This is a genomic window from Chroococcidiopsis sp. TS-821 (genome assembly GCF_002939305.1).
Taxonomy (GTDB): domain Bacteria; phylum Cyanobacteriota; class Cyanobacteriia; order Cyanobacteriales; family Chroococcidiopsidaceae; genus Chroogloeocystis.
This window is the reverse complement of the sequence record NZ_MVDI01000002.1, coordinates 519,044-576,714: the sequence shown is the minus strand read 5'-3', so window position 1 is coordinate 576,714 and position 57,671 is coordinate 519,044. Positions and strand designations below refer to the sequence as shown.

General features: G+C 44.6%; 53 protein-coding genes and 2 tRNA genes (2 of these 55 running past the window's edge). 20 read left to right on the top strand and 35 right to left on the bottom strand.

The annotated features are described in order from the left end of the window. Positions 1-99, bottom strand: the beginning of a protein-coding gene (locus tag B1A85_RS10265) for a hypothetical protein (RefSeq protein WP_104546792.1). Its footprint begins 354 nt before the window's first position; the window shows 99 of its 453 coding nt (coding positions 1-99); its start codon is at positions 97-99; its stop codon lies beyond the left edge, outside the window. A gap of 366 nt (positions 100-465) precedes the next feature. On the opposite strand from B1A85_RS10265, the gene cobS reads away from it, so the two are divergent. After that, positions 466-1,242 (top strand): adenosylcobinamide-GDP ribazoletransferase, encoded by a 777-nt coding sequence (gene cobS, locus B1A85_RS10260; RefSeq protein ID WP_104546791.1) that lies wholly within the window; start codon positions 466-468, stop codon positions 1,240-1,242. A gap of 84 nt (positions 1,243-1,326) precedes the next feature. On the opposite strand, the gene B1A85_RS10255 is transcribed toward cobS, so the two are convergent. The 3 genes from B1A85_RS10255 to puuE all read right to left on the bottom strand — a co-directional run bounded on the left by B1A85_RS10255 (position 1,327) and on the right by puuE (position 3,698). Further along, a complete protein-coding gene (locus B1A85_RS10255) occupies positions 1,327-1,794 on the bottom strand; it encodes a PPC domain-containing protein (RefSeq protein ID WP_104546790.1) in 468 nt (155 codons plus the stop codon). Positions 1,795-1,939: 145 nt separating this feature from the next. Continuing rightward, positions 1,940-2,632 (bottom strand): ComF family protein, encoded by a 693-nt coding sequence (locus B1A85_RS10250; RefSeq protein WP_104546789.1) that lies wholly within the window; start codon positions 2,630-2,632, stop codon positions 1,940-1,942. Between the two features lie 148 nt (positions 2,633-2,780). Beyond that, positions 2,781-3,698: an allantoinase PuuE gene (gene puuE, locus B1A85_RS10245; RefSeq protein WP_104546788.1), complete on the bottom strand. Its 918-nt coding sequence runs from the start codon at positions 3,696-3,698 to the stop codon at positions 2,781-2,783. A gap of 337 nt (positions 3,699-4,035) precedes the next feature. Here puuE and B1A85_RS10240 point away from each other — a divergent pair, with 337 nt between their 5' ends. Next, positions 4,036-4,527 carry a GNAT family N-acetyltransferase gene (locus tag B1A85_RS10240; protein WP_104546787.1) on the top strand — a complete coding sequence of 164 codons (492 nt, stop codon included), beginning with the start codon at positions 4,036-4,038 and terminating at the stop codon, positions 4,525-4,527. Here the strand turns inward: B1A85_RS10240 and B1A85_RS10235 are convergent. The 6 genes from B1A85_RS10235 to B1A85_RS10210 form a co-directional block, all read right to left on the bottom strand. Next, a complete protein-coding gene (locus B1A85_RS10235; RefSeq protein WP_104546786.1) occupies positions 4,487-5,419 on the bottom strand; it encodes a sensor histidine kinase KdpD in 933 nt (310 codons plus the stop codon). The two genes, B1A85_RS10240 and B1A85_RS10235, sit on opposite strands and share 41 nt — an antisense overlap. Positions 5,420-5,436: 17 nt before the next feature. Continuing rightward, positions 5,437-6,012 carry an L-threonylcarbamoyladenylate synthase gene (locus tag B1A85_RS10230; protein ID WP_104546785.1) on the bottom strand — a complete coding sequence of 192 codons (576 nt, stop codon included), beginning with the start codon at positions 6,010-6,012 and terminating at the stop codon, positions 5,437-5,439. 112 nt (positions 6,013-6,124) lie between these two features. Beyond that, entirely contained in the window at positions 6,125-7,039 is a 915-nt protein-coding gene (prmC, locus tag B1A85_RS10225; RefSeq protein ID WP_104546784.1) for a peptide chain release factor N(5)-glutamine methyltransferase, read from the bottom strand. A 3-nt stretch (positions 7,040-7,042) separates the two neighbouring features. Beyond that, entirely contained in the window at positions 7,043-7,933 is an 891-nt protein-coding gene (locus B1A85_RS10220) for a Tic22 family protein (protein ID WP_104546853.1), read from the bottom strand. A gap of 351 nt (positions 7,934-8,284) precedes the next feature. Further along, positions 8,285-8,358: transfer RNA gene (locus tag B1A85_RS10215), tRNA-Pro, on the bottom strand. Between the two features lie 81 nt (positions 8,359-8,439). Continuing rightward, positions 8,440-8,994, bottom strand: coding sequence for a GNAT family N-acetyltransferase (locus B1A85_RS10210; protein ID WP_104546783.1), 555 nt, complete (start codon positions 8,992-8,994; stop codon positions 8,440-8,442). A 360-nt stretch (positions 8,995-9,354) separates the two neighbouring features. Here B1A85_RS10210 and B1A85_RS10205 point away from each other — a divergent pair, with 360 nt between their 5' ends. Continuing rightward, positions 9,355-10,284: an alpha/beta fold hydrolase gene (locus tag B1A85_RS10205; RefSeq protein ID WP_104546782.1), complete on the top strand. Its 930-nt coding sequence runs from the start codon at positions 9,355-9,357 to the stop codon at positions 10,282-10,284. Positions 10,285-10,353: 69 nt separating this feature from the next. On the opposite strand, the gene tsaD is transcribed toward B1A85_RS10205, so the two are convergent. After that, positions 10,354-11,400 (bottom strand): tRNA (adenosine(37)-N6)-threonylcarbamoyltransferase complex transferase subunit TsaD, encoded by a 1,047-nt coding sequence (gene tsaD / locus B1A85_RS10200; protein ID WP_104546781.1) that lies wholly within the window; start codon positions 11,398-11,400, stop codon positions 10,354-10,356. A gap of 214 nt (positions 11,401-11,614) precedes the next feature. Here tsaD and B1A85_RS10195 point away from each other — a divergent pair, with 214 nt between their 5' ends. The 3 genes from B1A85_RS10195 to B1A85_RS10185 all read left to right on the top strand — a co-directional run bounded on the left by B1A85_RS10195 (position 11,615) and on the right by B1A85_RS10185 (position 13,142). Then, positions 11,615-12,109 (top strand): Photosystem I reaction center subunit III, encoded by a 495-nt coding sequence (locus B1A85_RS10195; protein WP_104546780.1) that lies wholly within the window; start codon positions 11,615-11,617, stop codon positions 12,107-12,109. Positions 12,110-12,146: 37 nt separating this feature from the next. Then, the gene (locus B1A85_RS10190; RefSeq protein ID WP_104546779.1) at positions 12,147-12,296 is read left to right on the top strand and encodes a Photosystem I reaction center subunit IX; all 150 of its coding nucleotides are present in this window, start codon (positions 12,147-12,149) and stop codon (positions 12,294-12,296) included. 327 nt (positions 12,297-12,623) lie between these two features. Continuing rightward, a complete protein-coding gene (locus tag B1A85_RS10185; protein WP_104546778.1) occupies positions 12,624-13,142 on the top strand; it encodes a photosystem I reaction center subunit XI in 519 nt (172 codons plus the stop codon). Positions 13,143-13,255: 113 nt separating this feature from the next. Here B1A85_RS10185 and gmk read toward each other — a convergent pair whose 3' ends face one another. Further along, positions 13,256-13,876 (bottom strand): guanylate kinase, encoded by a 621-nt coding sequence (gmk, locus tag B1A85_RS10180; protein ID WP_104546777.1) that lies wholly within the window; start codon positions 13,874-13,876, stop codon positions 13,256-13,258. Between the two features lie 216 nt (positions 13,877-14,092). Then, positions 14,093-14,353 carry an extracellular matrix/biofilm regulator RemA gene (gene remA / locus B1A85_RS10175; RefSeq protein ID WP_104546776.1) on the bottom strand — a complete coding sequence of 87 codons (261 nt, stop codon included), beginning with the start codon at positions 14,351-14,353 and terminating at the stop codon, positions 14,093-14,095. A 205-nt stretch (positions 14,354-14,558) separates the two neighbouring features. On the opposite strand from remA, the gene B1A85_RS10170 reads away from it, so the two are divergent. Next, positions 14,559-16,304: an NFACT family protein gene (locus B1A85_RS10170; RefSeq protein WP_104546775.1), complete on the top strand. Its 1,746-nt coding sequence runs from the start codon at positions 14,559-14,561 to the stop codon at positions 16,302-16,304. A 348-nt stretch (positions 16,305-16,652) separates the two neighbouring features. On the opposite strand, the gene B1A85_RS10165 is transcribed toward B1A85_RS10170, so the two are convergent. Continuing rightward, positions 16,653-18,326 carry an iron uptake porin gene (locus B1A85_RS10165; RefSeq protein ID WP_104546774.1) on the bottom strand — a complete coding sequence of 558 codons (1,674 nt, stop codon included), beginning with the start codon at positions 18,324-18,326 and terminating at the stop codon, positions 16,653-16,655. A 265-nt stretch (positions 18,327-18,591) separates the two neighbouring features. Here B1A85_RS10165 and B1A85_RS10160 point away from each other — a divergent pair, with 265 nt between their 5' ends. Together B1A85_RS10160 and B1A85_RS10155 are read left to right on the top strand one after the other, a co-directional pair. Next, positions 18,592-19,602 carry a metal ABC transporter solute-binding protein, Zn/Mn family gene (locus tag B1A85_RS10160; RefSeq protein WP_104546773.1) on the top strand — a complete coding sequence of 337 codons (1,011 nt, stop codon included), beginning with the start codon at positions 18,592-18,594 and terminating at the stop codon, positions 19,600-19,602. 6 nt (positions 19,603-19,608) lie between these two features. Continuing rightward, positions 19,609-20,385 (top strand): metal ABC transporter ATP-binding protein, encoded by a 777-nt coding sequence (locus B1A85_RS10155; RefSeq protein WP_104546772.1) that lies wholly within the window; start codon positions 19,609-19,611, stop codon positions 20,383-20,385. A 107-nt stretch (positions 20,386-20,492) separates the two neighbouring features. On the opposite strand, the gene B1A85_RS10150 is transcribed toward B1A85_RS10155, so the two are convergent. Further along, on the bottom strand, positions 20,493-20,678 hold the full coding sequence (locus B1A85_RS10150; protein ID WP_104546771.1) for a hypothetical protein: 186 nt from the start codon (positions 20,676-20,678) through the stop codon (positions 20,493-20,495). A 165-nt stretch (positions 20,679-20,843) separates the two neighbouring features. Between B1A85_RS10150 and B1A85_RS10145 the strand changes: the two genes are divergently transcribed. Continuing rightward, positions 20,844-22,592 carry a metallophosphoesterase gene (locus B1A85_RS10145; protein WP_104546770.1) on the top strand — a complete coding sequence of 583 codons (1,749 nt, stop codon included), beginning with the start codon at positions 20,844-20,846 and terminating at the stop codon, positions 22,590-22,592. Here B1A85_RS10145 and B1A85_RS10140 read toward each other — a convergent pair whose 3' ends face one another. Then, positions 22,593-23,018, bottom strand: coding sequence for a DUF29 family protein (locus B1A85_RS10140; RefSeq protein ID WP_104546769.1), 426 nt, complete (start codon positions 23,016-23,018; stop codon positions 22,593-22,595). It lies immediately after the preceding gene. Between the two features lie 336 nt (positions 23,019-23,354). On the opposite strand from B1A85_RS10140, the gene B1A85_RS10135 reads away from it, so the two are divergent. Continuing rightward, on the top strand, positions 23,355-23,669 hold the full coding sequence (locus B1A85_RS10135; protein ID WP_104546768.1) for a hypothetical protein: 315 nt from the start codon (positions 23,355-23,357) through the stop codon (positions 23,667-23,669). A 97-nt stretch (positions 23,670-23,766) separates the two neighbouring features. Here B1A85_RS10135 and hemB read toward each other — a convergent pair whose 3' ends face one another. From hemB to B1A85_RS10120, 3 genes are all read right to left on the bottom strand, one after another. Continuing rightward, complete coding sequence (hemB, locus tag B1A85_RS10130) at positions 23,767-24,753, bottom strand: porphobilinogen synthase (RefSeq protein ID WP_104546767.1); 987 nt, start codon at positions 24,751-24,753, stop codon at positions 23,767-23,769. A gap of 427 nt (positions 24,754-25,180) precedes the next feature. After that, positions 25,181-26,149, bottom strand: a complete 969-nt coding sequence (locus tag B1A85_RS10125; RefSeq protein WP_104546766.1) for a hypothetical protein — start codon at positions 26,147-26,149, stop codon at positions 25,181-25,183. 161 nt (positions 26,150-26,310) lie between these two features. Further along, positions 26,311-26,655, bottom strand: coding sequence for a DUF4870 domain-containing protein (locus B1A85_RS10120; protein WP_104546765.1), 345 nt, complete (start codon positions 26,653-26,655; stop codon positions 26,311-26,313). A gap of 441 nt (positions 26,656-27,096) precedes the next feature. On the opposite strand from B1A85_RS10120, the gene prfC reads away from it, so the two are divergent. Together prfC and B1A85_RS10110 are read left to right on the top strand one after the other, a co-directional pair. Next, complete coding sequence (gene prfC, locus B1A85_RS10115; protein WP_104546764.1) at positions 27,097-28,728, top strand: peptide chain release factor 3; 1,632 nt, start codon at positions 27,097-27,099, stop codon at positions 28,726-28,728. A gap of 27 nt (positions 28,729-28,755) precedes the next feature. After that, positions 28,756-32,160, top strand: coding sequence for a GAF domain-containing protein (locus tag B1A85_RS10110; protein ID WP_104546763.1), 3,405 nt, complete (start codon positions 28,756-28,758; stop codon positions 32,158-32,160). Between the two features lie 36 nt (positions 32,161-32,196). Here B1A85_RS10110 and B1A85_RS10105 read toward each other — a convergent pair whose 3' ends face one another. From B1A85_RS10105 to B1A85_RS10055, 11 genes are all read right to left on the bottom strand, one after another. Beyond that, on the bottom strand, positions 32,197-33,468 hold the full coding sequence (locus B1A85_RS10105) for a DNA cytosine methyltransferase (RefSeq protein ID WP_104546762.1): 1,272 nt from the start codon (positions 33,466-33,468) through the stop codon (positions 32,197-32,199). An 87-nt stretch (positions 33,469-33,555) separates the two neighbouring features. Next, a complete protein-coding gene (gene lpxB / locus B1A85_RS10100; RefSeq protein WP_104546761.1) occupies positions 33,556-34,734 on the bottom strand; it encodes a lipid-A-disaccharide synthase in 1,179 nt (392 codons plus the stop codon). After that, positions 34,731-35,558 (bottom strand): acyl-ACP--UDP-N-acetylglucosamine O-acyltransferase, encoded by an 828-nt coding sequence (lpxA, locus tag B1A85_RS10095; RefSeq protein ID WP_104546760.1) that lies wholly within the window; start codon positions 35,556-35,558, stop codon positions 34,731-34,733. The genes lpxB and lpxA overlap by 4 nt, the downstream gene beginning before the upstream one ends. An 88-nt stretch (positions 35,559-35,646) precedes the next feature. Next, entirely contained in the window at positions 35,647-36,138 is a 492-nt protein-coding gene (gene fabZ, locus B1A85_RS10090) for a 3-hydroxyacyl-ACP dehydratase FabZ (RefSeq protein ID WP_104546759.1), read from the bottom strand. Positions 36,139-36,176: 38 nt separating this feature from the next. Beyond that, positions 36,177-37,088 (bottom strand): UDP-3-O-acyl-N-acetylglucosamine deacetylase, encoded by a 912-nt coding sequence (gene lpxC / locus B1A85_RS10085; RefSeq protein ID WP_246841386.1) that lies wholly within the window; start codon positions 37,086-37,088, stop codon positions 36,177-36,179. A gap of 65 nt (positions 37,089-37,153) precedes the next feature. Beyond that, entirely contained in the window at positions 37,154-39,571 is a 2,418-nt protein-coding gene (locus B1A85_RS10080) for a BamA/TamA family outer membrane protein (RefSeq protein WP_104546757.1), read from the bottom strand. A gap of 225 nt (positions 39,572-39,796) precedes the next feature. Then, positions 39,797-40,546: a phosphoribosylaminoimidazolesuccinocarboxamide synthase gene (gene purC, locus B1A85_RS10075; RefSeq protein ID WP_104546756.1), complete on the bottom strand. Its 750-nt coding sequence runs from the start codon at positions 40,544-40,546 to the stop codon at positions 39,797-39,799. A 249-nt stretch (positions 40,547-40,795) separates the two neighbouring features. Next, entirely contained in the window at positions 40,796-44,191 is a 3,396-nt protein-coding gene (locus B1A85_RS10070) for an EAL domain-containing protein (protein WP_104546755.1), read from the bottom strand. Between the two features lie 622 nt (positions 44,192-44,813). Continuing rightward, positions 44,814-45,317, bottom strand: a complete 504-nt coding sequence (locus tag B1A85_RS10065) for a hypothetical protein (RefSeq protein ID WP_104546754.1) — start codon at positions 45,315-45,317, stop codon at positions 44,814-44,816. Positions 45,318-45,399: 82 nt separating this feature from the next. Continuing rightward, positions 45,400-47,571: a pentapeptide repeat-containing protein gene (locus B1A85_RS10060; RefSeq protein WP_104546753.1), complete on the bottom strand. Its 2,172-nt coding sequence runs from the start codon at positions 47,569-47,571 to the stop codon at positions 45,400-45,402. A 58-nt stretch (positions 47,572-47,629) separates the two neighbouring features. Next, positions 47,630-47,977, bottom strand: a complete 348-nt coding sequence (locus B1A85_RS10055; RefSeq protein ID WP_104546752.1) for a hypothetical protein — start codon at positions 47,975-47,977, stop codon at positions 47,630-47,632. Positions 47,978-48,289: 312 nt separating this feature from the next. On the opposite strand from B1A85_RS10055, the gene B1A85_RS10050 reads away from it, so the two are divergent. Further along, positions 48,290-48,721: a hypothetical protein gene (locus B1A85_RS10050; RefSeq protein WP_104546751.1), complete on the top strand. Its 432-nt coding sequence runs from the start codon at positions 48,290-48,292 to the stop codon at positions 48,719-48,721. A 33-nt stretch (positions 48,722-48,754) separates the two neighbouring features. Here B1A85_RS10050 and B1A85_RS10045 read toward each other — a convergent pair whose 3' ends face one another. The 3 genes from B1A85_RS10045 to petB form a co-directional block, all read right to left on the bottom strand. Further along, the gene (locus B1A85_RS10045) at positions 48,755-49,129 is read right to left on the bottom strand and encodes a hypothetical protein (protein ID WP_104546852.1); all 375 of its coding nucleotides are present in this window, start codon (positions 49,127-49,129) and stop codon (positions 48,755-48,757) included. A 191-nt stretch (positions 49,130-49,320) separates the two neighbouring features. Next, the gene (gene petD / locus B1A85_RS10040; RefSeq protein ID WP_104546750.1) at positions 49,321-49,803 is read right to left on the bottom strand and encodes a cytochrome b6-f complex subunit IV; all 483 of its coding nucleotides are present in this window, start codon (positions 49,801-49,803) and stop codon (positions 49,321-49,323) included. A 102-nt stretch (positions 49,804-49,905) separates the two neighbouring features. Next, positions 49,906-50,574, bottom strand: a complete 669-nt coding sequence (petB, locus tag B1A85_RS10035) for a cytochrome b6 (protein WP_104546749.1) — start codon at positions 50,572-50,574, stop codon at positions 49,906-49,908. 252 nt (positions 50,575-50,826) lie between these two features. Between petB and ctpA the strand changes: the two genes are divergently transcribed. Further along, the gene (gene ctpA / locus B1A85_RS10030; protein ID WP_104546748.1) at positions 50,827-52,074 is read left to right on the top strand and encodes a carboxyl-terminal processing protease CtpA; all 1,248 of its coding nucleotides are present in this window, start codon (positions 50,827-50,829) and stop codon (positions 52,072-52,074) included. A gap of 140 nt (positions 52,075-52,214) precedes the next feature. On the opposite strand, the gene B1A85_RS10025 is transcribed toward ctpA, so the two are convergent. Continuing rightward, positions 52,215-52,940: an MBL fold metallo-hydrolase gene (locus tag B1A85_RS10025; protein ID WP_104546747.1), complete on the bottom strand. Its 726-nt coding sequence runs from the start codon at positions 52,938-52,940 to the stop codon at positions 52,215-52,217. 167 nt (positions 52,941-53,107) lie between these two features. Between B1A85_RS10025 and B1A85_RS10020 the strand changes: the two genes are divergently transcribed. The 5 genes from B1A85_RS10020 to B1A85_RS10000 all read left to right on the top strand — a co-directional run bounded on the left by B1A85_RS10020 (position 53,108) and on the right by B1A85_RS10000 (position 57,533). Beyond that, entirely contained in the window at positions 53,108-54,589 is a 1,482-nt protein-coding gene (locus tag B1A85_RS10020) for a site-2 protease family protein (RefSeq protein WP_104546746.1), read from the top strand. 87 nt (positions 54,590-54,676) lie between these two features. Further along, the gene (gene trmFO / locus B1A85_RS10015; RefSeq protein ID WP_104546745.1) at positions 54,677-56,044 is read left to right on the top strand and encodes an FADH(2)-oxidizing methylenetetrahydrofolate--tRNA-(uracil(54)-C(5))-methyltransferase TrmFO; all 1,368 of its coding nucleotides are present in this window, start codon (positions 54,677-54,679) and stop codon (positions 56,042-56,044) included. A gap of 248 nt (positions 56,045-56,292) precedes the next feature. Beyond that, a complete protein-coding gene (locus tag B1A85_RS10010; RefSeq protein ID WP_104546744.1) occupies positions 56,293-56,757 on the top strand; it encodes an Lrp/AsnC family transcriptional regulator in 465 nt (154 codons plus the stop codon). Then, positions 56,757-57,257 (top strand): LysE family translocator, encoded by a 501-nt coding sequence (locus tag B1A85_RS10005; protein WP_210404344.1) that lies wholly within the window; start codon positions 56,757-56,759, stop codon positions 57,255-57,257. The genes B1A85_RS10010 and B1A85_RS10005 overlap by 1 nt, the downstream gene beginning before the upstream one ends. A 203-nt stretch (positions 57,258-57,460) precedes the next feature. Then, positions 57,461-57,533, top strand: a tRNA-Arg gene (locus tag B1A85_RS10000). Between the two features lie 57 nt (positions 57,534-57,590). Here the strand turns inward: B1A85_RS10000 and mug are convergent. Then, positions 57,591-57,671: the final stretch of a G/U mismatch-specific DNA glycosylase gene (gene mug / locus B1A85_RS09995; protein WP_104546851.1), read on the bottom strand. Its footprint extends 468 nt past the window's final position; the window shows 81 of its 549 coding nt (coding positions 469-549); its start codon lies off the right edge, out of view; it ends in the stop codon at positions 57,591-57,593.

Sequence of the window (57,671 nt, the reverse complement as noted above, 5' to 3'; positions counted from 1 at the left end):
ATCAGCCAGCAGTCTCCGCATATCTATTTTGTTGACGACTATACCAGTATGAATAATGCATGGCGCTGGTAATCTGGTGTCGGAGCTATGGTGATTCATAATCAAACAGCCTTTTAGCAATTACAGAGAATACAAACAGAGGAGAAGTTCTTCCGTCAAGATGTGTGAAGTAATAATTACATAACTTTTTGCTGACGCTACACATTAAGACATCTACGCATTTTATGTAGATAAGATAATTTAGTAGATTATGTCATTGATTAGACATCAAACTACATGTGATGTAACGCAGTCAACAAGTTGGTAGAAGCTTGGTTAGAGATGCATAGAAAAGGTAGGATGACTGATAGAACAGATACTCAATGCTCTGTCCCTGTCAATCTTATCTCAAGATTTGGATTACGATCCTGTTGCTGATCTCAAATTTTCTATTTATTTTTGTTTACTTTATGTTGATACGCGTTCGTGGTGGATAAGCAACAGTGGTGGAAACAACTCTGGTTCGATATTGCAGCAGCGCTTGCTTTTTATACTTGTCTTCCCATACCTGGGGCGATAAAGCTAGATTTTGAGCGCGTATCTCGCTATGTACCGCTCGTTGGTTTATTAATTGGGGGAATTCTGGGATTATTAGATGCTGGGTTCCACTTTGTTGGAATCCCTGTGCTAACTCGCAGTGTCTTAGTTGTCGTTAGCTGGATTGCCTTGACTGGCGGCTTACACTTGGATGGAGCGATGGATACTGCTGATGGCTTAGCCGTACAAGATCCGCAACGAAGACTACAAGTCATGGCAGATAGTGCAACAGGAGCATTTGGCGCGATCGCAGCAGTCGCTCTATTACTGCTAAAAACGGCGGCGTTAAGTGAGATCAGTTTCGATCGTTGGTTGAGTTTGATGGCTGTGTGCGGTTGGGGACGCTGGGGACAACAAATCGCGATCGCCCGTTATCCTTACCTCAAACCAACGGGTAAAGGTTCGTTCCATAAAGCTGCATTGCAGCCGCAAGATATTTTACTAGGATTGTTACTCTTACTAAGTTTGAGTGGCTTAAAAATTGTCCTCAATGGCGATGTGGCTCTTGATGCGGTAGTTATGGCGGCGAGTGGAATTGCGATCGCGTTTCTTACGAGTGCTTGGTTTAATCATAAACTCGGCGGTCACACTGGAGACACCTACGGCGCGGTTGTCGAATGGACAGAAGCATTATTACTATGCGTGCTGACGATACCACACCGCTAATTGATATTTAGTCAAGACTAGTAACTGGTAACTGGTAATTGGAAGAATCGTTATTATTTACCCATTATGACCTCTTACCTTTAATCATATTGGTCGTAACCGCGTTACTCGCAATACAAACGCCCCGCCACCTGTTTCACCAAACGAACGAACGCGGATGATGTAATTTCCAGTTTGGTTGATGCGCGTAAACAGCAAAGAATTTGTTGTTCCATCCGGCCCATCATCATTTTCTGCGAGTGTTGCGCCTTCGGGCGACATCAAGGTAACAATCGTATCAAAGTGATCCGAGGTGAGATCGATCGCAATATTATCGCCCTGGTTGAATCTGACTAGGTAATCGCGCGCAAATCCCCCATCTCCGGTAGGAATGTCTCTTTCTGAAAGCGTGTCAGAAACCTGATTACTCGGCGGTAGGGGAATGGGATTATATAACCTTGTTTGTTGAGTTTGTTGGGCGATCGCTGAAGGAACGAAATTTGTTGCACCTGCTAGCAACGTTAAGGGAAGGAGCAAATGACTCACTCCTGTTGCCAAAGCTTTTATGATCATTTAACGCAGTATTCCGGCAAAACAGCTTAAGTGGGTTTATTATAAGGCGCGTTTTAATCTAATTGCCCGTGCTTTCATGAAATTGCGGCATGGCACAAACACAGAGAACTTAAAGATGAACTAGAAGAATAATACATAAATTACCTTACTTTATTTTCCCTTTTGGGAGCATATTTCTACTAGGAGTGGCGATTGCGACAACACCATACACGGCAATTCCTTGTTTTTGTAAAGCTTGAACTGCTGAACGCACGGTTGCCCCAGTGGTATAAATATCATCAAGCAATAGCACTCGATTATTTGGACGTTGGCGATGAAATTCGGTTCCAAGCACAAATGCATCTGCTAAATTTTCTTCTCTTTGCGAGCCCGATAAACTAAACTGTGCGTCTGTTGCCTTAATGCGTTTTAATCCCTGGGGCTGTAAACCTAATCCGGTAAAATGACAAAAGCTCTCGGCTAGTAATTCGGCTTGATTGTAACCGCGTATTTTCAATTTGGCGGCGTGTAATGGAATAGGAACGACAACTAACTTTTGTTGAGGTTGCGAATTGAGCCAAGCTTGCGCTAGCCATTGACCTAACGGTTTAGCGATTTGTGGTTGATTGTCATATTTCAAAGCGGCGATCGCGCGTTTGAGCGATCCGCTATAGTTGCCCCAGACGAAGACGGGTAACTCTCCTTGCCAAAACTCTTGATGATTCGATAATTTACAACGTTGTAGCTGTCTTGTACAGTCTTGACAAAATTCTTGCGGAGTCGGACGCTGGCAAAGCGGGCACTGCGATTCTAAAAATAAATTAAGTAAGCTCTGAAAATTTAGCGTCCAATTTGCCATCTCATGGCTACTACTATCTTTGCATTAATTGTCTCTAGTTTTAACAAAATACCAGTGCTAGTTGTGTAGCTCAGATCGCAGCCCTTCAACTTATTCAACTCGCTTTTAATTCTGACCTTTGACCCCTGACCTCTAACCTCTACTCTACTTAGCTACCTGCACTAGGTTTATGATGTTGATGCCAGTGTTGGGCAATATCAATGCGACGACACAACCAAACGCGATCGTGTTGTTGTACGTAGTCGAGGAAACGAGCTAAGGATGCGGCGCGTCCTGGTCTACCTGCTAAGCGGCAGTGTAATCCTACACTCATCATTTTAGGTGCGGTTTCGCCCTCGGCATACAGGACATCAAAGGCATCGCGCAGATAAGCAAAAAACTGATCGCCAGAGTTAAAACCTTGAGTTGTGGCGAAACGCATATCATTGTTATCTAAGGTGTAAGGAATCACCAGATGCGGCTTACCGTAGTCATGTATCCAGTAAGGTAAGTCGTCTGCATAGCTATCTGAATCGTAGAGAAAGCCGCCTTCTTCTACGACTAATTTGCGCGTGTTAGCACTCGTGCGTCCAGTGTACCAACCAAGGGGGCGACTACCCGTCACTCGTGTATGAATTGCGATCGCTGCGTGTAAATGTTCGCGTTCTTCCGCTTCCCCAAAGTACTTGTAATCGATCCAGCGCCAGCCGTGACTTGCAATTTCCCAATCAGCTTCGCGCATTGCCGCAACCGCTTCGGGGTTGCGTTCTAATGCCATTGCAATACCATAAACGGTGACAGGAATACCGCGTTGCGTAAAAATGCGATGCAACCGCCAAAAGCCAGCCCGACTCCCGTATTCGTAGACTGACTCCATATTCATATGCCGCAAACCCATCAAAGGGACTGCACCAACGATTTCCGACAAGAATGTTTCTGACGCTTGATCGCCATGTAAAATGCAGGTTTCTCCCCCTTCTTCATAATTAATCACAAACTGTACGGCAATTCGTGCTTGGTTTTGCCATTGCGGATCGGGCGGCGTGCGCCCATAACCAATCATGTCGCGAGGATAATCTGCTGGCATTCTTGTTGTGCTCTAGAGCATTGCAATTTCCGATATTTAAACTTAGCAGGTTCTGAAGAAAATACGCGATCGAGGTTGGTTTAAGTCGGCGAATCCTGACAATTGGATTTAGAAATTGGACGGTTCTCCCCATCACAAGAATTAATTACCACACACCTCAATTAACGCTAACCTCCGACCTCTGACCCCTGACACCACCATATCAGTAGTTTAATTCGTAACAGTTTTACAAATAACTCTGTGGCAAATTCAGTTTAGTGAATCTACCCAGTAACGACTTTTATTTTGCAAAATATAAAGCAAGCGTTACGATGTATGAAGCTCAAATCAGGACACTATGGACTACAGCCATATTCAATTCTGCGATAGTTCGGTGGCGGCAGATGGTCACTGCCAATCCCCTGTGGATCTCGATCAACTACACGACTTGTTTCAGGTAGCGGCTTTTTGGGCGCAAGATCGCAGTCTTGAAGATTTGCAGCTAGCCATCGTTAACAGTAAACCTGTTATTAGTGTCTGGGATGGCAAGAAATTGATTGGTTTTGCCAGAGCAACATCGGATGGTGTTTACCGTGCAACGATTTGGGATGTAGTCATTCACCCTGATTATCGAGGTGCTGGGCTTGGGCGCAAGCTGGTTGAAAGTGTTTTAAGTCATCCACACATGAACCGCGTGGAGCGTGTTTACTTAATGACAACGCATCAGCAAAGCTTCTACGAACGTATTGGTTTTGAGTGCAACTCAAGCACGACGATGGTACTCTACAACCAGCCAAAACTAGGTTTTCTTACTCAAGAAATTCAACTTCAGGAATCACCAACGGGATAGTTACTTGAATGCGAGTATTCTGAGCGACATCAGCATCAGATGGAATCGGTAAAAAGCTCAACTTGGCTTGCATCAGTTCTAACACGGTTTGATTCAATAAAAGTTTGAATCCGGCGGAAAGCACTTTATTATCTACCGCCGCAGCACTAAGCTGTTGCTCGAACTGCATTGCGTCTAATGGTTCAGACCAAGTGTCTATTGGTAGTGGTACATCAAAAAAAATGTCAACCGCCTCGGTATCGAATGAGGTTTGTGATGATATCGTAATGCTACCGGCTTCCATCTTGGGAATGCAAATATCTACCAAGTTTAAAAGTACCGCGCGTAACCAGTGCGGATCTGCCAAAATATAAACTTCTGGATCGGCAGGCGATACTTGTATTTTGATACTGCGGTTGGCTGCTACAGTCTGCGTCAGATGTGCGATTTCCTCAATAATGGCGGTTAATTGTAAGGGCTGAATTTCTAATTCGTTACTGCTATTTTCTATGCGGGCGACATCGAGAATTTCATCGAGCAATTTTACTAGTTTCAACGCTAGTTGATGCGCTTGGGCAACAAATTCACGCTCTTCGGCTGGATTGTCACACAAATCAGACAGAATTAACTGATGTAATCCGATTAAGCTATTGAGTGGCGATCGCAGTTCGTGTGCGGTGCGTACCAAAAATCCAGCTTTGAACTGACTGAGTTCGCATACTAACTGATACGCTATTTGTGTTTGTCGTAATTTTTTTGATACCGTTTGGGTATCGATGTTGGGTACAGATGACGTAGAGTGTAAAGGCGTTTTAGCTAATTTATCTTTACCAAATACTTGTGCAATACGGCGACTTCCCAGCCCTAACCCTAGCCCAAATGCTAGATATACCCAATTCATCCAGCTTGTCATTCGTGTTACGTACAAATTTAAAATTCTAACTTGACTGAGCCTTGGCGCAAAATTTCCCAGCCTTGACCTGTCCATTTCGCGACAGTCGAAGGAACGCCGATATTTGCTATTGTCTCTTGCAATTGTAATGTCAGGACATCGGGAAACTGTTGGGCAATTTCTGTCATCGTGCGTAGTGGCGGCTGACCAGATAAATTAGCACTTGTTGTCGCCAAGGGACCAGTTTGTTCTAGAATACTTTGCGCGATCGCACAATCTGGCACTCGCAATCCAATCGTACTCGGATCGCTAGGATTCATCTGTTGAGGCACGCGTGATGACGCAGGCAATACAAGCGTTAAAGCTCCAGGCCAGTATAACTTGGCAACTTCCTGCCAGAGCGCGCGATCGTTTCCGGCAACAAAATCCCAAAGGTCGCTTGCTTTTGCACCCATAAGAATCAACGGTTTATCTTGACTGCGTTGCTTAAGTGCAAAAATTAAATCTGCTTTTTCTGGTAACGCCGCCAGCGCGGGTACGGTATCTGTCGGAAAGCTGACAACACAACCAGAACGTACTCCAGCAATCAGTTCGTCAAGAGAAACTAAGGGCATAGTATTTAGAGGTCAGGGGTTAGGGGGCGGGGGTCAGGAGAGCTATGAGTCGAAAGTGTCGAGTTAAGAAAAACTTGTATAACTCAACACTTCACGCATTCACACTCCTACATCACGCCTCGTTGTTGCGATAGGCTAAAGCAAAGCGTTCAATGCCTGCAAGATCCTTATGAATTTCAATGTTGCCGTAGCTGCCGTGACTTTGCAACAGTGCGGCAACCATTTCGGCTTGCCCTGCCATCATTTCAATCAACCAAATCCCACCAGGTTTTAAGTAAGCTGCTGATGTGCCTATAAGATGACGAATGCAGTCTAAACCGTCGGCACCGCCATCGAGTGCTAACCACGGTTCGTGAAGTGCGACTTCTGGTTGTAGCTGTGGTACAAGTTCGCTCGGAATGTAGGGTGGATTGGACACTATACCGCTGAGTTGACCTTTGAGAAACGCTAAAGGTTCCCACCACGAGCCTTGATAAAACTGAATTCGGTGAGTAAAACCAAGGGCTTGGGCGTTTTGGCGTGCGATGGCTAAGGCTGCTGCGCTGCAATCAACCGCGTGAATTGTCGCCTGCGGCATTGCTTGGGCAAGTCCGATTGCGATCGCGCCGCTACCCGTTCCTAAGTCTGCCCAGTGCCCTAACTCATGATGCTCGTGACTTTTTTGGGCTGCACTTACTGCTAAATCAATTAAACACTCCGTTTCAGGACGAGGAATGAGTACGGCTGGAGAAACTGCTAACTTAAACTGTCGCCAAGGTGTTGCCCCTGCAATGTACTGCACCGGTAGGCGATCGTGAATGCGTCGTTGCCATAAGCGGTCTAAGTCGCTCAGTGGTATTTGTAGTTGAATTTCTGGCAAGTTTTTGAACGAGCCTAAGCGCAGTGAAAGGCGGTCTAATCCAGCGACTTCTTGTAGTAACCAGTCTACTTCGGTTACAGGGATATGAGCAGAAAGCGCTGCTCGTTGAGCAGCACTACGCCATTGCCAAAGTGCTAAACCAGATGTTAGTAGCAACTGATCGTTCATGTATTAGCGGGCTGGGCGCTGCGGCGCGGCTTGTTGTGGTGCTGGGCGCTGCTGTGGCTGTGCTTGTTGACCGGCGGCAGATTGTTGCAGCGATCGCACGTACTGAATTGACTCTTGCGGCGGAACCAGCACGATTTGTTGTACGCCTTCGTCGTTGCGAGTTCTTAAAATTTCTAACATTCCTTCTAAATTGAGAACTTGGATATCAACGGTAGAAGCTAACTCAGGTTGCTGCTTTTTGAAGCGCTCGAGCATTCTCTGTAATTCTTCTTTGTTGAAGTAGAAAGGAATGACTTCAACTTCTGCCTGCTGGTTGTTGGCTTGCGGACGGTTAACTTTCATCGTCAGGTAGCCTTTTTCTTGTCCGGCTCGCGCGACGAATAGCGGCGTTCCTACGCAGTCTTCTAGCCTGCGTTTATTTTGTTCGCAAGCTCTACGTAATTCTGAGTTACCACTTTGCCGTAAGAGATTTAAGGCAGCATCGTATTGCTGTTTTGCTGGGATGTAGGCAATATCTAAAGAATTTGGCTTGTTGGCGTTGGCTTGTTCCAGCCTGTACACTTCTCCTAGTGGTACAGGAACAACTTGTACTGAATTTCCTAGCTGTGGATTTGTTTTCTTCAGATTATTGACAAACGCTTGCGCGTCTTTTTGACTAATAAAAACGCCTGCGACAGGACTTTGATTTTGTTGATTTTGTGCGTTTGGCGGCGGTGTGGCAACTAAAGGAGCGCCCTTGCTATCGGTGATAGTGAATACGGGGACAGACCCTAATTTTTGGATAATTTGCTCTTGTGGCAAAGCCAGCGCTCGTAGATTACCTATGAGGGCAGAACTCATAACGGCGCTGCCTAATATTCCTACAGTTGCGCCCCAACGAAAAATTGATTTCATAACTGCTCCTGGCATCAATAGCCCACTAGAGTATGACAAAGTATCTAATTTGTAAACGCGCTGTTGTAATTTTTGTTATGTTAGCGCTTTGGCAAGCACTTTGCTGGCGTTGTCAGTAATTAACTGATAACAACCAAGCCTGACGTTATATACAGTGAGATCGTTCCGCACCAAGCTATTGTAAGGTTTATCGTCGATTGCTTTTATTTTTAATTGGCAATTGATATTTGATAATTTGCTGACTACGACTATTTCAGGCGTTAATATTAACTTTTCTAATAACTATCACGGTTGCTATTGCGCTGATGGCACGCGAACATTGAATAAATGAGTGATTTCCCTGTTTAACTATCGGGATGACAGGATTTGAACCTGCGACATCCTGCTCCCAAAGCAGGCGCGCTACCAAGCTGCGCTACATCCCGTTGCTTTAAATTGCATCGTTGCTAGTATAGCATAGCAAAGTGTGTCGCAGAAAAGAAAACTCTGAGTTAATTTCGTCTTGGCTAGTTGGGATACCAAAACATGCCTTTGATACCCTCAGGATCGGACATGAAACCTAAACCTCGGTAAAAATCCACAACATGAGGGTCGGCAAATAATGTGATATTGCTGATGTCTTCACTTCTCAGTTTTTTAATCATGTATTTCATTAATGCCTTACCCAAACCTTTACCTTGAAAGGAAGGGTGTACAACAACGTCCCATATCGTTGCATTAAAGGCATGGTCTGAAGTCGCCCGCGCAAAACCGATGAGTCTTCGTTGAGTTCCGCGAACTTCCCACATTGACGCAACCAAGAAACTATGCTGTATGGCTTTTTTTACCTTGCGCAACGGACGACGCGACCAACCTACCGCGTCACATAGTTCTTCTAGTTCGTACAAGTCAATTTCACGTTCGCTACTAAAAACTATGCGATCGCCTTCGCCTGATTTTTCTAGGCGATCGCTACTTGAAGAGGAGCCATTTGCCATTTCAATTGCGTACTCCTCATTTACGGTCGTTTTGGTGCCTGCGGTTAACTCAGAACCGCTAAACCAGCTTTTCCAAAAACCCATGCCAGCGTGGTTCGGGTAGATAAATTATGATTACGAGTGCATAAACTAGTCTGACACTTTACGATTTATTGTGTTAACTCACTTGTGTGGTACTCTCAAATTCATTCATTCAGCGCGATTACTGGTGAATACAAGTGTGCCTAAGCGAGTTCAGCAGAATCCATGTATTGTGTCACAAACTAGCTATTCCCAAATGTAGCATTTTTCACTAAAAAGCTGAATTCAGTTTAGGAGAGGTTTCGCGCGCAACATCCTTTCATCGCTAAGTTTGTGAAAAATTAGGAAAGCTATATCAAATCGACAACTCTTTTTTATCGAAATCTCAAGTTGAGTGAGGAACGTTCAGGATAGGATATAAGCATGGCAACCATTGAAATTCTAGGAGTCCCCCACGCCTACGAGCTAACGACTCCCACTGCAGGTGCTCATGCTTTAGTCTTTATCCACGGTTGGCTATTAAGCCGTGGATACTGGCAGCCTATTATCAAACAGTTGTCTCCAGACTTCCAGTGTCTTGCCTACGATCTGCGTGGTTTTGGTCAGTCTCAATTGAGTCAAGGAAACCGCGAGTTGCCATCCTCAAAGAATGTTTCGAGTTTGGTTCCTGCTTCGGTAGGCGCTGCGGCGGTTCAACAACATTCTGCATCGCGCTACACTGCTGCTGCTTATGCGCAAGATTTAATGATTCTCTTAGAAAAACTCAATATTACAAGTACTTGGCTCATTGGTCATTCGTTGGGTGGTAGTATTGCGTTGTGGGCAGCCGAGCAAATGCCTGACCGCGTTAAGGGAGTTATCTGTATTAATGCGGGCGGCGGTATTTATCTCAAAGAGGCTTTTGAGCAGTTTCGTAGCTGGGGCTCAAGATTAATTAAATATCGTCCGCGTTGGTTGTGCTATTTACCACTGCTAGATTTACTCTTTACACGCGCTAACGTGGCGCAGGCGATCGCACCTGCTTGGGGGCGTCAGCGGCTGATTGATTTTGTTGTTGCCCATCCGGAAGCTGCCTTGGGAACTCTTTTGGATTCGACAACTGAAACGGAAATAAATCTTTTGCCAAAAATTGTCTCTCAACTTCAGCAACCCGTGTATTTTATTACGGGCGACAAAGATCAAATAATGGAACCTAAGTATGTCCGGCATTTAGCAAGCTTTCATCCGCTATTTGAAGCTTGTGGCAATAATGTCCTAGAAATTCCTCATTGCGGACATTTAGCAATGATCGAACACCCGCAAACTGTTGCTAATCAAATTCGCCTGCTTTTAGCGCAGCACAGCTACAGTTAAGGAACGCAGAGAGTAGGCAAGGAAGTGGGTTATTTCTCTCCTATCCCACAAGTCACTAGCGACCCGCTCTTAGTTTCTCTGTTGATATAACTGCATCACATCAGTCAGCGCTAAGCGAGATTGAACGCCAAGCGCGAGCGGGGAAGTGTGACCGCGGTCGAGGTGATCTGCCGCTGCGCAACCAATCATCGCTGCATTATCGGTGCAAAATTTGAGTGGAGGAAATAAAACGCGCAAGTTGTGCTCCCTCGCCGCAGTTGTTAGATGATGTCTTAAACCGCTATTTGCCGCAACGCCACCACCAACAGCTATGGTGTTCAGACCGTAATCTCGCGCACAGGCGATCGCGCGTTTGGTGAGCGATCGCGCAACACTCGCTTGAAAACTGGCGGCGACGTCTTCGACTGGTAGTTGTGTTTCTTTTTCGAGTTGCTGTACTAGCCGCAAAACAGCAGTTTTTAACCCACTAAAGCTGGAATCATACGGATGATACCCGCCATTTGGTTGCGAAACGTTGCCTTCCGGTAAAGCAAAAGCTTGCGCGTTGCCTGATTGCGCTAGTTTATCTATGACTGGACCGCCAGGATAACCGAGTTTGAGTAATCGCGCTACTTTATCAAAAGCTTCTCCTGCTGCATCATCGCGGGTTTCGCCTAAAGTCTCGTACGCGCCACAATCTTTGACATAAATTAAGCTCGTATGACCGCCAGAAACGAGCAAACTCAAAAATGGCGGCTCTAAACTCGGTTCGCTCAAATAATTTGCGTAAATGTGACCTTCGAGGTGATGCACGCCGATAAATGGTTTTTGCTGCACGATCGCTAGCGTTTTTGCGGCAGTGACTCCTACTAATAAAGCTCCGACAAGCCCTGGTGCACAAGTCGCAGCAATGCCATCGATGTCTTGCCACGCGAGATTTGCCTGCGTCAAAGCCAGCTCAATTCCATGATTAATAATCTCTAAATGCTGGCGCGAAGCGACTTCTGGAACAACTCCACCATATTGGCGGTGAATCGCAATTTGTGAGTTAATAATACTACTATAAACTTGACGATTTTTAACAATCGCAACTGCTGTTTCGTCGCAGCTAGTTTCTATCGCTAAAACAGTTGACATAATTCTGAAACGGGCATTTTAAGTACGAATCAATATCTAAATAGTGACAAGCGAATTTATCCGACTATATTAAGTAGCTTAAACTTTATTCACCGCAAACTTTACTAGGTTCACACGCAAGAGTATGATTGCTTCCATATGAGCTTGCGAACGCTTGTTCAAGCTGTTTATCGTACAACAAAATTTAGGTTTTGTAATAAAGGGAAACAATTCCATGCGACGATTGTTTGCTCTAGTCCTTGTCATCAGTTTATGGTTTAGTTTTGCGCCGCAGGCGTTAGCCGTTGGTGCAGGGCTTGTGCCTTGTAGTGAATCTCCAGAATTTATTCAAAGAGCTGCTTCTGCCCGAAATACGACTGCCGATCCTAATTCAGGTCAAAAGCGCTTTGAGCGTTATGCGCAAGAATTATGCGGTCCAGAGGGTTTACCTCACTTAATTGTAGATGGTCGTCTCAATCATGCGGGTGACTTCCTGATTCCTAGCATTCTTTTTCTCTATATTGCTGGTTGGATTGGCTGGGTAGGACGTGCCTATCTCCAAGAAATTAAGAAGCGCGACAATACAGAACTGCGAGAAGTCATTATTGACGTACCAACAGCGCTGCCACTCATGCTATCTGGCTTCACTTGGCCACTCGCAGCTGTTAAAGAATTGCTTTCTGGGGAATTAGTTGCTAAAGATGACGAAATTCCAGTTTCTCCACGCTAGTTTGATTTGAATTAATTTGTTTTTGGAGACTGAGTTCATGCAAAAGAAAGGCGACAACCAAAATTATTTGCTACGCTATCTTTCTTTAGGACCAGTATTACTTTTTGCCTGGCTAAGTTTTACTGCGGTTCTGTTAATTGTCTTTAATTATCTGTATCCCGATCTTCTTTTCCACCCGCTGCCATAAATTAGTATGGCTAATATCAAAGTGTTTGTCTCTTCAAAAAAGTTTTTACAAGACTTACGAGACGAACACTACTTTTTAAAGTCTAAAACTCTATCTATTGCCTGTAGATTCTGAGTTGCTTTTTAAAGAATTCACTTTTCAGTTGCCAAGGCGCTATATCTTTACATGAAAATGGTATAGCGCTTGCTCGTTTCGAGCGAGTCTTTGTCATTTTTTTGACTCATCATTGCTTAATTAATTTTTCTAAATTTAAGACCAAAGTATGAAAACTAAGGTCGTTTATTCCCATAAAATAGTGCCACTACCTTATTGAGATCTGACATAAATATGGCGCAAGCAATAGATGCATCTAAAAATCGTCCTAGCGATCCGCGAAATCAGGAAGTTGTTTATCCTTCCAGACGAGATCCTCAAATTGGTAATCTGGAAACGCCAATTAATAACTCTTCTTTAGTTAAGTGGTTTATCAATAACCTGCCAGCATATCGCCCAGGGATCACTCCGTTACGACGCGGGCTAGAAGTAGGAATGGCGCATGGCTATTGGCTGCTTGGTCCTTTTGCTAAGTTGGGTCCATTACGCGATACTGACGTCGCGAATATTGCTGGATTGCTGGCAACTTTAGGTATGGTTGTCATTTCAACTCTAGCGGTATCGCTGTATGCCGCAACCGATCCACCAAAACCAGTAGCTACGGTGACTGTGCCAAATCCTCCTGATACTTTTGACACTACTGAAGGTTGGAACACTTTTGCGAGTGGCTTCTTAATTGGTGGTGTTGGTGGTGCTGTTGTTGCCTACTTCATCCTTGCTAATATCGAGTTAATTCAAAACATTTTCAAGTAACACTGCATTCTGCTCATTCATTAAAGACTGATAAAGGCGCAAAGGAAAATTTTGGGGGACTTTGTGCCTTTTTGTTTTTTATTGCGTCGCGCACGCTGCAGAATTTGGATTGTCTAACAACTGGAGTTACCACAAAAGCTAAATACTGTAGAGGCGATCGCATCTACAGCTTTGTCAAGATCGTCATTGACGATTTGAACGTCAAATTCATGCGCGGCACTAATTTCCTCTTGAGCGCGTTGCAGACGACGCGCGATCGCATCAGCAGAATCTTGACCGCGACGACGTAAGCGGTTTTCGAGTTCTGCTAAAGATGGAGGCATAATAAAAATCCGCTTCGCCTCAGGATAAGACTGACGAATTTGGCGTGCGCCTTCGAGTTCAATTTCTAACAGAACGCACTTACCTTTGGCGATTTGTTCGAGAACAGTATCGCGGGGAGTACCGTAATAGTTACCCGCAAACTCAGCCCATTCCAGCAGTTTGTTTTGTTCAATCATTTGTTGAAATTCGCTGCGGCTGACAAAATAGTATTGTTTGCCGTGAATTTCGCCTGGACGGGGAGCGCGGGTAGTAACAGAAACGGAAAAATATAATTCAGGATGACGCTCGAGCAACGCTCGTACTAGCGTACCCTTACCAACTCCGCTAGGACCAGTCAAGACAATCAGTTTGCCTTCGGGGAGGCAATTTGTTGGTGTAGCTGAATCCTGAAGTGATAAAACTGGCGTCATCCTAAATTAAATTAAATACCAACGAGGAAAAGCAACCATAGCAGAGGTCAGAGGTCAAAGGTCAAGGGTAGAAGAGTTATGAGTTCTCAAAGTTGAGTATTGAGCTAAGAAGTTTTTTCAGTCAAAATTCAAAACTCAAAACTTTAATAATTTCCTAACCATGTTGACCGTTGCTATATTTCCCATCGTACCGCTGATTTCTAGCAATTGAGCAGTCTATTCCGAACTATGCTCGCGATTCACAACAAAACGATTCGCCACCGTTTCCGGTTGAATTGCCGAGAGAATCACGTGACTAGAATCGGTAATAATGACAGCCCGAGTGCGACGACCATAGGTGGCGTCAATCAACTGGTTGCGATCCTTAGCATCGCTAATGATACGCTTAATGGGGGCAGACTCTGGACTGACTATGGCAACCACTCGGTTGGCAGATACGATATTGCCAAATCCGATGTTGATTAGCTGAATGTCCATGACAAACTAACGCCAAGCGCCGTGTGAGAAGCAATTAGGAACCTAACTTTCATGGTATCCACAAAAATTTTGACTTACAAGGCAAAATTCACCGAAAAATCAGCTTTTTGGGGTGTATGTTCTGACTTTTTCCACTTTTCTACCTTTGGAAATCGCTCAAAAGATAGAGCAAAAGTTACAAATTATTGATATTCGTTAATTCGTTTTGCAATCTGTTGATTTTACAACACTAACGGCTGCTGCCAGCGATATCCGCGCGAATTGGCTACCGGCGCGGGTGGAACAGGTTTATCAACGCGATCGCTTTTGGATCTCGCTAGGATTGCGTACGCTCAAACAGCGAGGCTGGCTAGATATTTCATGGCATCCGCAAGCAGCGCGGATTTGTATTGGCGATCCACCACCGCGCAAGCCGGATACGTTTACTTTTAGCCAACAAATCTTACATCAACTCAGTGGTTTAGCTTTGATCGGTATCGCAGCGGTCGCGCCTTGGGAACGCGTTCTTGATTTGCAATTTGCCCGTCGTCCTGGTGAAAACCCCTTATTTCACCTTTATGTAGAAATTATGGGGAAACACAGTAATGTAATTCTCACCGATGCTAATCGAGAGATTATCACTGCGGCGCAGCAAGTCAGCCCGCAACAGTCGAGCATCCGCCCTGTACAAACTGGACAACCTTATGAATTTCCACCAAGTCTTACAAACGATACTCCTAGCTTGCAAGAATCACAACAACGTTGGCAAGCAAAAGTTAGTTTAGTCCCTGGTGCTTTAAAACGTTGTTTGATTAAAAGCTATCGTGGCTTAAGTCCAGCGTTAGTTGAATCAATGATCCGCATGGCAAATCTCGCTCCAGAACAATCAACTGAAACGTTAACACCGTCGGATTGGGAAAAATTATTTCAACGTTGGCAAGAATGGTTAGAAGCTATAGAAAAATCGCACTTTCAACCAGGTTGGACAGCGAATGGATACACCGTACTCGGTTGGGAGATGATTCAGCCGGTCAAAAACATTCAAGATTTACTCAATCAATACTACACTGCCGTTCTTAATCAGCAAGAATTTCAGCAGTTACGCCAACAGCTAAGTCAGAAATTAAAAAATTTGTTAGAGAAGTTGCAAACGAAAGCGAATAACTTTAGCAATCGCCTGCAACAATCGGATCGGGCGGATGAATACAAACAACAAGCTGACTTATTAATGGCGCATCTCCAAGCTTGGGAACCAGGGATGACAAAGATTACCCTCGCGGATTTTGAGACAGGCGCACCTGTGACGATTGCTTTAGAACCTGAAAAAAACGCGGTGCAAAACGCTCAAAGCCTGTATAAACGTAGTGGTAAACTCAAACGCGCGCGCGGTGCGGTTGAACCATTACTAGCGGAAGTTAATGCAGAAATTGAGTATTTGCAGCAAATCGAAGCGGCGATCGCCCAAATCGAAAATTACCACACCAATGCCGATCTAGAAGCCCTCAAAGAAATTCGCGAAGAATTAATTCAACAACGCTATCTCGAAGATTCAGAATACACGCGTCGTAGCGATCCGAATACTGCTAGCACAAACTTTCATCGCTATCGTACTCCGAGTGGTTTTGAATTGCTCATTGGTCGTAACAATCGGCAAAATGACTACTTGACGTTTCGCCTTGCGGGAGATTACGATTTATGGTTTCACGCGCAAGAAATTCCTGGTAGCCATGTTTTACTCCGCCTCGATCCTGGCGCAGTACCAGAAACTGCTGATTTACAGTTTACAGCAAATTTTGCAGCTTACTACAGCCGTTCGCGCCAAAGTGAGCAAGTGCCAGTAGTTTACACTGAACCCAAATACGTCTACAAACCCAAAGGCGCAAAACCAGGAATCGCACTCTACAAAAACGAACGCATTTTGTGGGGACAACCGCAAGACGCGGCAGCTTATCTTCAAAGGGGTGAGGGGTGAGTTGTATGGAGAAAATAGTATTCTTCCTCTGCTTCCCTGCTAATAACCCTTGATCCCCAACACTTTACCGTTGCTCCCTTGTTAAACTGAGCTTTACAGTTTCTTGAGAAATTTACAACCTAGCATCTATCTCTCGGAGGAGTTATGTCAAGAAACTGTAAATTTTGATAAAAAAATCTGTGTTTCCTGTTACAATGTCTTTATAGAAGACGAGGAAAGTTTATCAGGTTTTTAACCCGCTATTGCCTTGGGAACGCGTAGTTTGGGTTTCCTCGAATTGAGAAACAACGCAAATAAATTTAATTAGACCAGCTGTGGTAGGCTGGTCGTTTTGTATTCTAGATAAATCTAGAATGAGAAAGTCGTGCGGATCGCACCGATTACGATATCCTGATTAGCATTGTTGAAATCAGGTGCAGTAATCCAAATCACGCCTGGAGTAATTGCCAAATTGTCAGTGAGTTGTAGCTGATAAAACGCTTCGATGTGCAACGACAGATCTTCATCAGTACCTAAGTCTGGAAGAACTAAACCAGGATTAGCCGCAATCAAATCCGCCGCCGCAACTGGGTTGAGTGCCACACCAGTACTAGTTAACCGTGGTTCCATACCGACGATAATACCGAGTAAATTTCCTTCGCGACCCAAGTCAGGAAAGGCTAGAGTCACTGCATAGTTAAAGATGTCGCTGTCGCCACGTTCGAGGAGTCCGCCTAAGGTGGAAAGTAAGCGTGTATTGGTGTAACCAGCCCAGCCCCCAATCACAAAGTTATTACTGATTTGCCACGAAAGCTGCACGCCGTAGGAGTTACTGACAGTGGGAATCTCGACGGGTTCTAAATTCAAATTCTCGAAGAAAGCGTCATCAAAGCGTGCAAATGACGCGCGGCTACTACCCGCACCTGTATCGCTAGCATTGTAGGAGTTAATATAAGTTAAACCAATATTAAAGCGATCGCTCGGTCTTAAAACTAACTGGGCGATACCTGCATAAGGTCCATTAAATAAACCGCTACCGTCGAGAGGGCTACTCGCATCGGTGGCTAAATATCCTAAGCTGAGTTCCAAATTATTGCCGAGTTGTTGGCGAATTCCTACGCCTGCGCCGTCACCAAGGTTATAAATTGGGTTACGCGTACCAAACGCCGACAGCGCCCCAGAACCACCATCACCGTCCAGGACGTTCAAAGTGTCGGTATAGTCGTAGAAAGCACCACCTGTAAAGCCTAAAACAACTTCTGTCGTTTCGCCTAGAGGAAAGCTATATAAAAGCGATTCGAGTCCAACGTTATTTGCTTCATCTTGGGTAAACGCTAATTCGCCCTCGGTTATTCCCGTCACCTCAGAAAAGCCAGGAAAATTGCCTGTTGAGATGAGTGTATACAGTTGATCGCTACCAGTAAAACTCGTATTAAATTCAAGGCGCGTTCGCTGTCCGAGAATAATCGACTCATCAAGGTCATTTCCGTCAGCGTCTTGTCCAGAAATAATTCCGGCTGCGCCGACAATGACTTCGCCTGTGAGTTGTGTTGTTGTTGAGAATTGATTCGCTTCTAGTTCAGCGACAGTGGCTTCTAAAGCATCAGTTCGACCGCGCAGCGTTGCTACTTCAGCGGCAAATTCTTCTTGTAGTCTTTGGAGGGTGGCTAAATCTTCGCGCGTCACCTGATTGGCTGTGGCTGTTGCGATTAACTCATTCACGCGGTCAAGACACGCATTCAAACCGGCGGCAAATTCGTATCTTGTCAACGCGCGATTGCCGCGATACGTACCATCAGGATAACCCGCAATACAACCGTAACGTTCGACTAACGATTGTAGCGCTTGAAATGCCCAGTCTGTCGGTTGGACGTCAGACAACTGCGAAACTGATGTTACTTGTGATAGCGCATTCGAGTTAAATTCGGTGGGTTCTTGCGCTAATACTGGATTGCTGACAAATGCGATCGCACTTGTACTCGCTGCTAGCATCACCCCCGAAACAACAGAATGACATCGCAAGCGCTTCGATTTTTGCTGCATTTTGTTTTTCCTCACACCCACTTAGAATACAAGTTTCCTCGATTTGATAGCAGATGACAATTACTTTTGTAAAGACTGGAGTCAGAGGACGCACTGTAGCGCAAACCTACGTGAGGTTTTAAGAATGTCTTAACTTGATTGACCCTTGCTGCAAGGGAAAACACTTCTCAATCCTTGTTAGAATAAGATTCATTCTCATTTTTATGAGAATAATATCCATATTCACAAGTAGTGGTTATTACCCTTAGCAAAAGAATTAGGAGAGATGGTGATTCGCCAGAAGCTACAACAACATCGTCACAAGCGTAATGTCTTGTCGCTGATTGCACTTTTACTATTATCAACAGCTTCAGGTTGTAATCCAGCGACGCAAGAAACCCAAGCACAACAAGCACAAGAATCTCCTGCACCGCAGTCTGAACAAATTCGCGTTGTCGCGACGTTTTTGCCGATGTACTGGTTTACGCGGGCAGTCGCAGGAGATCGGGCGCAAGTAGACATTCTAGTACCGCCAGGTAGCGAAGTCCATGACTATCAAGCAACACCTGCAGACGTACAAGCGATCGCAACAGCAAATGTCTTGGTGAAAAATGGCTTAGGAATGGAAGACTTTTTGGAAGGAACCATTCAAAACGCTGGCAATCCAGATTTAAAGATCGTCGATTCCTCTAGTGGCATTGAACCTCTGGGCGAAATTTCTCCAGTAGAATCGGTAAGCGAACACGGTCACAGTCACAGTCACGGTCACAGTCACAGTCACGACCATGCAGATGGAAATCCACACGTATGGCTCGATCCTGTGTTAGCTAAACGACAAGTCGAAAATATTCGAGATGGTCTCATTGCCGCCGATCCAGCAAATAAAGATGCTTATCAAGCAAATGCAGCTGCTTATATTCAACAGCTAGAGCAGACACACAATCAATTTCAACAAACGCTGCAAAATTATCCAAATTGTACGTTTATCACATTTCACGATGCTTATCCCTACTTAGCAAATCGCTACCAATTACAGCAAGTTGCAGTTGTCCAAATTCCTGAAGATCAACCATCGCCAGGAGATATCCAAAGAGCTGTGAATGCTGTCAAAAAGTATGATGCACAAGCAATATTTTCTGAACCTGGAGTTGATAACAATTTACTGAAAAGTCTGTCTCAAGATTTGGATATCCCAATATATCCCATTGACCCCTTAGAAGCAGGACCTACAGATCCACAGCATTACTTCACAGCAATGAGTGAGAATCTACAAACTATCGAGTCGGCATGTCAGTAAACTAAAATGACATCGCGTATTCTTAATTCACACCCAATTTTAAAAGTTGAAAACCTGACTGTTTACCGACATAACTATTGTGCGGTGCGTGATGTCTCTTTTGAGTTATTACCGGGGACAAATACTGCTATTGTTGGTCCTAACGGGGCGGGGAAAAGTACTTTAGTGCAAGCTATTTTAAATTTAATTCCCCACTCGGCTGGTAAGGTAGAAATTTTCGATCGTCCCCTGGAACGCCTAGGACACTTGCGCCACTTGTTAGGGTATGTACCGCAAAACTTTATCTTTGACCGCACTTTTCCGCTATCGGTAAGCGAATTAGTCGGTTTAGGTTGGGTAAAAAAGGCGAAAAGTCCTTTTTGGTGGAGCGCTGAACAATCAGAAAAAAAAGCAGCGATCGCTCAAGCTTTACGGCGCGTTGGAGTTTATCATTTACGCAATCAAGCAATCGGTACGCTCAGCGGTGGAGAGTTGAAGCGGGTGTTACTTGCTTATTGCTTGGTCATACCCCGAAAACTCCTCGTTTTAGATGAAGCGTTTGCGGGTGTGGATATGCAAGGCGCAGCAGATTTTTATAATTTACTCCACGAACTTCAGCAAGAAGAAGGCTGGACAGTACTGCAAGTTTCCCATGATATTGATATGGTTAGTCGGCACTGCGATCGCGTCATTTGTCTTAATCAAACTCTCGTTTGTACTGGAACTCCAGAAATTGCGCTTTCTCCAGAAAACTTACTCGCGACGTATGGTCCAAGTTTTAGCCGCTATCAACATCAGCATTGAAGCAAGCATTATTTTCGATGACCGCATAGGCATAGAAAAAAGTCCCAGTCAAGCCACTGGGACAGGAAGGCTATTTACTTAGGAAGTTGAGTACAGCTACTTTAACTTCAAGCTTGCGCCGTTTCATCTTCACCTAGCTGCTGTTCCACTTTCCCAATCGCCGCATTGATACCAGCTAATTTGGTTTCTAAGTCATCTCGCATCCACTTAAGAAACCGCAGCCTGCGTTCTAACAAGCTTTTACGCGACACAGGTTCGCCACCGTAGCAGCTACTACCCCAAAAAGGAAACATAGCTCACCTCAAAAACTATAACTCTATTTACAATTGTGTCTCTAGATTTACTGCGGAGGGTGGGAAAATCATAGCGAGAAAACCGACCTCACTCTCACATGGTCTTCTTCACTGAAATAGAAAGTGGCAGCATCATAACTTAGCTAGAGTGGACGAAAAAACAGTATGTTCAAAGCCAAAGGTTACTTACAGCGTCTGGGTCGCAATGTTATCCTAGCGGTGCTGCTTGTGCTGATCTGCTCTAATCTATTAGAGGTGCGCTCATCTGAACAACCAATTATGAATTCTGCGCCACAACTATTAAGCGATCCCTTTTTGCAATTACCAACCGCAACGACAGTTAATGTTGTTTGGTTTACCGAGTTTGCGGGAACTGAACATCAAGTTTTTTATGGTAAAAATTTAGAACAAAGCGCGATCGCCACAACGACAAAACTCAGCCGCACGCGCGAAGATCGAGATTCTCACGCTAAAAATCAATATCAACAACCAACACCACGCGATATTTGGCGACACGAAGCCGTTGTGCGCGATTTAAAGGAGGGCGATCGCCTTCCGTATCAGGTGACTAGCACAACAGAGGAGGGAAAAACCGTCTCTAGTCGCGAATTTACTCTTGCACCCATACCAAAGCCAGGAACGCCACTCAAAATTCTTTTAACTTCCGATCATCAACTTAAACCAATGACGGCGGCAAATTTGCAGAAAGTCGTTGAAACTGTTGGGCGAGTAGACGCAGTATTTTTCGCCGGTGACATGGTAAACGTCCCCGATCGCGCTTCTGAATGGTTTGATGACAGTCGAGGTTGTGCTTTTTTTCCTTGTCTCCAAGGGCGTGGTAACTATGAGTTAACCAAGAATAATACAAAAACGACTTATAGAGGCGGAGAAATCATTCAACACGCGCCACTATTTTCTGCGATTGGCAATCATGAGGTAATGGGGCGGTATGCGCGTAGCGACAGTTTAGATGGTGAGTTTGACGATGCAGTTCCCCGCGCAATCGCTAAAGCAAGATTGCAAAATGCAAGCGATCGCACTATTAAGGATCATTCATTTAATACCGACACCTACGAAGAAATCTTCACTCTCCCCAAAAGTAATTCAGGCGGAAAAACCTACTATGCGCTTAGCTTTGGTGACGTTCGCTTAATCGTACTCTACGCCACGAATGCTTGGCGCTATCCTCATCTTGATGGCAAGTTTAAAGGTAAATACCGCGAACGCGAAGCCGATTTAAATCAACCTGAAAATTGGGGTTATGGACAGCATATTTTTGAAGCGATCGCGCCTGGTAGTCCTCAATATACGTGGTTACAGCAAGAACTTTGTAGCCCAGAGTTTCAACAAGCCAAATTCAAAATTGTGATGTTGCATCATCCTCCACACTCGCTTGGAGGAAACGTTGTCCCTGCCTACACCGATCCCGTGCAAATTATTGAACGCCACAACGATGGCACGATTAAAGCAATACGCTACGAATATCCCCAAGATGCTGATTATCTTATCCGCGATGTTGTTCCTTTACTAGAAGCAGCAAACGTGCAACTTGTATTTTATGGTCATTCGCATCTGTGGAATCGCTTTGTGAGTCCTGATGGAACGCACTATCTAGAAACGTCCAATGTCGGTAATTCCTACGGCGCGCACGTCGGCGAAAATAAACGTCCTATCCCTGAGGGTTATCAAGAAAACTACGCAGCCATCGGAGATCCTAACGGGCGAGAACCAGTCATGCCAACAATTGCACCTTTCTCGGATGAAAATGGTCACCCCACTCCTTACATTGCAAGTAACGATATTACAGTTTTTAGTATTTTCGATACAGCCAGTGGTTTGATTAGTAGCTACGCATTTGATACGCGCGAACCTAATTCAAAAGTTGTAAAATTTGATGAATTTTCGCTGAAATAATCACTCTTCTTTTAGTAATTTCATTGCCCTTGTTATTATTTGTTCTCGACTAACCATTTTGTCGAGTTCCTCTTTTTCATATATCCCTTCAAGAGCTTCAATTGCAGCTTTTTCTAATGCCAGTCCATAAGCATCCTGTAATGTTTCAATTAATTCGTCTTCTGTAAGGTAAGTTCCTTTTGCTTTGTGTCGCTGATTAGTCCGTTGAATCTGCTTAATAGCATTACGAATTGAAAGTTCCCACGAACGGGTAGTGCGATTTTCAACCGCTTGCTTGATTAAATGTAATAATAGTATAATTCCATAGCTAAAGATTTTATTCAATTTATCAGATTTACTCATTTCTTCAAGTTCTTCAACTAACTCCAGAGCCTCAGTCACTTTGCCCTCGTGAAGCAGTTGTTTAAGTGTCATTAATTCTTCCATTGGTCGCATTCACATATTGAATTAGTCAAGTTTTTAGTAGTAAATTATGTCTTAATTCGCTAATGGGTAATAGATAATAGAGATTTTCCCCGATTATCCGATACCTATTAGCTCATTACCAGCACTCAAGTTACGTTGCTCCCTATCATGTATTTTTGCAGTTTTTACAGTACGCGATAACGAAACGCCCCTGCCTCTCTGGCAGAGCGCCGCTAACTTTTACCAACTCCCTCGTTTTGTAAAGTCCTGTTGCAAACCTGTCAAAAACCTTTAAAAATCATCTACAACACAGTCAGGGCTTTAATCTAGAACTTTAAAACTACCTAGCAGAAGATTATGATGAATAACATCCAAAAATATCGCTTTGTCTGTACTTTGACCTTTGGTGATATCTACGGTCAAATCATCGTTTGGCTGATTACGATTACCGTAAGTTTAGCTACTGCTATGGCGCTCATGGGCGCTAGACGTCCAATTTATGCTCTTGCTACTGTAGGGCTAATTATCTTACTCTCACTGCCTTTCCTACTGTTTGCTTTTGTGACAACGCTGTTGAACCATATCGAATTGGCTCCTGTAGATACAGCCACTAAAAAACAACCAATCCCAGGTAACGTATCTCAACAACAACCCGTAGAAGCTGCTAGCTAAAGAAATCACTTACTCGGTAAACGTGTAATGAGAATAGCAAGTCCCTACCACTTCGTAGGGATTTTGCTTTGCGTCTTATCAATAAAAAGTACGCTGCCTATAATGACTGCAGCCACCGCGCTGCGTCTTTAGCGTGGTAGGTCAGAATTAAATCTGTACCAGCACGTTTAAAGCTCGTTAATGTTTCTAAAACGACGCGCTGCTCGTCAATCCAGCCATTAAGCGCTGCGGCTTTCATCATGGAATACTCGCCAGAGACGTTATACGCTGCAACGGGTAAGTTACTTGCTTCCTTGACGCGCCAAATAATATCCATGTATGCTAGTGCGGGTTTTACCATCAGCATATCTGCACCTTCAGCAATATCCAGCGCAATTTCTTTTAAAGCTTCCCGCGCATTCCCAGGGTCCATTTGATAAGTTCGGCGATCGCCAAATTGGGGCGCTGATTCCGCCGCATCGCGAAAAGGACCATAGTATGCCGAAGCATACTTTGCTGCGTAAGACAATATCGGTGTATCTTGATATCCTGCATCATCCAATGCACCGCGTATTGCCTGTACAAAGCCATCCATCATTCCAGAAGGCGCAATAATATCTGCACCAGCTTTGGCTTGAGATACTGCCGTTTTCTTTAATAATTCTAGTGTCGGATCGTTTAAGACTCTGCCTGTTAAATCGCCGACTTCTAAATAACCACAATGCCCGTGCACCGTGTACTCGCACAAACATGTATCTGCAATCACAATCAAGTCTGGAACAGCTTCTTTTACAGCAGTCGCAGCTTTTTGCACAATTCCGCAATCGTGCCATGCGCCAGTTGCATCGGTATCTTTATCTTCAGGAATACCAAATAAAATAATCCCAGGAATGCCTAAATCATAAACTTCCTTGGCTTCTTCGACAATCTTATCCACTGATAACTGGTAAACACCAGGCATCGACTTTACTTCTTTGGCAATACCTTCACCAGGCACAGCAAATAAGGGATAAATTAAATCGCTAGTTGTTAAAACAGTTTCGCGTACCATCCGACGTAGCTGCGGATGCGTTCTCAAGCGACGAGGGCGATGAATGGGAAACATGACGTTTGTCTAAACAATTAAACTCGAATCGAGTAGCTTATTTTTTGCAGTATAGTACGCTCAGTTGCCCAGTTTCCTCAAAATAGTGATTCTGATAAATTAAGATATATTTCCTGAGTATAAGAAGTCGAATACTTGAAATTTGGCTCAATAAATGATAAGATTTTCTTCATAGTGGAAATCTGTACATTTTTTTTAAAACAACTCATATTTCCATTATTAAAAACACTTGCAAGTATAATACTACAAATAGCCTCTATATAGCTCAGAAAAAACCTCAATTTTGAGATTTGACTTGCATAAACTATCCGAGTTTTACTCAAATGTCCTCCATGTAACCAAATGCCCGTGTTTGGGCGGGCGATCGCATTAACTTAAACCTTTGGTAAGAAGCCGATATTTTGCAATCAATGCAATAGTCAATGATTTAAGCAGCAAGCGGGTGGGTTTCTCGTAAAATGACTTCAGTAATTGCTTTAACAACATCGCGACTTTCCCAATAGCTACCGTGCGCATCACCGCCATGTAGTACTGCTAAAAACGAGTTGCTAATGAGTTGCACTAAAAAATCTGACAAATCTGCATTGCTAGTCACCATGTCTTGAATATCTAAGAATTGTTGCTTGCCATCGACTAAATCAGGCATGATTGTTGCGAGTGGATAGGCTACGGGATCGCCTGGATGAATGAAATTGCGCCAGGGTAATGGTTTTTGTCCGCGTGCTTGATAAAGTTGCTCTAATAATGCTTCTAGTTGTGGGGTAATATCGTGGGTAGCGATTTGTTTAGCTTGCTCTTCCCCAGAAACGACATTGATTAAGTTAAAAAAAGCAATTGGCGAACCCATAGTATGGATACTCGAAAGCCGAATTCCATGCAGGGGTTCGGGCTTAACGCCAAAAATCCCTTGACGAATTTTCCGAACACTTTCGTACGCAGGTAAGTCGGGATTATCCCAACGCGCTGCAAACAAGACGTCAAACAAAATCACAGTACCCCAACTATGTGCAACTAAATGCATGCGATCGCCTGGTGCTGGATGAGTAGGAAGTGCTTCCCTTAGTTGCTGTGCGATCGCGATGACGACTTTAGAACCAACATGACGGCTAATATAAAGTGCTGCATCGCCAACAAACTGCATCAGTTGCTGTTCGCGGAACTTGCGAAACCACATTTTTTTCCACGTTGGTGATTGCTGTAATCTCTTTAATAACTTGTCTTCTTCTGGCTTATTCGCATCACCCCAGTAAAGAGAAATATATTTGCGCGCGAGACTCGGTAAATGACTGGCGACTTCGCGATCAATTCCCTCAATCAACTTATCTGCGTAAGTTTTGACTTCGCGTTCCTCGCGAGTATTCACACCATGAATGAAGACAACATAGTCCGTAGCCATGCAACACCTCTGTAGAAGTGACGATAGCTAGAACTTCACTTTGGTGCTAGTAAAATCCGCTAAGAGTTTAGGAAAATTCAAATAAGCCTTGTCTGGAAGCGACAGCATAAGAGTGCGATCGCCCAAGCTATATACCACGCGAGGCGAAGCACTCTACTTGCTTAAAATACTCGAAAAATAAAAGGATAGCGATAAACTTGATCGGGATTATTCAGGATTTGTACAATTCCTAAAATTGGCAGTCCCCAGTGGAACAGAAATAAAATGGGTCCTAGAATTAACCCTAGTGCGCCCAAGGTCACAAAAGCTAGAATTGCAATAATGATGCCATACAACCATACATTAAAATGAAAATTAATAGCTTCTTTAGCATTATCTTTTACCACAGGATCTGAAGATAAAAATAATGCAGCTATTGGAATTCCTATCGCCACTAACGTTGTACTAAAAAAAATTGATCCGTGGCAGAGTACCGAAAGAATTTTCCGTTGATCTGAGTCGTACATTACATTTCCTCAATTCTTACTAATTACTATACAAAAGTATAAACTCGCAAGGATACTATCTTTAGTTATATTTTCGTTTCTTTAACCAGCTACTGTATTATTTTTTGACACTGTTTTAATAGTTTGATATTTGATGAGTATTTAACTTGCGGGAAAGTATATCTTAAAAAAGATGATTCTATAATTTAAAAAATGCTTGGTAACTAAGAGTAAGCGCAATCTCAAAAACTCTAAAACACTCTTCAAAAAATCATGCGATTTCATCGCTAACTATTTCCTTTGTACTCTTAGCGCCCTTTGTGGTTCTTAAAAAGAAATCTTACAACGCCAACAAGAATACTATCGCACAGCCAGATAAATCAAGACTTTGCTCCAAATAATTTTGTATAATTATCGAAGACCAAAAACCATAATTCTCATAACAACATTAGCATAGCATTCATGACATCTATTGACCTTCAGCCTGAATTGCACGCAGAGGTAGAACGTCGGCGTAACTTTGCAATTATTTCTCACCCAGACGCAGGAAAAACAACACTAACAGAAAAACTATTACTTTACGGTGGAGCAATTCACGAAGCAGGCTCGGTAAAAGCACGACGCGCACAGCGGAAAGCAACATCAGACTGGATGGCAATGGAGCAACAGCGAGGAATTTCAATTACCTCAACCGTCTTGCAGTTTGAATATAAAAATTGTCAAATCAACCTGCTGGATACACCAGGACACCAAGATTTTAGCGAAGACACATACCGCACGCTGGCAGCTGCTGATAATGCGGTGATGCTGATTGATGCGGCAAAAGGTTTAGAACCGCAAACAAGGAAGTTGTTTGAAGTTTGTAAAATGCGCCAACTTCCAATTTTTACATTTATCAACAAGCTCGATCGTCCAGGGAGAGAGCCTCTCGAACTTCTAGACGAAATTGAACAAGAGTTAGGACTACAAACCTATGCGATAAACTGGCCCATTGGGATGGGCGATCGCTTCAAAGGAGTTTTTGACCGCAATCAGCAGCAAATTCATTTGTACTCGCGCGTCGAACACGGTAGTCGCGAAGCAGTCGATACAGTTATCGACGTTGGCGACCCCAAAATAGAAGAACTTTTAGAGCAAGATTTATACTATCAACTCAAAGACGAACTCGAACTTTTAGACGAACTAGGAGCCGAACTCGACCAAGATTTAGTTCACCAAGGCAAAATGACACCCGTATTTTTTGGTAGCGCGATGACAAACTTTGGTGTCGATCTTTTTCTCAATTTTTTCCTCGAATACGCGCTCAAACCTGGTAGCCGTAAGAGTACAGCCGGAGAAATTGCGCCAACATATCCAGAATTTACGGGATTTGTGTTTAAACTGCAAGCAAATATGGACCCAAAACATCGCGATCGCGTTGCGTTTGTCCGCGTGTGTACAGGGAAGTTTGAAAAGGATATGACCGTCAATCACGCGCGTACTGGCAAAACCATTCGACTGTCACGTCCACAGAAATTGTTTGCCCAAGATCGCGAATCAATAGATACTGCGTTTCCTGGTGATGTTATTGGTTTGAACAATCCTGGTGTATTTGCGATTGGCGATACGATCTATACAGGTCAAAAAATCGAGTACGAAGGTATTCCTTGTTTTTCACCAGAATTATTTGCGACGCTGCGCAACCCCAACCCTTCAAAATTTAAGCAATTTCACAAAGGTGTTTCGGAAATTCGCGAAGAAGGTGCAATCCAAATTATGTACTCAGCAGATGAGTCAAAACGCGATCCGATTCTCGCCGCCGTTGGACAGCTACAATTTGAAGTCGTTCAATTTCGCCTACAGCAAGAGTACGGCGTTGAAACACAGCTAGAGTTGCTACCGTACACGGTTGCGCGTTGGGTAGTCAACGGTTGGGAAGCTTTAGCCAAGGTAGGGCGCTTGTTTAACACTGTGACTGTAAAAGACAGTTGGGGACGTCCTGTGTTACTATTCCGCAATGAGTGGAATTGTCAACAACTTCAGGAGGATCATCCAGAACTAGAACTCACAGCGATCGCTCCTATGATTTCTGGTCAACAGCCTGTGGATGGATAACCGCTAAAAAAATATGGCATGCGGTTTATGGAATCGTGCAAGTGCAATCAATTCAAAATTCTCATCTTGGATCGACAGTCAGAACTTGAGGCGTTGTGCTGTCTTCTGAAGCAAGACTATGAGGTGCTGATTGCAGATTCGGAAAGAGTCGCACAGACTGTCTTACAAAGCGAAACTATAGCAGTCTTGATATCCAATGGCGTGACTTCCTTAAACAATCGAATTGCCGACGAAGTCACAAAGTATCCTTATCTGATGTGGCTCGTTTTAACCGATGATACTGATACGCCAAACTTAGCAGAGGCAGTTTGTACGGGTAAAGTATTCAAATGCCTTCCTAAATCTTGCTTAGGAGAAATACCAACTGCTGTACGCCAAGCGATCGATACGCATCGCATTCTCAAATTACGAACGCAAGCACTGTATTCAACACTTGAGCGCCAGTCACGACTCAATGCAATTACGAACACAATTCGCAGCGCTTTAGACTCGCAGCAAATCTTACAAACGATTGTGAATGCAGTTGGTCAAATGCTGGAAGTTAGCTACTGTATTCTTCGTCCTTATCAAGATAATCGTGCTCTTGAAAAATCGTTTGTTTATCAAGCTGAGGATAGTGCTGTTTGTCAGGGAAAACGTTGGACTTTAGAACAAACTCTATGGGAAACGCGGGAATTGCAAGTTATCCATGATGTCAGTACTAACACGCGGCTGCAAAACGCGATCGCATACCAACAAGCCAATATTGCTTCTAGCTTAATTGTGCCGCTCATCTGCCAGCAAGAACTCATGGCAATCATGGCGATTCATCAATGTTGTCAGCCACGACAATGGCAAGACGACGAAATCGAGCTAGTGACCATCGTCGCAGACCAAGCCGCCCTAGCTTTATCGCAAGCCCGCGCCTACGATCGCATTTCAGCACTTGCGCAACGCGAAGCCCTCATTAACAAAATTACCGCCGCGATTCGTTCGAGTCTTGACCCGCAAGACATCTTTGCTGCAATTACGCAACAACTCGGGCAAGCTTTACACGTAGACGGCTGTGCTTTATCTTTATGGACTGAAGAAGACGAATTTGTCCAATGCGTTGGTTTATACAACCGCACCGAACCCGCATCTTTCTTAAGCCCGCAACAACTACCACAATCGCGATCGCCAATCGCTGGAAACCCTGTTTTACAACTTTTGCTCCGCACCCAACAACCTGTTGTCATCAACGATCTCAACCAACAACCAGAAATGCGCGGACTCGATTTACCGCTTTCCTCGCCAGCCGCGCGGGCTTTATTGGTTGTGCCCCTGCTTGCAGATAATACAAGTATCGGTAGTATTACCTTACGCTCATTTTACAAACCACGTCACTGGCAAAACGAAGAAATTGAACTAGCGCAAGCCGTAGCTGCGCAAGCCGCGATCGCGGTACAACAATCGCGACTTTATCAAAAAAGTTGTGCATTAGCCGATCGCTTACTCGAATTAGACCGGCAAAAAACGCACTTTTTTCAAAACATCTCGCACGAGTTTCGCACTCCCCTGACATTAATGCTCGCACCGCTCGAATCGGCGGTCAATCAAAAACAGGACTTACCCCACGAACAAGCGGCGATCGCTTTACGCAATTCTCGCCGTCTTTTGCGATTAGTCAATCAACTGCTCGATCTGCAACGGCTTGATGCTGGAAGAATGCAGCCGAGTTTTCGCCCTTGCGATTTACTCGAGTTTGTCAGTCAAATCGTTGAATCGTTTCGTCCCTATTGTGAAAAAAAAGAACTCGAACTAATTACTGAGTTCAATCCCTGTCCTTTAGTATATTTGGATACAGAAAAATTTGATAAAGTTGTATACAATCTTCTATCAAACGCAATGAAGTTTACTCCTCCTGGAGGTAAAATTACGATTCGCGTCGAAACCGCAGGAGATCACTGTTTAATCCAGGTTGAAGACACTGGAATTGGAATTGCCAAAGAACAAATTCCGCACTTATTCAAACGCTTCCATCAAGCCGAAGCTGCGGTCAACCGCTCGTATGAAGGAAGTGGCTTAGGACTTGCGCTAGCGAAAGAATTAATCGAACTACACGCCGGTCAAATTTCTGTAGAATCAGTCTACGAAAAAGGCAGTAAATTTACGGTCTGGCTCCCCATTGGCAAAGGACACTTGCCACTCGACCAAATTTTAGAAGTTCCGACGCAAGTTCAACTGCGAAGTGCGGCGGTAGAGTTAGCCGATTTAGAGATTGTCGCAGCAGAAAGCACAGTTAAAAACGATCCGCGTCTAAAAGAAGAGCGAACGCCGTTCCTTCCTCATACCCTAGTACCGCGTCGCCAGCAACCAGCCTCTATTCTGGTTGTTGATGACAATCTCGATTTGAGAACTTACGTTGCGACAATTTTGACACAACAAGGTGGTTACCAAGTTTATACGGCACGTAATGGTATTGAAGGATTGCATTTAGCCTACAGCGTTCTTCCCGATTTGATTATCACTGACTTAATGATGCCGCATCTATCGGGTTTAGAAATGATCTGGCAGATTCGCAACGACGAGAAACTTAAAGGAATCCCCATTGTTCTCCTCACCGCAAAAACTGACGAAGAAACTCGAATTACAGGAACCGAAAGCGGCGCAGATGCGTATCTAGCAAAACCCTTCAACGATCGCGAACTCCTTGCCGAAGCGCGCAACTTACTAGCGTTAAAAGAAAATGAGCGCCGCGTTGTAGAGTTAAATACTTACCTCACCGAGTCTGTACTCAAACGTTTTTTGCCACCAGAGATGGTAAAAAAAGCGGCAACAGGCGATCTAGCACTTGATTTACGCCCAGAACCGCGGTTAATTACGATTTTGTTTAGCGATATTGTCGGGTTTACGCAACTTGCGAACACACTGCGATCGCGCCGTGTCGCCGAGTTATTAAACGAATACCTAGAAACAATGATCCGCGCCGTATTTGATAACGGTGGCACTGTAGATAAATTTATGGGCGATGCACTGTTAGCTATCTTTGGCGCGCCCGAAGATATGATGCCCAACGAACAAGTCCGCCGCGCGATCGCCACCGCCCGCGCAATGCATCACGCTTTATCTCGACTCAACCAACGCTGGCACGATCAAGGAATTTTAGGGAAAAACCAAAGTCACCTAATTCAGTTTCGCTGCGGTATTCATCAAGGTACAGCAGTTGTCGGGATGTTTGGGAGTACGGAACGCGCTGATTACACAGCAATTGGTCCGAGTGTCAACATTGCGGCGCGATTGCAACAAGCCGCTGCACCTGGGCAAATTTTAGTTTCTGCTGCTGTCGCCGATTATTTAGATGATGATGAAATTATTAAATTTAGCCCCCTGGAACTTAAAGGCGTTGATGAAACGGTTTTAACATTCTCTGTGCGTCCAAAGCAGCCTAGGGACAATACTGTTTCGTTTTAAATCTACAAATAGGTCGTAGAGGAAGCAGAGGGAGAATTAACTGATAATGCTATTTTTGCCCATCCAATATGACGTTGCCTCGGTACTTCTCAATCGTAGTAACTGCGTGTTACCTAGATTCAATAATGCTGCGGGCACCATCGAGTTAATTTGTAAAGCGGCAACAACTTGCCGTCCGATTGCGTGCGCTAAAAGTGGCGGTACTGCATTCCCAACTTGCCGAAAACCGTGCCATTTCGTTTGATGAAAGCGAAACCAGTCAGGAAAAGAGTGTAGTCGTGCGGCTTCGCGCACCGAAATCACTCGCGATCGCGTTGGATGAATCGGACGTGGAGAAGTATAACTACCGCGTTCTGCCCCTGTACCCGCGCATAAAGTGTGGCTCAATCCGTTGAGGTCTAAGCGACGTAAATGGCTGATCGACTCGCGTTGATTCGGTAACATAGCGGCAAAGCGTTCGATACTATTAGCGGTATGCTGCGTTCGCATTGAACTTGTTAATAACTGCGGATTCCACAATCGCCGATAAGAAAAGTCCGTTGACGAGATTTCACCGCGCAGCAACTTAACGTAATCGCTAGCTTTTTGTTGCAATTCCCAAAATTGGCGATCGCTTAACAAAACTTCGTCGGTAAACAACAATTCGGGAAATTCCTCGATATCAGGAAGATCCGCGATCGCGTCTTTGACTGTGACAAATGTATTGTTTGGATTGGGTAAACTCACAGGTGTCACTCCCTGCTGAGAACCCAGAAAAAACAATCGTCGTCGGCGCTGCGGAACGCCAAAATCTGCGGCATTGAGAATTTGCACTTGCACTTGATATCCGGCTTGTTCGAACTGCGTTTTGAGTTGCGCGCACCAAAGTTTATACTGCCCGATTGCCATTCCTGGAACATTTTCCATCACAAAATAGCTAGGGTTTAATTCTGTCACCAAGCGATGAAAGTGAAATACTAGATTGTTGCGTTCGTCATCCAGCGATCGCTTACCTACGATCGAGAAACCTTGACACGGCGGACCGCCAAAAACTAAATCGATTCGCCCATCCCAACTTTGAGCCGCACACGTTGCTGCTTCTCGAATATCATTACCGCTAATTTGGCTGACATCTGCGGCTAAAACCCGTGTCAGCGGAAAATTAAACGCGTAAGTACACGCATGAATCGGATCGCGTTCTACCGCTACTAATACATCAAACCCAGCTTGTTCAATTCCCAGAGAGAATCCTCCCGCACCCGCGAATAAATCAACGGCGACCGGACGAGTTTTTGTAGTGAGGAATTGTTGCTTGCTGGCTCGAACCATCGGTATAGTAGGGGGACAGAGATCAAAGGTCAGAGGTCAGGGGATGTTCGTGCTAGACCTACGGTTCAGAGTTAAAAGAGAGTTGACTCAATATTGCAGTAACATTTGAAGAATTTCCTGAGCTGCGCGATCGCAGACTCCCACTTCACCTAACGCGCGTCGCATTTGTTGATAGTCTGCCAAAATTTGTTGACGACGGCTAGGGTTAAGCAACATATCTAAAGCATTTTGGACAATATTTTCTGGTGTTGCTTGCTCTTGCAGTAATTCTGGCACAATTGATTTCATTTCCACCAAATTTGGCGGCGACATAAAGGGAATGGAAAACTTGAGAATATGCCGCGCAATCCACGCCGTAATGGGACTAACGCGATAAATCACAACTTGCGGTACATCCAATAGCGCAATTTCCAGATTAACCGTTCCCGATTTGGTAATGGCTAGATCGGCTGCTGCTAAGATTTCTAAAGTTTGACTCGAGCGCACCGTAGCTTGCAAGCCATAACGCGCGATCGCTTGTTCGATTGGTTGGCGATAAATTTCTAACGATAATGGAATCCAGAAATGCACTTGCGGTAATTTTTCTTGCAGCGTTTTCGCCGCTTGCAACATCACGGGTAGAAGATATTTAATTTCCTGACGGCGCGAAGCTGGTAAGAGTGCGATCGCAGTTTGTTCTGGAGAAATTCCTAACGCGGCACGCGCTGCATCGCGACTAGGGGCATTTTGCATCCGATCGACTAAAGGATGACCTATCCAAGTGACATTTGCTTTTTGCTGTCGAAAATAACGTGCTTCTTCTGGAAAAATTGCCAGTAATTTGTCGGTAATGTTGATAATTTGTTGCGTATTTTGAGAACTAATTGCCCAAACCCATGCTTGTGGAGCTATGTAGTAAGCAATTGGTACGTTTGGCATCTGTTGCCGGAGGTATTTGCCAATTTTTAAATTTGGTCCAGCATAGTCAATTAAAACAACGACATCAGGAGGATACTGCTGGAGGTAAGCAATCGCGCGTTTTTGCAATTTTAGCGTGGGCAAAATGAACGGTATCGCTTCTAAAATTCCTACCGAACCAATACTGCTGGTATCTCCGAGTATTCTTGCTCCCGCCGCCGCCATTTTCTCGCCACCTAATGCGACGACCTCAAGTTCCCAGCCTAAACGCGCCGCTTGACGCTGTAATGCTGCGATTAACAACGCACCTTGTAAATCTCCGGCAACTTCTCCTGTACTGATGAATATGCGTCGCACCTGACTGCTCATTCATCACTCCTTGTGTCGAGAGTGCGACCAGGAATCAACCCTCGGCGTCCTGACATTTGCGAAAGTTGTAAAAATTGGCGCAGGTGTTGCAGGTGTTCGTTGTCTTGCAATAAGTCTAATTTTTCTAACGCTTGATTGAGCGTTAAACCAGAGCGATATAACGTGCGGAAAGCTTTTTTGAGCGTTTGAAAGACTTTTCCATCGTCGAGTTCGCTAATACCTGCCCGTTTGAGTCCGATCAGATTGAGCGATCGCACTCTAGCAGGATTACCTTCGACTAACATATAAGGCGGTACGTCGCGGTCAATGCGGCTCATACCGCCCACCATTGCCAGCCTGCCAATATGAACAAATTGATGAATTCCCAGAACTCCACCAATCGTGGCGCGCGATTCAATGTGAACGTGACCTGCCATTGCCACGGCATTCGCAATCACTACCGAGTCACCTATAACACAATTGTGCGCCACATGCACGTACGCCATCAGTAAATTATTATTACCAATGATTGTGGCTTCACCCGCACCTGTGGCGCGGTTAATCGTCACGTACTCGCGGATGCGGTTGTTGTCACCGATTTTGACGTACGAAACTGCACCTTTGTACTTGAGATCCTGCGGTTCTAAGCCGATCGCGGCGCCTGGGAAAATGTGATTGCCTGCGCCAATTTCAGTTGGTCCATCCAAGACAACGTGCGCGCCGACGATCGTGTCTGAACCAACTTTAACGTGCTCGCCAATAACTGCGTAGGGACCAACTTGTACCGAAGGGTGCAGTTCTGCACCAGGATGAATTACAGCAGTGGGATGAATCAGTGTTTTCAAGAGTGTGTCTCCGAAAGGATACTAGGGTTCAAGGGTTAGGGGCTAGGGATATCACTAAGTAGCCACTACCTGTTTCCACTAGCCTCCTTTAATCCACCAAGGAAAACATCAATTCGCCTTCAGCAGCCAGTTGACCGTCTACTTCAGCACGAGCTTGCATTTTACCGAAACGACGCCGCTTGACGCATAACAGTTCCGCACTCATCACGAGTTGGTCGCCAGGAACGACTTGACGGCGGAATCGCACTTTGTCAATTCCCGCAAACATAAACAAGCCGCCTTCGACTTCGGGTAGTTGTGTCAGCACAACGCCACCGACTTGCGCCATCGCTTCAACAATAAACACGCCTGGCATAATTGAGCGTCCTGGAAAATGACCCTGAAACTGCGGCTCATTAAATGTCACATTTTTGATACCAACAGCACGTTCTCCAGGAACGTACTCGATGATGCGATCGACAAGTGCAAATGGATAACGATGTGGTAACAACTGTTGAATATCTTCCGCTGTAAAAATTGCCTGGCTTGCTGCTACCGTATTATGTGGTTCAGAAGAATTAGTGCGAGTCAGAGTTGACATGGAAGTGCTTGAGGGTGAGTGGGATTTTAGTATAAATACTACCGTCTAGAAGCTACGATTTGTTGCGCAAGTTGAACGTGCAAATTATGGCTTGCTTTGTAAGCCACGAAATGAGCTAGTGGTAAGTTGCCCAATAAGCTCAAATCTCCTATTAAGTCTAAAATTTTATGACGTACAGGTTCATTTGCAAATCTCAAAGGTGGATTGAGCCATCCTTCTTGAGTACAAACTAGCGCATTATCTAGACTGCCTCCCTTAATTAAACCTTGTTGTTGTAAAAAATCAATCTGATGAGCTAAGCCAAAAGTTCGAGCCGGAGCTATTTCACTCGCAAAGCTAGCAGTTGATGGATAAGCCGCAATTCGATTGCCCGGCGACCAGCTATACCATTGATTGCCAATTGCAGGTAAGTCAAAATCAATTCCGTACGTAAAACGGATTTCAGATGCAGGGATTGCGGCAACAAAAGCATCATCATGGCGTACCCAAATTGGTTCAGAAATCACCGCAGGCGTGACGCGAGGTTTGTCTTGCGCGACGACACCAACTTGGGCGATCGCCTCTACCCACAATGCGGCGGAACCGTCGAGTAATGGCACTTCTGCTCCGTTAATTTCGATGCGGACGTTGTCTACCCCCATACCAGCTAGCGCAGCCAAGAGATGCTCTACCGTGCGTATTTTTGCTTCATTTTGTTCTAATTGTGTTGACAGCACAGTTTGAGTAACAGAACTCACCTTTGCGGCGATCGCGGGTGATTCGGGCAAATCAACACGGACAAAATAACGCCCGGCGTCTACAGGTGCTGGCAATAGCCGCACAGAAGTTTTTTCACCACTGTGTAACCCCACTCCAGATTGCTGAATTTCACCTGCTAAAGTGTGCTGCAATGATACTGGGGATTGTTCTTCAGGGCTACTAGGTGTTGTCTGACTCGTCCTTGGCTGCATCTTCATCATACTTCCTTGTGTTTTTGTCTTTTTCCTACCCTCGCTCCTTTGCCCCTAACTCTTCATTAGAAGCGTTCTCCAATACCAAAGTGCAGGCGATTGTCACCTTCGTTATTGATACCGTAGTCAATCCGCAGTGGTCCTAGAGGAGACTGAATGCGCAAACCAATACCATAGCCAAAACCACTACCAGGTTTATCGAGTTGTCCGGCTGGGTTTCCAGGTACATTTTCGCCTGTGCCTAAATCCGAGGCGACATCAACGAATAACGCACCGCCCACAACGGAAAAGATGGGGAAGCGATACTCCGCAGTTGCTTGGACAAAGCTGCGACCAGTTCCCAAATCGCCTTCATTAAAACCTCGAACCGAATTCACTCCTCCCAAAGCAAAAGCTTCATAAGGCGGTAGATCGCCCAGAATAGTTCCCGCTTGGATATTAAACGCGAGCGTTTCTGGTCCTTCTGCGAAGTTAGTAAAGTTTACTGGTAGGTATTGACTATAGCTGCCGCGTAGGCGATTGAGGAAGATACTTCCTGAACCGATGGGAACCGATTGCTCAACGCCAAACCGCAGTAGCGAACCATCTGTCGGGCGCAATACGTTATTGCGGCGATCGCGGACTAATCCAACTTGCAACGTCAGTAAGTCGTCAATTCCTGTACCCGAAAAACTCAGATCCGTTGGTTCGCCATCCGGTCCTACTTGTCCTTCTGGTCTTAAGTTTCCATCCGAATCGCGAATCGAAATTCTTTGGTATTCCAACCCAGCTGATGCGGTCCATTCGGCTCTTTCTAACGGATTTCGTGACAAAGGACGCGTAAACGTGACGCCACCACCAAGGCGTAATACGCGCGGGCGATCGCCTAAAAGTTCGCCATCGTTATTAATAACTTCAAACTGCTCGTCACTGCTATCAAACACTAAGGAAATCGAACGCCGACGGAAGGCGTTAACTGTATACGAGGTACGGAAAGGATCTCCCGCAATCCAAGGGTCGGTAAAGCGGACGTCGAACAATACTTCTCGTTGTCCTACTTGTAATTCGGCGCCAACTTTTTGGTTGTTACCACCTAGGTTTTGCTCTTGGTAACTCACTGTCCCAAACAAGCCACTTGCCGAACTAAAACCGGCACCAGCCGCGATCGAGCCGCTATTGCGCTCGTCAACGTTGACAACGACGACAACTTGTCGCGGGTCTTGACCAGGGTTTAAAGAAACATTGACATCTTCAAACAAGCCTAAACCAAAGACGCGTTGCAAGTCTTGTTGAACTACCGTGCGGTTAAAAACTTGTCCTGGTTGCAGCGCTAATTCGCGGGTAATGATAAAGTCGCGCGTCCGCCCTTGTATTGGTCTGCCTTCATCGTCTGTTGCTTCGCCTTCGCTAATGAAGCGGACTTGAATATCTTCAACAACACCTTCAGCAACTTCTAAAGTCACAACTCCATCGGCTGTTACTTGTGGTGCTGCCACAACTTGCGCCAAAACATAGCCATTATCTTGATACCAACGATTTAACTGCTGAATACCTTCTTGTAGCTGCCGCAAATTCAAGATTCTGCCGTACTGCGGCTGAAAAATATTGTTGACAACATCAGGCGGCAACACCGAAGGAACATTCGTGCCTGGGTTAGCCTGGATTTGCACTGAGCGTAAAACTGGATTAGGTTGAACGATGAATGTAACGCGAACTCCCAAAGGCGTATCGCTCGGTTCCGCACGCACGTTGGAGAAGAAACCTGTTGCGAAAATTGCATTGATATCTTCTTGTAACTGCGTGCGTGTTGTTGTTCTTCCTGGAACTGTGCGCACCGCTTGATAAACTTGATTTTCGAGTTCAGGATCTAATACTCCCGTTTCCGCACTCACAACAACTTCTGAAACAAGAACTTGTGGCTCCGTATCTGGTGGGGTGGTTTCTGGTTGTCCCTCTGGCTGTGGCAATGGTGGGGCGACTTCCGGTTGCACTCCTTCAGGTAAGGGTGCTGGTTGCGGCGGCGTTGCGGGTGCTGGCACGCTTTCTTCACCTGGAGGTGTATCTAATGGTGCTTGTGGAGTAATCGGTATTTGCAGTTGACCGGGTGTTTCATCTAGTGGCGCTCCTCCTGCACCTGGAGGCGGAGTCACAGGCACTGGCTGTTGCGGTGGCGTTGCTGGAAATCCCTGAGTTGGCGACGGAATGACTGGCGATGGTTGTGGCTGCGGTGCAGGGCTTGGTACTTGCTCGTTTGTTTGATTCGGTGTTGTTGGAGTTGCTGGCGTTTGTCCGAGGAGCAACTGTGTCGAATTATGTTGTCGTTGTTCGGTCTTTGTTTCGACCACAACACCTGTTACTGGGATTGGTTCTTGTGCCATTTGCGGTGGCTCAGCCGACCCTGATTTTACTACTGATGGGTCTACCGTTTGTCCTGCAACTGGAACTGTTAAGCTTAACGGAGCAGCGATCGCAACAGTTGCTGCCCAAAACGAGGATATGCGCATTTTCTTCAACCTATTAAGCACTTCCACACACCATGTGTATTGTTATCAGGGATTAGTTTCTCTACAAAGAGTTTTGCATCCTAAAAAGTTTCGTTCGCGTAGCGTGCCGGATGGCATTATTTTAAGTGTTGAGTTTTTACTTCAAAGACTTCTCAACACGCAACACTTTACGACTTATAACTCATAACTCAACTCACGACTCTACACTCATATCTATCTGTTCCCTTAACCTCCGACCTCTGAGCCCTGACCTCTTGTTTGAATTCGTTCTAAAACTTGCTGGTAAGCATTTTCCACATCTCCTAAATCGCGGCGGAAACGGTCTTTATCCATGACGCGGTTGTTAGGATCGCTGTCTGCGGAGTTCCATAGACGGCAAGTGTCAGGACTGATTTCGTCAGCTAATCGAATTGTGCCTTGGGCATCCAAGCCAAACTCTAGCTTGAAATCTACCAAGGTTATGCCGCAGCTTTCAAAAAATTCTGAGAGATGATGATTAATTTGCAAGGCTTGCTGCTGTAATTGGTCTAGCTCATCAGGAGTTGCGAGTTCCATCAGTAGCAAGCGATCGCGCGTTAAAAGCGGATCTCCCAGCTGATCGTTTTTATAGTAAAACTCCACTAACGGCTGTTTGAGAACGGTACCGAGTGGTATCCCTGTTTGTTGACAGAGACTACCAGCTGCAATGTTCCTGACAACAACTTCTAAAGGCAAGATTTTCACTCGCACCACTCGCATCTGATTCGGTGCTGGGCAATCGATGAAATGAGTGCGAATACCACGCGCTTCTAAATACTGAAATAGTGCTTGTGAGATTTTGCAGTTAATCTCGCCTTTTCCGACAATTTTGCCACGCTTTTGTGCATTAAAAGCTGTAGCATCATCTTTGTAATGTGCCAGTAAAATTTCTGGCTCATCAGTTGTGTAAATGATTTTCGCTTTGCCTTCGTAAAGCAAGTTTTTTCCGACAGACATTAGTTAAGTTAGAGAGCTACCAGCAGGTCTATACAAGCTTCATTATTGTATCGTTCTAACGTAAATAACAGCTGCTTTGAGTCAAAAAGGAGTTACAAACTATAAAGTGAGTGGTGAGTGTTAGTCAAAGCAGATCGCACTTATAAATCCTTACGTTCTCCAAATTGGTAGTTAGTGCTAGTAGCTAGTGTTAGTCAAAGCAGTGCAGCAGAAGATCGTGTAGAGCTTTCTTGTACTTCCTTGCACTTTTTACACCCACGTACATTCTAATTTGGCAGCAATTAAAGCTTCCGTAGCTTGAGCATCAAGCGGACGCGAAAATAAGAAGCCTTGCCCAAATTGACATTTAAGTTCTTGCAGGAGGTTGGCTTGTTCAGGAGTCTCTACTCCTTCGGCGATAACATCAATGCCTAACGTTGCTGCTAGAGCAATCACTGTATTGACAATTTTGCTTTTTTCCCAATCAGTATTAAAGTCCTTAATGAAGGATTTATCAATTTTTAAGGTGTCAATTGCAAAGCGGTGTAAATAGCTCAATGATGAGTACCCAGTGCCAAAATCATCAATTGATAAACCAATTCCTAATGCTTGCATTTCTCTCAACATGCTAGCCACTAAATCAGCATTTTCTACAAGCGTACTTTCGGTAATTTCCAGCTTTAAATCGCGGGCGTTGAGTCCTGTTTCTTGCAAAATTTGCCTGACTTGCGTTACTAAATCGAGTTGGCGAAATTGTTTAGGCGATATATTAACGCTAATTTTTAAATTACGCGCTGTAGCAAATTTTTGCTGCCATTCATGCATTTGACGACAAGCTTCGCGCAGTACCCAAGTGCCAATTTGAATAATTAAGCCAGTCTCCTCTGCTACCGGAATAAACTCTCCTGGAGAAATAAATCCTTGTTCTGGGTGCCAAAGCCGGATCAGTGCTTCAAACCCAACTAACTCTCGCGTTTCCAAATTGACAATTGGTTGATAATGTAGCTGAAATTCTTGACGTTCGATTGCACGGCGGAGGTACGTTTCTATTTGTAAGAGTGCCACTGCTTGCGCGTGCATACTTGTATCAAAAACGGCATATCGTGCTTTACCCAATCCTTTGGCACGGTACATCGTTGTATCAGCATCTCGTAATAAATCTTCGGGTTTTTCATAACCTGTTGTACTAAACGCAATGCCAATACTTGCTGAGGTAAAAACTTCGTGTCCTTCAAAGTTAAATGGTAAAGCTAATGCGTTTTGAATGCGTTCGGCAATTTGCGTAGCATCTTCTACTTTGCGAATATTTTCTAGTAAGATGGTAAACTCGTCACCGCCAAGACGCGCAACGGTATCTTCAGGGCGCACGCACATTTTAAGGCGACGCGCGATCGCAATCAATAACTGATCGCCAATCAAATGACCCAAACTATCATTCACCACCTTAAAGCGGTCAAGATCTAAAAATAACACCGCAAACGAATAATGTTCTTGCTGTCGGGCACGTTCTATGCTTTGCTCTAACTGTTCGGTGAATAACAGGCGATTCGGTAATCCGGTTAAAGCATCGTGGAATACTTGATGTAACAATTCCGTTTCTGCGGCTTTGCTTGCTGTAATATCAGCTTGCGAACCTGCAAGGCGATAAGGTTTACCATCGCGATCGCGCACTGCTAATCCGCGACTGAGCATCCAGCGATAATTACCATCTTTGTGTAAAATTCGGTATTCTTTTTCTAGTTGCGGTGTTTGTGCTTGTAAATGCGATGCGATCGCCGCTTTTAGTTGGTCAACATCTTGAGGATGTACTAAATTAAACCAGCTTTCCACCGAGTTTCCAACTTCTTTTTCTTGATAACCCAACATCGATTTCCAACGCGGAGAAAAATAAACTTCATTGGTGTTTAAATCCCAATCCCATAGTCCGTCGTTAGTACCACGCGTAGCCAGTGCATACCGTTCTTCGCTTTCACGCAAAGCTTCCTGAATTTCTCGGCGTTGTTCTTCCACTCCAATTGCTGCGGCAATAATCCCAATAATCTTTTTATCCGCTTCATTTAAAATTAGATTGTGCTGATATGCACAAAGTGCACCAATAATTTTCTCCTTAGATTTGACCGCTTGACAGATATAAGTTTTGACTTCATGCGTCAATATCTTTAGATTTGTGTTGGTGTCCTGTGAGCTTTGTGGAGTGTGACGGCTATAACTATCTTCGCAGCATTGCTGAATTAACTGAGAAAAAATACTGTCATAAGTATTTCCCTCCAGCTTATCTTCCAAAGCTTGCCATTGTCCTACCAAACATGCTTTTGCCTTTTCTAACCGATAGTATCTAGCACTTACTGCCTTTAAAAGTTCACCACAAAGCGTAGTTAGTCGATAAATGTTTGCTGTTGGATCTGTACCAAAACTTAAAAAGCATTCGTTAATCTTTGCAAGCCTTGCTTGACTTTGCTTGCGCTCTGTTATATCTTGTGCTACGCAAACAACCCCTTGAAATTTCCCTTGCTGATTATACATGGCTGTAGCTGAAAATGATACAAGTTTCCGATTGCCTGTGTTCGTTAGCCAGTACGTTTCAAAGATTTCTATCTTACCTTTGCTGACAATTTTCTCAGCGCTTAATTCATCTAAATTCTCTTCTGAAGAAAACAAAGTTGTAATTTGTTTTCCAATAATTTCATTAGGGGCAATTTCTAAAATTTTAGCTGTAGCTGGATTAATTCTTAGAATAACTAAGTTTGTATCTAAAACAATCAAAGCATCAGCCATAAATTCAATAATGCTATCTACATAAGATTTGGATACCATTGTTGTATTCAAATCATCCAGCATTTGATTAAAAGCAGTAGCTAAAACTCCGATTTCGTCTTGATTCTTAATATTTACTCTTGTAGTAGTTTCTCCTTCACTTACTCTATTTGCTGCTTGAGTGAGCTTAATTAATGGCTTAGCAATTGAACGCGAAATAAATGAGCCTAAGCCCAGTGCAGAAGCAAAGGCTAAGGCAGTTGATAAGAGTATGAGGATATTTGCGCGATTAATTGCTCCTTCAACCTGTTGAACTTCAGCTAAAAGTTCTCCTCTCGCATCATGATTATATTCAACAATTAAGGGTATTAACTTTGTTTCAAAGTGAGGTTCTAGTTCTTGTTTAAAAAAAACAGCAGCTAGTTCAATATCTTGATTGACTAGATTAAACAAATGAATAATGTTTGTTTTATGTATCAAAAAAACAGATTCTATTTTCTTTAACTCTTCTAATTCTTTTTCTTCTTTTAAACGCTTTTGTCCATCTAGCGCAGCAAGTTCTATTCCATTGAGCGTTGCCTGTTCACTTAAGTCTAGGTACTTACTAACTTTTGCCAAATCTTGTAAGACTATTTTTTTTAAAGTTTGTATTTCAGTTTGATTTGCTTCTGATTTTTCTATATGATAACTAATTTGATGCTTCTTTTCTAAAAGCTCTCGCAATTTAGCTTGTATTTGCTGCAATACTAGTGAAACTTCAGTTGAGCTGACAAACTCTTCTAATGAACTTTGTGTAACTTGGTCGATACTATACCTAACTCTTAGATTATTTAATAAAGAAATACTACTAGTGGCTCCTAATAAGAAAGAAGCACCTAAAAAAGCACAAATTAATTTTTGCTTGAGATTCATGCGGTTATTGATTTAGCAATATTTCTATTAAAAGGAGTTGCTATCAACATAAATTAATAAGATTTAAATTGAGCAAATTGCGAGTCAATATAGAAATGATGCTTGACGTCTGAAATTTTATATGTTAACTAATATTTTGCTTTAACTTTGTATAGTATTAAGTCTTTATATTTTTGCTTTCATAATGATTGTTATGGGGAGAGTAGTGGCACTGTATATAATAAATATTTCTTAACGACTATAATTTCAACGATAAAAATACTGAATTTCTTAAAGATTCTCAGATTCAACCTAAATTGAGATAATCGCGATGAGATACTACGATTGTCATTCGCGCTAAGCAGAGCTTTGTGATTTATACTTCAAGCTCTGATAAAGTCAATGTTTGGTGTGAGAAGGTAATTTAAACTTAAAGTTTTAGCGATAGAGTTTGAAGTTTGTTATATTAACCGAGATGCGAACTTGAGATAATTAAAGTTGTAAGACTTGAGAAAACCTGCATCGGACTGAGCTTTTTTAGATGTAGTCCTTGTCACGTTAATAACGATTTACTGCTCCTGAGGGGTATGTAAGGAGCAGCACTTACCATTATCCTGAACTTAAGCGGAAAGACAACGGCGAGTTATCGAAATCTCAAACCAACTCCGCCTTGAATGGATATCGCGTTACCACCACCATTACGGAAAGCATCAAACGCAATTACTGCATTACCAAATATAACCGTATTGCTATTAGGAACAACGTAATCAATTCCTGGTTGTAGCGCAAAGCTGACTCGATCTCCTACCGGAGAAGGTGTATTTCCGTTAGTAAAAACAATTCCAGCCCCAATATAGGCATCAGTTTGCCAACTTAGCGGAACATCATACGAAACCGTAGGAACAACAGCGGTATTATCGCCAATAAATGCCTGGGTCCGTAAAGAAAAAGGTGCTTCTAAAATTTTGTAACGTACCGCGATCGCACCACCAAGTTGACGACCATCACCGTCAGCGTCTCGACTTAATCCTACCGCAGGACCAACACCAACATAACTACCATAAGCTGCTTGTGCGATCGCTGGTTGTGCCACGCTGTTGATCAGTGCGATCGCACCCACTCCAGCAAGATAATTCAAACGTTGCATGATTCACCACTCCTCACATTAATCAGGGCTAGGGCTTTCCATACAGGAAAGTTACTACTAGCCACTCATCACCAATCTTCTCTCAGGGACAACGGGGATGACGACCACCCTGCGTACAAATATACGCTAGTTGTTTTGCATCTAAATTCTTCGCATTGCTAAAATCAACACCCTCAACAATCGCGGAAAGCATTGCTTCGGGAGGGGCTTGAATAAATTGATCGGGAGATGGCGACTTAAAAAGAATTGCGCCTTGCATATCAGTTTGAACTAACTGCGCGCCGCGTAAATCTGCTTTTCTCAAATCTGCGTTACGCAAGTTGGTATTTTGCAGCTGGGCACTGCGAAAACTGACGCCACTCAATCGCGAATCACTCAAGTCAGCATCTTTCAAATTGGCGTGACTGAGATCTGCACCGGATAGATCGGCGCCGCGCCAGTCAGAGGCTGTTGCATTAGCGTATTGTAGTTGCGCACCCAAAGCACTTGCACGACCTAATCTCGCTGCGCGCAGATTCGCACGTGATAAATTTGCGGCGGCTAAATCAGTACCTGTCAAACTGGCGTTTTCTAATACGACATCTTGTAAGTTAGCTCCAACAATTTGCGTACTACTGAGATTAGCACCCATCAAGTTTGTGCCAACAAGATTCGCGCGGTTAAGAATTGCGTGGGTGAGATTTGCGCCGCGCATCGCGGTGCGGCTGAGGTTAGCTTCTGTCAAGTTCGCGGCTTTAAGTTGTGCTTCACTCAAGTCGGCAATGCGATCGTCAGCAGTGTTCCAGCGGCGATCTTCACCTGCAGATTGCCATTGCGTACCGCGAAAACTTCCTTGGTTGAGGTTGGCACCGCGCAGTTGAATTCCTGATAAATTGACATTATCAAGAAAGAGGGAGAAGGGAACAGCTGAATCAGTTAAGTTTTCTCCCAAAATTGTTCGGCTTAAGTCAACGCCGTTGAGATTACCGCTATAGATACTCAGGAGATTGGCGATCGCGCGTTGCGTTGCTTGCAGACGTTGTTGATGTAGCGTGAGTTCTTCAGGTTTACTGCTGTAGCGCACGTAGTCTAACGCATTAGCTATAGACTGATTTGAGCGCCGTAAATGTGGGATGACGCGTAGCCCAGCACTTGCGATTGTTTGTTGAATCGTATCCAGCAAAAGCGGATCTGTTTCTTGTCCTAACAGATCGACAAGCATTTGTAGGGCTTGCGGATCGTTGAGTGTTCCCAGGGCGGTAATTGCCTTGCGACGTTCCTCGAAAGTTGTGGGCGCGCTGTCACTCAGTTTTTGCACTAATGCTAAAAATTGTTGGCTGTTTTGCTGTCTCAGCTGACGCTGGTTTGCTTGTGTTTGGATGTAAACTTGAGTGCCGACTAAAGTACCGAGGACGGCTGCCATACTGCTAAGGGTGATAAACAGTAGCGCAAAGCTAGGGTTGCGCCGCATCCAACGCCACCAGTTGGGTTTTTGGCGTTTGTGGGGTGGTATGGCTGTTGCCATTGCCACAGTTGGTACGATAGGACGTGAGGCATAATAAGGTGCATACTGCGGAATCAATGGACTAGTTGCGGGGCGTAAATTACCGAGCAGCGCCGCGTAGCTGCGATTGGCATCCATCACGTAAGTTCCTGCCAAAAAATCGTGCCAGCAGCGACGGTAACGGTTAAATCGCGCGGTGAAGCCTTCTCCAAGAACTGTCAGCAGCGAAAATCCGGCTAACATGCCCAGCGAAGGAAACGCACCGCTCAAGTGCCACAACGCATAGGCAACTAGCAGTGGTAAGCCCCAAGCGCCGACAACTTCGCGCAGCAGGATACGTCGCATTCCCGCAGGATTTCCCGCAACAGTTACAACACGTACGCCAAACCAGCGTTTTGGTAGAGTGCTACCGGTTTTAGCGAGCAGATACAACTGCCAACTACTCAGGATAATTGGGGTAACTAACGCTCCTGTCCAAAGCCAATTAGTGAGTGGGGCAACTTGTTGCGTGCGGTTACTGGGCGACAGTGCCAAGGTTGTCGCGATCGCATCTTTTGCAGTTGCGAGTACTGGATTTATCGGTTGCTTTTCTTCGGTGCGTGCTTGAACATAAACTCCTAACCCAAAAGGAGCTATAGCACTTGTCATAATTAAAGTTACTTCGACTGTCCAAGCCGCAAAGCGCCTCGTTACGAGTGGCAAGGGTTTCGATTTTTCTTGCCCCGAACGGCGATCGCGATTGACACTTCTCCTCACAGTTGAGTTTGCCATCACATCACATCCCTTTTGACTTTTTGTTTAGACATACGAGCGATCGCCAACACAAATCTCATTCGTTTTGATCTGAAGTCCGCGCCAACACGAACTGATAGACAAAGTATAATAGCACTGCCAAAAATGCCAAGCTAATGACAGCAGCGACAAGTTTAACGACGGCACGCAAGACGGCAAGCCCAACGACAAGTCCGACGGCGACGACAATCAGCTTTCCGATATTCGACAACCCACGAAACCAATTGACAAAGCGATAAAGTCCCGTAGGTACAACTAAGGCGCGATTCGTAGGCGATACAGGTGTTTGTGGTTCGACAACAACAGGTGATGAGGTAGAAGAATTTAACTCTGCCTCAATTTGTTGCAGTCGTTGTTCTAATTCCTGCTCAGGTTGAGAGTTCATTTTTATTTCCGCTGCACTGCTTGCATGATGTTATACGAAAGCACTTGCTTCGGCACATCATGTTTTAGCGACATCTTAGCGGAAATTAAGCTTTTACATACTACGATTGCCGCAAAAAAGCAAACTAATTTCACATAAACAATACAAATGCTATTTTGGCTACTTCAGAAAGTGGCATACATCGTTCCATAATAATTTTTTGCCTTTGTAGAATGAAGTAACAAAAGAAACTAGCAATAATACCCAATCGCTTTGAAAAACTAAGTCAAAATGGACGTTCGATCTTGTGGAAACAGTCGGAGCAAAATGAAGATGAAGACACGTAGAAATTGGCTGGTTGTTCCCACAGCGTTAGCCGCTAATTTACTTTTCACGACTACTGCGCTGGCTGATGCACCTGTCGTCAAAATCGCGCCCAACTTCCAGCCCGATCCGATTGTGGTGCAAGGAACGTCTGGGGGTGCGAAAAATAGTAATTGCGGTAACATCTCTAGTACACCTAGTCAAGTTATCCAAGTAACACAACCGTTACCGTACTTACAACTACAAGTGAAAACTGAAGGGCAACCAACACTGCTGATTGAAGGGCCAGGAGGGCGCTTTTGCGTACTCGCCGATCAGTTCTCTGGCGGAAGTGCTCAAATATCTGGCTTTTGGCAACCTGGGAGATACTCAATCTACATTGGTGAAAGATCGCAAGCAAGACATCCTTATACGCTATCGATTTCGCAAACAAAAAAATAATCGCTGTCCCTTGCGGGGCGATCGCGTTGCTACTCAGTCTTCAACTTGCTGACTTTTAACTTCAACCGCTTGGACTTCAATTGTTCCAGGGGGTGTCAAGCGGTGAAAATGACCTTGCTCAACTTTCAGAGGTTCGCCACAGCTAGGACACTGTAATTGAGTTTTGTTTAACCCTGTAAACTCATAGCGGCATACAGGACACTTATCTTGAATTAAGTTACGCGCAAGCCACCACCGAAAACCGACAAAGGCAATGACTGGTGCAAGCAGCAGTAGCCCAAATAAAATTAAAAACGAATTAACTAACCAGCCCAACCCGACTGCGCCTAATAGCCAAATCACCGCAAAGATCGCTAGCCAGCGGGCTATGTTCCCTAAAGTAAATTGTAGTGATGAATTTAATCGCATTTTTTTATCCGGCTCTGCCTCTAGGATAGCTAGTTCTGGCAAATGATCAACGGTAGCTTGCACAGTAACTAATTAAACCTGATTTCTGAGCTGTGCTTTATAACAAATAACGCCTGTAAATGTTTCTTGCCCAGTACCTTAGTACTTAAGAAGAAACTTACAGGCGTCACGAGCGCGATCGCTCGGCTAGATTAGAACAAACCTAGTGTAAAAGACTTATCAATAGGGAATGTAGCACCAATTCCAAGCCAAAGCGTTACCAAAGTACCAATCATGAATACTGTGGTGGCAACTGGACGACGGAAGGGATTTTGAAATTTATTTACGTTCTCAATAAACGGTACTAAGATCAAGCCCAACGGTACAGATGCCATTGCTAGCACGCCTAGTAGTTTATTGGGAACCGAGCGGAGAATTTGGAATACAGGGTACAAGTACCACTCAGGTAAAATTTCTAGCGGTGTCGCAAAGGGGTTAGCTGGCTCGCCTACCATTGCTGGGTCTAAAACCGCAAGCGCAACGATGCAAGCACCAGTTCCTAAAATCACGACAGGGAAGATGTACAGTAGGTCATTAGGCCAAGCTGGTTCGCCATAGTAGTTATGACCCATGCCCTTGGCTAGTTTTTCGCGCAATTTTGGATCGCTAAGATCCGGTTTTTTCAATGTTCCCATTGTTAAGAGTGCTCTCCTTTATCGGTGAGTCAAATAATTTATTTTAGATTTTGTGCCCAAGCAGCGGCAAACGCAAGGCTCGCCGCTTGCTTAACGCTGCGATTACAATGGTCCAGAAATGCCTTGTTTGCGAATCATAATAAAGTGCAGCAGCATGAAGACCGCAGTCAACCATGGCAGCACAAAGGTATGAGCGCTGTAGTAACGAGTTAAGGTTGCTTGACCGACACTCGAACCACCACGCAGTAGATCGGAAATCAAGGTTCCCACAACTGGAATTGCTTCGGGTACGCCGCTAACGATCTTTACTGCCCAGTATCCAATTTGATCCCAAGGTAAAGAGTAACCAGTGACACCAAATGAAACCGTTAGCACCGCCAGAACGACACCTGTGACCCAGGTAAGTTCTCTAGGTTTTTTAAATCCGCCAGTTAGGTAAACGCGGAAGATATGCAGGATCATGATCAGAACCATCATACTGGCAGACCAGCGGTGAACCGAGCGGATTAGCCAGCCGAAGTTTACCTCAGTCATCAGTGCCTGTACGGAGGTGTAGGCTTCCGCGACTGTTGGCTTGTAATAAAATGTCATGGCAAATCCAGTTGCAAACTGGATTAAAAAGCAAGTTAATGTCATCCCGCCGAAGCAGTAGAAGATATTGACGTGGGGCGGGACGTACTTGCTTGTAACGTCTTCAGCAAGTGCCTCAATTTCTAGACGTTCTTGAAACCAATTGTAAAGTTTTGAGTCGGTTACCTGCTTGGTAAACATGAAGCAAGAGTTCCTAAGAATAGATTGCGGTTGATAAAACTCCCAGTCTTAAACAAGAATGGAGAGGCTATGTCGTGTGGCAATTACTGGAAATCCAGTTTTTTAAAATAAGGGCAACTGAGAGCAGTTGCAGGTGCTTTGCGTACTTTCCCCAATGAGGGTCAGCAGATAGGTTTGACTGCACTCGTACTATAAAAAAAGTAACATAATCGAGAGAAGGATTTCATAATTCGGGGCGGCAACCAAGGTTAGATGCGCGTGATGTGTAAAAAAGTATTTCAGATTGGGCTATTAGCAATTTTGCCAATTTTGCTAGCTGTGACTTGTTGGGTGCAACCAGCAGCCGCATTGACTGAAGAACAAAAGCTGGTGTCTGAAGCTTGGCGAATCGTTAATCGCGTGTATCTGGATGACACTTTTAATCATCAAAACTGGTCAAAACTACGGCTGAATACAATCAAGCAGCCTCTCAAAGACCGCGAAGCGGCATATGAAGCGATTCAAAAGATGCTCGCTAGTTTGGACGATCCGTTCACGCGATTTTTGAAGCCAGAGCAGTATCGTAGTTTACAGGTGAATACCTCAGGGGAATTAACAGGTGTTGGCTTACAGATTGCGCTGGAGCCAAAAACTGGTCAGTTAGAGGTTGTCGCGCCGATCGCGGGTTCTCCAGCAGAAAAAGCAGGAATTCGCCCCCACGATCGCATCCTCGCCATTGACGGCGTTTCGACAACAGAACTCACCCTCGATGAATCCGCTGCTCGCATGCGCGGTCCTGTTGGAAGTAAAGTTTCTTTGGTGCTGCAACGGGCGCAAGATAAGGAAAGTACCGAAATTGAACTTGTGCGATCGCGGATTGAATTAAATCCTGTTGTTGCTGAGTTACGCAATGTTACAGATGACCTGAAAATTGGTTATCTTCGCTTAACACAATTTAATGCGAATGCCACCGCAGAACTTGCGCATGCGATCGCCAATCTGGAAAATCAAGGCGCGAATGCTTATATTCTCGATCTCCGTAACAATCCAGGCGGTTTGTTGCAAGCCGGTATTGAAATTGCGCGTTTGTGGTTAGATGAAGGCACAATTGTTTACACCGTTAACCGCCAAGGTATCCAAGGCAGTTTTGAAGCGTTTGGCTCAGCGATAACGCAAGATCCGCTCGTCGTTTTAGTTAATCAAGGAACCGCGAGTGCAAGTGAAATTCTAGCAGGTGCACTACAAGATAACGGACGCGCCCAAGTTATTGGCGAAACAACCTTTGGTAAAGGCTTAATTCAGTCGCTGTTTAACTTGTCCGACGGGTCAGGATTGGCAGTGACTGTGGCTAAATATGAAACTCCGCATCATCGCGATATCAACAAACTCGGCATTACGCCTGACTTGGTTGTTCCACAAGAACCGATTACCCGCGAAAAAATAGCCACCGAAGCAGATCAGCAGTATTTAGCTGCGGTAGAACAGTTTATTACACATTCAGTTTTAGCTGGCAAGTCTTGAATTAGGGGTAAGGGGTGGGTACTAGTTTTGAGTTAAGCTCATTTATCATTATTTACTCTCCTGAGATCTCCTCTGCCCACGCCAGTCGCCTCAACGGGGGAAACCCCCGCACGGCGCAGGCTCCTCTGCTCCTTGCTCTTTCAAAGAGGGGCTTGCAACTGTACCAGTGCGGCTAAATCCAATGCCGCTAAGCGATGATATGCCCGATCGATGACTTTTTTACCACGAAGAAAGCCAGTATTCGCACCAGGACAAATATACTGGAGCGTTTCTGGAGTAAAACGCTGTAAAATTTTTTCTACACTATTGATTTGGCGTCGCCAGTGAAAGGTTTTGGCAGTGCGTAGCGGCATTGGCTCGCCTTGTTGATTTGGTAGCAAGTGGCGACCAGAAAATAAAATACCACCGTAATTTTGATAATAAAGGCACGCTGAACCAGGTGAATGTCCTGGTGTCCAAATACCTTGTATCGTTGGGCTAAGCGCGATCTCATCTTGAAACGACGTCAGTGAAATTCCTGGAAGTAAATAAGCTTCCTGTTCGTTGATCGCCACTTCGCAATTCAAAAAATTTTGAATTTCTTTAACGCTTTTGCTAATTGCACCTCGGTGCGTGAGAAACAACCACTTCACTCCCAAGAGGGATTGCAAAAATTGTTGAATATCTTCATTCCAAGGCGGACAATCGATCAGGATATTCCCATCGTTTTCTACAATAAGATAAGCGGTTCCTCCTAATGTGTCCCGATTAGGTGGAAAAGCAAAAATGTGGTTCCAAATAGCCTGTGGTGGTTTGGAGCGACTCGCCTGCTGAGGCAAGGTGTTTTGAGCGCTATGATTGGCAAGCTGTTCGGGATTTTGTGTCACTGGGCAGCGATTGGGATTAACAACGTTAGAAATATCGGCTTTTCGGGAAAAAGGTGTGTAGGTCTACTTGAGTAAAGGAACGAGGGAGTAGGATTTAGTCTCTCAATTCTTTATAGCTAAAGCAATTCTGACAAGTTGGACCAATTTTTAGATTAACGAAAATCAGCATGAACTTTTGGCTTCTCCTCCTCTTGGGAATTTTTACATACTTGATTGTGCAGCGCAGCGTAAAGCGGATTACACGCACACCAGTGTGGATTTTGTGGCTGGTGCTCATGACACCGGCGTTCATCTGGAGTGCTTGGACAGCTAGCGCTGGTTCCAATCAGCCGATTCCATTACCGTTAGTTATTGGACCATTTATTATTTGCCCAATTCTGTATTGGTTGCTCATCCAGTGGGGGCGTAGAGACATAAATTCCGCCTCAGCATCGCCAAATGAATCTCCACCGGAAACCACACCTGCGATCGCACAGAAAGCTGACCCCACACCACCACTGCGACCGATTGACTCTTCTGAAGAAAAGCAGCTGCGCGATTGTTTTCCTTGGTCGATATTTTACATTCATAATATCGAGTATCGACCCCAAGCCGTGATTTGCTACGGACAGTTGCGAACGACGCCAACCGCTGCTTACCAGCGAGTTAAAGAAAATATTCAAGCTCAATTTGGCGATCGCTTTCAGGTAGTCTTGCAAGAAGGTTTAAACGGCAAACCATTTTTTGCCTTAGTACCCAATCCCCAAATACGAGCAAATCGCGCTCAGCAAAAATTAACTCGTCCTGTTCTGGCGTTAGGACTGGTGCTCGCAACGCTTCTGACAACAACCATCGTCGGTGTGGAAATTGCAGGTGCCGACGTGACGACTATTAGTTCAGATCCTAGTATCTTACAGCAAGGATTACCGTATTCCCTGGCGTTAATGACAATTTTGGGAGTTCACGAACTGGGACACTACAGCGCAGCACGATACTACAAAATTCGCGCCACACTGCCTTACTTTATTCCCGTACCGTTTTTCTTGGGAACGTTTGGAGCGTTTATTCAAATGCGCAGTCCGGTTCCGAATCGTAAAGCATTATTCGATGTCAGTATTGCCGGTCCTGTCGCTGGATTTATCGCGACGATTCCCTTTTTGGTGTGGGGTTTAGCAAATTCTACAATCGTACAGCTGCCAGAACAACCAAGTTTATTCAACCCCGATGCATTAAACCCGAATTACTCGTTGCTACTCGCGCTATTGAGTAAGCTGATATTGGGTGCTCAACTAACAGCTAACACTGCGATCGACCTCCATCCCGTAGCGTTTGCTGGATTTTTGGGACTCGTCGTTACTGCACTAAACTTAATGCCTGTAGGACAACTTGATGGCGGACATATCGTTCATGCTATGTTTGGACAACGCAAAGCCATCGTTGTCAGTCAGATTGCGCGATTTTTGGTATTAGCACTTGCTTTACTACAGCCAGCATTTTTTCTGTGGGCAATTATCTTATTCTTCATGCCTATCTACGACGAACCTGCATTAAACGATGTCACCGAACTTGATAATTTACGTGACTTCTTTGGTCTACTTGCTTTGGCTGTGTTAGTAGTCATTGTTTTGCCAGTACCAAATGCGATCGCGCGGCTGTTGCAAATTGGTTAGATACGGTAATAGGTAACGGGTAATGGGTAATGGGAAAGATTACCTGCTTTACCATGCTGATTTGTGAAGAAAATTGGGGAGGGATTGATGCAAGAACCTATTCATGTTATAGGTGGCGGACTCGCAGGGACAGAAGCCGCATGGCAAATTGCCGCTTGGGGAGTGCCTGTCATTCTACATGAAATGCGCCCGACAAAGTTTAGTCCCGCCCATCACTCGCAAGAGTTAGCTGAGTTGGTGTGTAGTAATTCGTTTGGGGCGCAAGCAAGCGATCGCGCAGCTGGTTTATTACACGAAGAACTCCGCCGTTTGGGTTCGGTTGTGATTTCTAAAGCCGACGAACACGCGGTTCCTGCAGGTGGCGCATTAGCAGTGGATAGAGGACGCTTCAGCCACGATTTAACCGAAACTTTGGCAAATCATCCTTTAATCGAATTGCGGCGTGAAGAGGTAACAGAAATTCCGCGATCGGGCATTGTTGTCCTCGCAACGGGACCTCTCACTAGTCCTGCTTTAGCCGAAGAATTGCGGCGCTTCACAGGGATGGAATACCTCAGCTTTTTTGACGCTGCTAGCCCGATTGTGGTTGGTGAATCAATTAATCGCGATATTGCTTTTCTGGCTTCGCGTTACGATAAAGGCGATGCGGCGTATCTCAATTGTCCGATGAATCGCGAGCAGTATTTGCGATTTTGGCAAGAACTGCGTACAGCAGAACAAACTGAACTCAAAGACTTTGAACGCGAAACTGCAAAATTCTTTGAAGCGTGTTTACCGATTGAAGAGCTGGCGCGACGTGGTGAAGATACAATGCGCTATGGTCCTCTCAAGCCTGTCGGATTATTTGACGCCCGTCAAGGAGACTTCCGCGCGCCCGAAAATCAATCGAAGCGTCCTTATGCGGTGGTGCAACTGCGTCAAGAAGACAAAGCAGGTAAGCTGTGGAACATGGTAGGTTTTCAAACCAATCTCCGTTGGGGCGAACAAAAACGTATCTTTCAGCTGATTCCTGGGTTAGAAAACGCAGAATTTGTGCGATTGGGTGTGATGCACCGCAATACTTTTATCAACGCCCCAGAGTTACTTTTACCAACTTTGCAGTTTAAACACCGCGCGACTTTACTAGCTGCGGGACAGTTAATTGGTACAGAGGGTTATACCGCTGCAGCGGCTGGTGGTTGGTTAGCCGGAACAAATGCGGCGCAGCTAGCTTTGGGTAAAGAACCGTTAAAATTACCGCCAACAACGATGATGGGGGCTTTGTTTGAGTTTATTAGTTCTGCTTCCCCAAAGCATTTTCAGCCAATGCCTCCCAATTTTGGGATTTTACCCGACTTAGCAGAGAGAATTAGAAATAAGCAACAAAGGTACGGAATGTATCGCGATCGCGCTTTAAATGACCTGAGTTGCTGGCAGGTAGAGAATATACTACACAACACAGTTCAAGCTGTTTAAATATTATCGTTGGGAGTCGCAGACGCCTTCTGACTAAAGTCAGGGGCTACTGAAAAAAAAGTGTACTTCGTACACTACCAACAAGAATTTTAGCGGTCAGTCTGCAAAGGTGGATCTTGTTTGTGTAGCAGTGAATTCATGCGCCTAGATCTCGAATTATTAACTCTAAACATTTTATTTTAAGTTTTAAATTCACATCGCCTTTTTTAGTAAAGACTTTTCGGCTAAATGCTTTATATTATAAAGCTATGGACGAAATAGATCTGAAAATTATTGAGCAACTTATGGCTCAAGGTAGAATCACTTGGTCTGAACTTGCAGGAATTTTGGAACTGTCAGCCCCAGCGACAGCAGATAGGGTGCGTCGTCTTGAAGGTGGAGTTATTAAAGGCTATACAGCCATAGTTGACTCAGAAGCACTTGGTTATAGTCTGACTGCTTTTATTGCTGTCACCTTAGAACGCCCAGAACATCGAAGTACTTTTTTGCAAAGAGTCAACGACTTACCACAAGTACAAGAATGCCATCATGTCACTGGAGATGACGATTACTTACTTAAGGTACGCTGTCGCAATACTAAAGATTTAGAACGGTTGATTAGTGAATCACTCAAAGAATTACCAGGAATTGTGAGAACCCGCACCACAGTAGTTTTATCCACACTCAAAGAAACCGCAGCAATGCCTTTACCGCCAAATAATTCTATACACTAATGAATATCAGCTTGTTGCTGCAAGGTATGATTCTCGGCTTTTCGATTGCAGCACCAGTAGAACCAATTGGTGTACTGTGTATCCGACGCACTCTTGCACATGAGCGTACTACGGGTTTAGTTTCAGGTTTGGGTGTGGCGACGGCTGATGCTTTTTATGGTTGCATTGCTGGTTTTGGATTAACTCTAGTTTCCAATTTTTTAGTCAATCAGCAGTTATGGATTCGCTTAATTGGTGGAATCTTTCTCTTTTATCTTGGTATTAAAACATTCTTGAGTAAACCAGCAGAAGTTTCTGCTGCGGTTAAAAGTAATAGTCTATTTGGTAGTTATAGTTCTACATTGTTTCTGACATTAACTAATCCCGCAACAATTCTTTCATTCGCGGCGATTTTTGCAGGGTTGGGAGTGGTAGAAGGAAGTTATTTTGATGCAATAATCTTAGTGATGTGTGTTTATTGGTTCAGCTTTATGGTGGTTGTTTCTCAGTTTTGGGATTGATGTTTTGCAATCGCGCTTTTGTCGCAAAATTAAATAGTCAGTGGACTTTGGATAGGATTTGAAGCGGATCGCAAATGTTTGAACTCGCACTTTCAGCCAGCCCCAACCGGCTGAGATAGAGTGCAACTGCTGACCTGACAGACCATCGCATTAATTTAATCGCACCTCAAGCCCCAAGAAATGCTATGCTTTTATAGAGACAAGGGCATGTAGCTCAGTGGATAGAGCATCAGATTCCGGTTCTGAGGGTCGGGGGTTCGAATCCCTCCATGCTCGTAGCATATAAATCAGATCTTCTCTCTCTTGATTGGGAAAAACATGAGAGGGGGCTAGTTAAGCCTCAATTGCAACTAATAACTCTCGATACACGCGTTGCAGATCCGCAAGTTGATAATGGGCATTTAATCCACTAGG

Bases quoted from the DNA above. Each gene is read 5' to 3' on its own strand.
- B1A85_RS10255 (WP_104546790.1), bottom strand. From the start codon at position 1,794: ATGATCATAAAAGCTTTGGCAACAGGAGTGAGTCATTTGCTCCTTCCC.
- B1A85_RS10250 (WP_104546789.1), bottom strand. From the start codon at position 2,632: ATGGCAAATTGGACGCTAAATTTTCAGAGCTTACTTAATTTATTTTTA.
- puuE (WP_104546788.1), bottom strand. From the start codon at position 3,698: ATGCCAGCAGATTATCCTCGCGACATGATTGGTTATGGGCGCACGCCG.
- B1A85_RS10240 (WP_104546787.1), top strand. From the start codon at position 4,036: ATGGACTACAGCCATATTCAATTCTGCGATAGTTCGGTGGCGGCAGAT.
- B1A85_RS10235 (WP_104546786.1), bottom strand. From the start codon at position 5,419: ATGACAAGCTGGATGAATTGGGTATATCTAGCATTTGGGCTAGGGTTA.
- B1A85_RS10230 (WP_104546785.1), bottom strand. From the start codon at position 6,012: ATGCCCTTAGTTTCTCTTGACGAACTGATTGCTGGAGTACGTTCTGGT.
- prmC (WP_104546784.1), bottom strand. From the start codon at position 7,039: ATGAACGATCAGTTGCTACTAACATCTGGTTTAGCACTTTGGCAATGG.
- B1A85_RS10220 (WP_104546853.1), bottom strand. From the start codon at position 7,933: ATGAAATCAATTTTTCGTTGGGGCGCAACTGTAGGAATATTAGGCAGC.
- B1A85_RS10210 (WP_104546783.1), bottom strand. From the start codon at position 8,994: ATGGGTTTTTGGAAAAGCTGGTTTAGCGGTTCTGAGTTAACCGCAGGC.
- B1A85_RS10205 (WP_104546782.1), top strand. From the start codon at position 9,355: ATGGCAACCATTGAAATTCTAGGAGTCCCCCACGCCTACGAGCTAACG.
- tsaD (WP_104546781.1), bottom strand. From the start codon at position 11,400: ATGTCAACTGTTTTAGCGATAGAAACTAGCTGCGACGAAACAGCAGTT.
- B1A85_RS10195 (WP_104546780.1), top strand. From the start codon at position 11,615: ATGCGACGATTGTTTGCTCTAGTCCTTGTCATCAGTTTATGGTTTAGT.
- B1A85_RS10190 (WP_104546779.1), top strand. From the start codon at position 12,147: ATGCAAAAGAAAGGCGACAACCAAAATTATTTGCTACGCTATCTTTCT.
- B1A85_RS10185 (WP_104546778.1), top strand. From the start codon at position 12,624: ATGGCGCAAGCAATAGATGCATCTAAAAATCGTCCTAGCGATCCGCGA.
- gmk (WP_104546777.1), bottom strand. From the start codon at position 13,876: ATGACGCCAGTTTTATCACTTCAGGATTCAGCTACACCAACAAATTGC.
- remA (WP_104546776.1), bottom strand. From the start codon at position 14,353: ATGGACATTCAGCTAATCAACATCGGATTTGGCAATATCGTATCTGCC.
- B1A85_RS10165 (WP_104546774.1), bottom strand. From the start codon at position 18,326: ATGCAGCAAAAATCGAAGCGCTTGCGATGTCATTCTGTTGTTTCGGGG.
- B1A85_RS10160 (WP_104546773.1), top strand. From the start codon at position 18,592: ATGGTGATTCGCCAGAAGCTACAACAACATCGTCACAAGCGTAATGTC.
- B1A85_RS10155 (WP_104546772.1), top strand. From the start codon at position 19,609: ATGACATCGCGTATTCTTAATTCACACCCAATTTTAAAAGTTGAAAAC.
- B1A85_RS10150 (WP_104546771.1), bottom strand. From the start codon at position 20,678: ATGTTTCCTTTTTGGGGTAGTAGCTGCTACGGTGGCGAACCTGTGTCG.
- B1A85_RS10145 (WP_104546770.1), top strand. From the start codon at position 20,844: ATGTTCAAAGCCAAAGGTTACTTACAGCGTCTGGGTCGCAATGTTATC.
- B1A85_RS10140 (WP_104546769.1), bottom strand. From the start codon at position 23,018: ATGGAAGAATTAATGACACTTAAACAACTGCTTCACGAGGGCAAAGTG.
- B1A85_RS10135 (WP_104546768.1), top strand. From the start codon at position 23,355: ATGATGAATAACATCCAAAAATATCGCTTTGTCTGTACTTTGACCTTT.
- hemB (WP_104546767.1), bottom strand. From the start codon at position 24,753: ATGTTTCCCATTCATCGCCCTCGTCGCTTGAGAACGCATCCGCAGCTA.
- B1A85_RS10125 (WP_104546766.1), bottom strand. From the start codon at position 26,149: ATGGCTACGGACTATGTTGTCTTCATTCATGGTGTGAATACTCGCGAG.
- B1A85_RS10120 (WP_104546765.1), bottom strand. From the start codon at position 26,655: ATGTACGACTCAGATCAACGGAAAATTCTTTCGGTACTCTGCCACGGA.
- prfC (WP_104546764.1), top strand. From the start codon at position 27,097: ATGACATCTATTGACCTTCAGCCTGAATTGCACGCAGAGGTAGAACGT.
- B1A85_RS10110 (WP_104546763.1), top strand. From the start codon at position 28,756: ATGGAATCGTGCAAGTGCAATCAATTCAAAATTCTCATCTTGGATCGA.
- B1A85_RS10105 (WP_104546762.1), bottom strand. From the start codon at position 33,468: ATGGTTCGAGCCAGCAAGCAACAATTCCTCACTACAAAAACTCGTCCG.
- lpxB (WP_104546761.1), bottom strand. From the start codon at position 34,734: ATGAGCAGTCAGGTGCGACGCATATTCATCAGTACAGGAGAAGTTGCC.
- fabZ (WP_104546759.1), bottom strand. From the start codon at position 36,138: ATGTCAACTCTGACTCGCACTAATTCTTCTGAACCACATAATACGGTA.
- lpxC (WP_246841386.1), bottom strand. From the start codon at position 37,088: ATGCAGCCAAGGACGAGTCAGACAACACCTAGTAGCCCTGAAGAACAA.
- B1A85_RS10080 (WP_104546757.1), bottom strand. From the start codon at position 39,571: ATGCGCATATCCTCGTTTTGGGCAGCAACTGTTGCGATCGCTGCTCCG.
- purC (WP_104546756.1), bottom strand. From the start codon at position 40,546: ATGTCTGTCGGAAAAAACTTGCTTTACGAAGGCAAAGCGAAAATCATT.
- B1A85_RS10070 (WP_104546755.1), bottom strand. From the start codon at position 44,191: ATGAATCTCAAGCAAAAATTAATTTGTGCTTTTTTAGGTGCTTCTTTC.
- B1A85_RS10065 (WP_104546754.1), bottom strand. From the start codon at position 45,317: ATGCAACGTTTGAATTATCTTGCTGGAGTGGGTGCGATCGCACTGATC.
- B1A85_RS10060 (WP_104546753.1), bottom strand. From the start codon at position 47,571: ATGGCAAACTCAACTGTGAGGAGAAGTGTCAATCGCGATCGCCGTTCG.
- B1A85_RS10055 (WP_104546752.1), bottom strand. From the start codon at position 47,977: ATGAACTCTCAACCTGAGCAGGAATTAGAACAACGACTGCAACAAATT.
- B1A85_RS10050 (WP_104546751.1), top strand. From the start codon at position 48,290: ATGAAGACACGTAGAAATTGGCTGGTTGTTCCCACAGCGTTAGCCGCT.
- B1A85_RS10045 (WP_104546852.1), bottom strand. From the start codon at position 49,129: ATGCGATTAAATTCATCACTACAATTTACTTTAGGGAACATAGCCCGC.
- petD (WP_104546750.1), bottom strand. From the start codon at position 49,803: ATGGGAACATTGAAAAAACCGGATCTTAGCGATCCAAAATTGCGCGAA.
- petB (WP_104546749.1), bottom strand. From the start codon at position 50,574: ATGTTTACCAAGCAGGTAACCGACTCAAAACTTTACAATTGGTTTCAA.
- ctpA (WP_104546748.1), top strand. From the start codon at position 50,827: ATGCGCGTGATGTGTAAAAAAGTATTTCAGATTGGGCTATTAGCAATT.
- B1A85_RS10020 (WP_104546746.1), top strand. From the start codon at position 53,108: ATGAACTTTTGGCTTCTCCTCCTCTTGGGAATTTTTACATACTTGATT.
- trmFO (WP_104546745.1), top strand. From the start codon at position 54,677: ATGCAAGAACCTATTCATGTTATAGGTGGCGGACTCGCAGGGACAGAA.
- B1A85_RS10010 (WP_104546744.1), top strand. From the start codon at position 56,293: ATGGACGAAATAGATCTGAAAATTATTGAGCAACTTATGGCTCAAGGT.
- B1A85_RS10005 (WP_210404344.1), top strand. From the start codon at position 56,757: ATGAATATCAGCTTGTTGCTGCAAGGTATGATTCTCGGCTTTTCGATT.